Source organism: Vibrio chanodichtyis (assembly GCF_028863985.1).
Taxonomy (GTDB): domain Bacteria; phylum Pseudomonadota; class Gammaproteobacteria; order Enterobacterales; family Vibrionaceae; genus Vibrio; species Vibrio chanodichtyis.
Map to the genome: position 1 here is coordinate 1 of NZ_JARBFT010000012.1, position 57,671 is coordinate 57,671.

The window sequence follows — 57,671 nt, forward strand, 5'->3', positions numbered from 1 at the left end:
GTGAGGGCGCATTATAGGGATGATTTTGTTTCTGGCAAGACCCTAAATGCACTTTTTTCTAAAAAATCATTCATTCGTTTACAAAGCCAGCAATTCGGCCATTTATTGAATAAAATTTCAACATTTGAAGGGGGTCACACCATTCGATTGGAAAAATATCAATCATATACGTAAGATCCCTGTGTCTATTTTGTTAACTCATCGATAGGCAATCAATCTTCTTTCTCTCAAATGCGTAGTAACTCAATATGAAATCTGACAAATCGATGTTATGGATCGCCCTACTTGCGGTTATTGGTGCCGGAGTTTTATCACAATTGGCGCTACACCCTTCTTTGGCTTTTTTAGTTGGTGTAGTTGCAACCACTGTAATTTGCAAACTGTCTACTCAAACTTCCGTTATTGGTGATGATGAAGAGATCTCTTCTACTACCAAAACGCTTTATGTCGGCAATTTGCCCTATAAAGCCAATGAGTCTCATGTCAAAGATCTGTTTTCCGAATATGGAGAAGTGTTTGTCGTACGACTTATGAAAGATAAACGAACCGGCAAACGGCGCGGATTTGGATTTGTCGTGATGGCAGCCAGTCAAGCTCAAGCCGCAATTGATGCACTCAATGAAAAGGAATATATGCAGCGCACCTTAAAAGTTAGGATCGCTAATGATCCTAAATCGGATGAGGAAATAGCTGCACAGGATTAAATCCTAACTGTTCGAGCTTTACATTCAGCGCACTGGCTTGCCAAGGTGGTGCGCTGGCGTAAATTTGATGTTTCTGATGTGAAGTTTGACCTTGCTCGATGGCCAATAACTCCTGTACACGCCGCGCAATAGCTTGCCCAGAATCAATCAATTGCACTTGCTCACCGAGCACTTGTTGAATCTCGTCTTTAATCAGTGGAAAGTGAGTACAGCCTAGCACCGCCACATCAATCTTGTGTTTAAGTGGTTGCAATATGCTTTCTAGCTCTGTGAGATTAAGTGGCTGACCGCGTAATTTCTCCTCGGCCATATTCACCAATCGCGTTGACCCTAATAACTCCACCGGTTTGTCAGCAGAAAAATGGCGGATCAAATCTTGTGTGTATTGGCGCTTGACCGTTGCTGGTGTCGCGATCAGGCCAATCGCTTTACTGGCAATCAAAGACGCGGGTTTGATGGCTGGCACAACCCCGACCACAGGAATACTGAGTTTGGCTCGCAGCTGCGGCAGCACGATCGTGCTCGCAGTATTACAAGCAATCACGACCAGATCGATATGTTGTTGCTCGACCATGCGCGTGACCAGCCAATCGACACGCTCAAGTAAGGTCTCTTGTGCTAACTCTCCGTAGGGATAGGCCGCATTATCGAGCAAATACACATAATTGAGTTGCGGTAAACGCGCTTTAATTTCCTGATAAACGGAAAGACCACCAACACCAGAATCAAAAATAAGTACACGGGGGTAAGATGAACAAGGCACGAGCACCACAATCTAGCTAGAAAAAACGCCTTGATAATACTCTCTCTACTAAATTAGGCAATCTGTGCCCGATACCTTTGATAACAGAAACGCTCGGTCTGGTCTTGCCCCTCAAGACGTAAATCTAAACGTCCAGCCATACACGGAGCTTGAGTGACTAAAGTATGAAACTCACCATTTTCACCACACGGATCGATACCTTTAGGCAGCGCTTGAAGAAACTCCGCGTTATACCAACGTCCACAATAATCAGCACTCAATTGTTCACCATCGGTAGTGACCACTAACGTTTGAATACCGCGCGTAATAATCTCTTGTGCCAGTTGCTTGGAACACTCTCCCATCAGTGGAAATAAGCATTGCCACCCCGCAGGCTCTAAGTAACTCTGACGATACTCAGCAATACCATTACAAAACAGATCACCAAACGCTAGCGCATCAAAGGTTAAGCCTGAGTTTTTCAAGCCATCGACCACACTTGATTGATAAACCAGATTACTTGGGAAGATGCCGGGTAACTCGATTTTAATCAGCGGTAAACCGACCAGTTGTGCTTGCAGCTCTAATACCTCAAGGGGTGTAGCTTGAAAAGGCACTTCATCCCCGACATAGGTGGTCACCAGACCGACCACCTCAATATCCGGTCTTTCACGTAGCCGCTCCAAGGTGAGTGTCGAATCTTTGCCTGACGACCAACTAATGATGACTTTCTTTTTGTTCATGGGTTACTACCAATCATACAAAGTAAAACCGCCCGAAGGCGGTTTGAAAGATTAGAATTGATAAGCGACATTGAAATAGTAGGCACGCTCAGGCGCCTTGTAGCCAATCGCACTTTCGTATTGCTCGTTGAATACGTTTTCAATTCGGCCACGAAGAACCATATCCTCATTCACCCAATATCCCACTGACATATCCCACAGATTTGTTGCTGGGATGTAGTCATCCCCTGTCGGCGCAGCTGTAGGCAAATCTAGACGCTTACCTGTATAGGTATAAGTGGTGCTAAAATCGAAATCACCCAATTGTGCTGATGTGATCCACTTATAGTTTTGTTTCGCACGACGAGCTAGCTGTATACCGTTATCATCTTGATGATCTTTGTATTCAGCCACTAGAGTATGGTTGATAAGACCCGTATCAAAATTGACTTCCAACTCTAGCCCTTTGATACGAGCATCCGTATTGAGTGAACAACCACCATAACTTACGACATTACAGATGCTTCCGTTTGGATCTGAATACCAAATGATAAGGTTATCTACTTTATTGTCGTAAGCCGACAAGCTCACACGAGCCAGAGAATATGTAGCATCAATACCTAATTCGATATTTTTTGACGTTTCTGGTTGAAGATCAGGCGAGGTTGATAAATTAGTATAAGTCGGCGCTTTAAATGCAGTTCCATAGCTTGCTCTTGCTCTATAATGCGAGTTAATCTGGTAACCACTGGCTAATGACCACGTCGTGTAATCATCATATTTATCATGTTTGTCATAACGAACATTAGCTTCAAAAATCCAATTATTCACCGTAAGACGCCCCAAACCAAAAGCACCTTGCGTATCACGACTTTCTCCAGCTAAGGCATGAGCAGAGCCATAGCTCAGAGCATCACGGTTTAAAGACTCACGGCGTGCATCCATACCACCACCGAGTTCAACCACTTCATTCAATCTATAGATATTTGCCCATTGAACCTGTGTCAGCTCGATATTTGCGCGGGTACTGGCATTATCTTTACCTTCACTTTGGCTATAATTACGACTATCCGTCTTTTGGTAGTTTAAAGACATCAAACTTTTTAGCTTACTGCCTTCATAATTCAGTTGGCCAGTAATGCTCTGATTGTCAGTGAATCCATGCCATAGACCTGACGAATTGTATTCAACATCACTGTCAAACCAACTAGCTGAAACATACCCCAGCCAATTGTCATTAAAACGATGCTCATAACCACCCATCAAATTTTGGCTTGCATAACCGTAGTCAACGCCAGTCTGAGTACGGTTGATATCATAACCATCCGTCTTTTCAAAACCGGCGGCTAATTGCAGATGTCCTTGTTCATTCACATCAGTCTTAGCAACTAAGTCACCGCTACGAGCTTGATTGCTACCAATACCCGCAGTCACTTGTTTTAGATTATTACCACGACGAGAACGAGTAATAATATTGATCACCCCACCAATTGCATCAGAACCATACACAGCAGCCCCAGGACCGCGAATGACCTCAAGACGTTCAACCAACCCAAGAGGAAAATGGTTAATTGCTACTCCACCAGCAGCAGAATCAATACGCACACCATCAACCAATACCAGCACATGGCCACTATTAGTACCGCGCATATATACCGATGCATTATGGCCACGACCACCATTTTGGCCAATTTCGACACCAGGTACTCGACGCAACACCTCGGTTAACGAGTTAGCTTGATACCTTTCAATTTCTTGACGATTAATTACCGTTGTCGCTGCTAATACTGAAGCTTGATTTTGCTCAAAACGATTGGCCGTTACCACAACAGTTTCTTCTGATTGGGCTTCGCTGGCGTGTAAATAAGAGATAGGGGTGAGCAGCGATGCTAGAGCGATCGCTAGTGCTGATTTTTGCATATTATTATCCTAAATCGCGTTAATCCTGCTAAGTGAAAACCACGGCATCACTCAGTGGCTGGCAGGTCTTCGGACTTGAGAGCACTTTGCACCTACTGGCTCGACTTCCCACTCCAAGAGCAGTGTCATTTGAGCGTTCGTTCTCTCTTACCGCTGCGCGTCAGTTCCGGATTCACACCGGATTCCCTTTTCAGCTATTTTTAGCCATCCAGGCATCTAAATAGCACCAGCTCGCCGCAAATAGTATTGAGTGAAGCAAAAATTGTCCAGTACAGATTCCGTGCCGATCGGTTTTACACTCAATATCCAGCCAATCATGGAGCAAAACTGGACAACTGGCCGAGATTGAATAAAATCTGCGCTCTTTCTGTAATAGCCCATAAAAAGGTACTCCAATGGCGACTCTTGATGTAAACCCACCACTCTACCAAGCTCAATTGGCCGACAAAGTTGCTCGCTTAAAAGCAATGTTTGTTGACTACTCAATGCCTGAGCTGGAAGTGTTTGAGTCGCCACAGGCGAATTACCGAATGCGCGCTGAATTTCGAATTTGGCATCAAGGTGATGACATGTACTACATCATGTTCAACCAACAGACGCGTGAAAAATATCGGGTGGATCAATTTCCCGCCGCCAGTCGCCTGATCAATGATTTGATGCCACTGCTGATCGAAGCGATGAAAGGCAGCCATATTCTGCGCCATAAATTATTCCAAGTGGATTTCCTCTCCACTCTCAGCGGCGAAATTTTGGTGTCGCTGTTATACCATCGTCAGCTCAGCGAAGAGTGGGAAACGGCAGCTCAAGCTTTGAAACAGCGTTTAAATGATGAAGGGTTTAATCTCAACCTGATTGGCCGTGCGCGTAAAATGAAAATGGTATTGGATCGTGACTACGTGGTTGAAAAATTACAGGTCAACGGCAAGCCATACATTTATAAACAAGTCGAAAACAGCTTTACCCAACCCAATGCCAAAGTCGCAGAAAAGATGTTGGAATGGGCGGTCGACTGTACCCAAGACAGTCAAGGCGATCTGCTTGAGCTGTATTGCGGCAACGGTAATTTCTCACTTGCACTCGCACAAAACTTTGAACGAGTGTTGGCAACCGAACTGGCCAAGCCTTCGGTCGAGGCGGCACAATTTAATATCGCCGCCAACCAGATCGACAATGTACAAATCATCCGTATGTCGGCTGAAGAGTTTACTCAAGCGATGGAAGGCAAACGCGAATTTAACCGCCTCAAAGATGCCGGCGTCGATCTGGCCAGTTACCGCTGCAACACTATTTTTGTCGACCCACCACGCTCAGGGATGGATATTGACACCTGCAAAATGGTGCAAGGTTATCAGCGTATTTTGTACATCTCTTGTAACCCTGAAACACTGCAAGAGAATCTACAACTGCTCAGTCAAACCCATCAAGTGGTACGTTTTGCTCTGTTTGATCAATTCCCCTACACCCACCACATGGAAGCGGGCGTACTGCTAGAGCGCATTCAATAAGGGTTTCAACGGTTTTCGATTGTAGTAAAAAGCGCGCTGGGTACGGCGTGGGGAAATAAACCATCCGCACCGCTAATCATTCGAGTTGAGATAAAGGCCACCAGCTAAACTGGTGGCCACTTGCGATACGGAATGCCTGCTAATCACGATCAATGGCAAATGGTGACCAAGCTTGACGGGTTGGCATCACCTCAACTCGGTTGATATTGATATGGTGTGGCAAATTGGCGATATAAAACATCTGTTCGGCAATATCTTCTGCGCTTAACGGGGTTGTGCCTCGATATAATTGATCTGAAGCTAACTGGTTGCCTTTGGTTCTAACCAAAGTAAATTCGGTTTCTGCAATTCCTGGGGCTAAATCGGTCACTCTCACCCCGGTACCTTGCAAATCACAGCGTAAGTTATAGCTAAACTGTTTTACAAATGCCTTACTCGCACCATAAACGTGACTACCAGGATATGGCCATTGCCCCGCGATTGAGCCAATATTAATGATGGTGGCTCCTGCCCCCACTCTAATCAAGGTGGGCAACAAAGCATGGGTCACATTAACTAACCCAGTACAGTTAGTATCAATCATCGTATGCCAATCGGATAAATCAACCTGCGCCGCGCCCTCTGGTGCTAGAGCCAATCCGGCATTGTTGATTAATGTTGTTACCTGAGCAAATTCGCTCGGTAGAGCCTCAACTGCGTTTTTGACCGCCTTTGCATCTCGAACATCTAACTGAATAATGTGTGTGGGTACCTTAAGCATTTCTTGCAGATCGAGCAGTCTTTCCCATCGGCGACCAGCCAACACCAACGACCAGCCTTGACTGGCAAATTTTTGGGCCGCAGCACGTCCAAACCCTGACGTGGCACCAGTAATAAATGCGATTTTCTTCATGTTCATCTTCCTGATTAAACTCAATATCTTAGTGGCACCAAGCCGATCAGCATTAGAGCAGTGGTTTATACCTTGAACCTGCCATGCTTTACGTCCCTTAATCTAAGCGGATGGGCGTGAACAGCGTAGAGCCAGTTTGCGAAATTACCTAGGGCAGAGCCTCGCTGCTGACCCATGACTTTCTTGAAACTGCCACTACACCCTATTCAGAATTCATCGCCACAATACGCTTACCGCTCACCAAAAGAGCCAGCGTATTGCTAGGAGAAGAAAATGGATTTGTTATCATCTGAAGTCACAAACCAAGACGTTATCGAGTTAGACCAATGTGTCTTCCATTCTTGGTCGGTTCAAGAGAGTGCAACGCCACTGGCGATTGCCGGTGGACAAGGTTGTACCCTGTGGGATTTTGATGGGAAAAAATATTTAGACTTTAGCAGCCAGTTGGTCAATACCAATATTGGTCATCAACATCCTAAAGTAATTACCGCGCTCAAAGCACAAGCGGACACACTAGCGACTATCGCGCCAGCAATGGCCAATCTAGCTCGTGGTATGGCCGCAGAACGGATCTTGGCACGAGCGCCGAGCGGCTTCCAAAAAGTATTCTTTACCAATGCTGGGGCGGATGCCAATGAGAACGCAATCCGCATGGCGCGCCAGTTTACTGGCCGCGATAAAGTGCTTTCGGCTTATCGCTCATACCATGGCAATACTGGCGCGGCAATCGCCGCCACGGGTGACTTTCGCCGTATCCCCAATGAATACAGCCGAGGGCATGTGCACTTTTTTAACCCTTACCTGTATCGCACAGAATTTGACGCCAAGACCGAAAGTGAAGAATGTGCTCGGGCTCTTGCTCACTTAACTCGAGTCATCGAGTGTGAAGGCCCTGACTCGATTGCGGCGATCCTACTTGAAACCATTCCCGGTACTGCCGGCTTCTTACTGCCGCCAGAGGGTTATCTACAAGGTGTGCGTGAAATCGCAAGCCAATATGGCATTCAGCTGATCTTAGATGAGGTAATGGTTGGCTTTGGGCGCACCGGTAAATGGTTTGCGTTCGAACACTTCAATGTGATCCCAGATCTGGTCACCTTTGCCAAAGGGGTCAACTCTGGCTATGTACCGGCAGGTGGGGTGATCGTCAGTCAACCGATATGTGAGTTCTTCAAGCATCAATGCTTTATGGGCGGCTTAACCTATTCGGGACATCCCCTTGCCATGTCAGCGATTGTCGCCACCATTGATGCAATGGAGGAGGAAGGCATGGTCCATTATGCCGATCAAATTGGCCAGACATTGCTCGGCCCATCGTTGGTTGCTCTGATGGAACAGCATAGTGTGATCGGTAATATCCGTGGCAAAGGCATGTTTTGGGCGCTGGAACTGGTTGAAGACCGAGCTTCTAAGCAACCGTTAAGCAACCAGAAAATGGCACAGATCAAGCAAAAACTCACCGAGCGAGGTCTGCTGACCTTTATCGTCAATAATCGAATTCATGTCACACCGCCTCTTATCATCCAACCCAATGAGATCAAGCATGGCGTGGCAATCATCGATCAAGTGTTAGCCGAATTTGATGCTTAATCGGTAACGTGCCAAGCCTTATCGCTTGGCACGCACCCTCTTATTTTACCTTTGTTACTTAACCCTTTGTTACTTACCCTTAGTTACCTCACCCTTAATCACTGTACTCTGGCTTATTGCAAGCCATCGAATGCTCTGGCTAACTCAATGATTCCAGGCTGGATCAGCGCCTTATCAATCGAGTGAAAGCCCAACCTAAAATATCGATTAGCATCATGAGGCAATCGGGATTGGGCACTCTCAGTAGACGGTGAGGTGGCAATAAAATGTGAAGCGCCCGTTTCGACCAAGACTCCGTGCTGCGCAGCCTTAGAAACTAATCGCTGACAACTGATCCTATCTGGGGTCTGCAACCATAGAGCATTGCTGAGTTCATGCTTGGCTAACCGTTCGCAATAGGGAAGGTGCTTTGCGACTGCTTGATTGATGATATCCCACCGCTGCCGCGTATTTTCACGCACACGGCGTACAAAACTGTCGTAGTAACCTTGGGCAATAAAATGCGCCATTTCCATCTGTAATCGGCTTGGCGGATGGCGAAACATCAGCCGACGCAATCCTCTTAGTTCATAGATCAGCTCTTCTGGTGCCACTACAAAGCCGAGGCGTAGACCCGGCGCGAGAATTTTGGAAAAGCTACTCACGTAAATCACGCGCCCTGACTTATCTTGCGCTTTCAGCGCTGGGGCGGGATTGAGTTCAAAATTACTGTTCGAGTCATAATCATCTTCAATGATGATCGCATCACTTTGCTCAGCAAGCGCCAAAATCTGTTTGCGCCGCTGCTGGCTCATGGTGACTGCGGTTGGTGCTTGATGACTTGGCGTGACATAGAAGTAATCACACATGGCAGAACATGCGTTCAATTTTAACCCTTCGGCATCCACTTGGTGTGGATATAACTGCGCACCGGCGAGACTAAAAATATTGTAGGCTTCTTTATATCCTGGATTTTCAACCCCAATTCGAGAATCTCGATTCATTAACAACTGAGAGAGCAGATATAAGCCATTCTGAGAGCCTATCGTGATTAAAATTTCCTCACTACTGGCATGAATTCCACGCTGCGGCAGCACTCGGGTGCGGATCTGCTCAATCAATAACTCCACATCCTTATCAACCTTGTCACACAACCAACCATGATCCTGAGCGTCAGCGATCACCTTACGCGAAGCTTCTCGCCACTGAGACAAGGGAAAATCATTTATATAGGGCTGTCCATAAATAAAGGGGTATTTATAGCAACTCCATTGACTGGGTTTGATGATGCGCGGAAATTGATGAGTATTAATTTTTATTTTATCGACCCAATTTGGTGCAGCGATTGCACTATTTTCTGCAACCGAAGTGAATGCGACTGGGCTAGCTTGATCACTGATTTGATAAGCCTGCGCCAGATAATACCCACTGCGCGGGCGGCTAATTAAATAACCATCATCAAGCAAACTTTCATACACCAAAGAAACGGTATTGCGCGAGACTTTTAATTGTTGAGAGAGCTTGCGACAAGACGGTAGCGCTTGTTGCGGAGCAAAAATCCCCTCTAAAATCGCTTTGACAAGGTACTCTCTGACCTGCTGCTGCAGACTTCTTGCGCAATCAAATTCAATCACACACTGATAATTTATCGCCACTCTATCAACCTCCGATCATCCACGACCAAAGTCAGCCGATAAACCATCGTCAGCAAAAAATAGACCACAAAAAAAAGTAGGCATTATTTAAAACATCGAGATTAGAACATCAGGCTTAAAACAGCACTGTCCCATCGCGATCAATAAATTGGCTCTACCCCATCATCGACACCAATCTCTACAGTGCAAGTATTCAAGTTGCTTCAACAGAGTTAAAAGGATGGATATATGAAACATGGAATGAGTGTTAAGAAAATGAGTATTAAGAAATGGTTTTCTACCACAGTGATTGCGCTAGCCATCGGCACCTCAGCCAGTGCGCTCAGCGCCGATCTTCCTGACATCATCAAAACTGGCATACTTAAAGTCGCAACCGAAGATAACTACTCGCCGTTTAATTACATTGCCCAAGGGAAAGCGACCGGCATCAACCAAGATCTGCTCGAGGAGCTGCGTCACTACGCCCAATTTGAGGTCAAGCAAGATATTTTGCCGTGGACAGGCTTACTCGCTTCGGTGGCGGCAGGACAATATGATCTCGCCCTGACTGGGGCGATTGTTACCGATGCACGCCTGCAAGTTTTTGATTTTACGCCACCGATTGCCTCAGCGCAGCACTACTTTATGGCTCGAGCGAAAGATAACTCCATCACCAGCGTCGCCGATCTCGATCGAAAAACCGTTGGACTACAAGCCGGAAGTGCATTGTTAGAGCGCCTACCCGAACTTAAAACCATTCTTGAAGCGCAAGGAAAAAGCTTGGGTAAAGTGGTCGAATACCAATCTTATCCTGAGGCTTATGCGGATCTTGCCAATGGACGAGTCGATTATGTTATCAACAGTGTGGTGTCGGTCAACGAGGTAGTGAAAAGTAAAGCCAAGGTCTTCAAAAAAGGGGAAGCGGTCTCCGGTCCCGGTTTTGTCAGTTGGCCAATTCCAAAGCAAAATCCTGAGCTGCTTGCTTATCTGACCGATTTCTTTAAACACCTAAAACAGACCGGCCGGCTTGCTGAGCTACAACAGAAATGGTTTGGCGAATCATTTGATGATCTTCCGCTGGAGCCCATCACCTCGGTTGAACAATATCACGCTCTGACCGCCATCAACCCAAGCTAACCGCTTGAGTTGAAAAGGCTTGCTTATGTGCCTTAGTGAGCAAGCCTAGGCTGCCAATGGAAACACTCGGAGGGCATATATTATGGATTACTATGCATGGATGCAGTTATTCGCAGGTGCTTGGACGACCGCCTGGATCTCGTTGGTGTCAATCGCACTCGGCGTGGTGATTGGACTGGTCATTGCGCTGGTCAGGATTTCAAAAATCGCGCTGATTGATCCTCTACTCGGCATTTACGTGAGCTGGGCTCGAGCGACACCACTGGTCACTCTCGCGCTATTCATCTTTTTATCTTTGCCCGCATTTGGCCTCAACCTCGATAAAAATCTCTCTGCGATATTATGTTTAACGCTCAATACCGCCGCCTTCAATGCCGAAATATGGCGTAATGCATTTCTCAACTTTTCCCATGGCCAACGCGAAGCGGCAGAAGCGATTGGTATGTCTCGGTTGACCTACTTCCGTCGCATCATGTTTCCACAGATGATCACCGTAAGCCTACCAGCATTGGTGAATGAAATGTCTTTTCTGATCAAAGGCAGCCCAGCGATTGCGGTGATTGGTGTGGTAGACCTAACCCGAGTCACCAATCGGATTGCGGCGGTCACCTATGAACCGCTGGCTCCGATTCTGTGTGCTGCGGTGCTTTATATGTGCCTGATTGGCCTACTGATAAAACTCCAACATTTGGCTGAGCAACAAGCCAGTCACCTCACCGCCTAGGAGAACAATCTATGAGTGAATGGCAGATCATTTGGGAACAACGCGAGATTTTTTATTACGGATTCCTAACCAGCGTCATGTTGTTTGTCAGCGCATCAATCATCAGCTTTGTTAGCGGGCTCGCCCTACTGAGCCTACTGGAAAATGGAAGTAATGGGCTACGTTATAGCATTAGAGCCAGCATTAATATTATGCGCACCTTGCCCTTTCTTATTCTCGCCTACTTGCTTTATTACGGGCTACCTGAACTGGGGATTCGAATGGACGCGATCAGCGCCGGACTAATTGCGCTGTGTCTTTACCACAGCACCTATTTCTGTGAAATTTTTCGCGGAGTAAGAAAAGATCTGGATGAGGGCTATATTGAAGCCGCCACATCATGTGGCTTCTCAAAAGTTAAAATCTTCACCCGCGTAATCACCCCGAATATCCTGTTTAAATCTCTACCTCTGATTGCCAATCAACTGATCATCTGTCTTAAAGATACCGCGTTTTTAAGCATCATTACCGTCAGTGAAATAACCGCTGCGGCAAACAGTCTGCAATCCAGCTACTTCATTCCACTTAACGCATTTATTGTCGCGATTGGCCTGTATTGGATAGTGAGTATTGCGGTTGAACAAATCACCCAACGCCTACTAAATAAGGTGCAACAAAGAGGGCTAAGTCATGCTTAAACCATACATAAACAGACCGGAAATTTCGCTCACACCAGTGAAAGAGAGCACAGCATTGCACGTGGTCGAGACCAACCATCAACCATCCACACCTCAAGCATCAATGCCTGACACCACACGACCAGAGCAAAAACCGATCATCAAAATCGCCAACCTTTCCAAACAGTTTGATGGCATAGAAGTACTGCGAGATATCAATCTAAATATCCACCAAGGACAAGTGGTGAGCATTCTCGGCTCTTCCGGCTCAGGAAAATCAACTTTATTGCGTTGTATCAATTGGTTGGAGCAACCTGAGCGCGGTTTTATCTACCTTGGTGAGCAGCGAATTGGCGTTAACCCACACACCAATAAGCCCTGCAAATATCCAGAACTGGCAAAAATACGCCAACGGATCGGAATGGTGTTCCAAAGCTTCAATCTGTGGCCGCACCTTACGGTGCAACAGAATGTGATGGAAGCCTTGATCCATGTAAAAAAGTGCTCAAAAGCGGACGCGCAAAAGATGGCGCATTTCCAACTAGAGAAAGTCGGCATGGCGCACAAACTCGATAGCTATCCGAATATGTTATCTGGTGGGCAAAAACAGCGCGTCGCAATCGCGCGTGCATTAGCCATGGAGCCTGAGGTTCTGCTATTTGATGAACCAACATCAGCACTTGACCCAGAGTTAGTGGATGAGGTGCTATCAGTGATGCAGCAGCTTTCAAAAGAGGGCTACACTATGGTGATCGTCACCCATGAAATGGCGTTTGCACGCCAAGTTTCAGACCAAGTGGTGTTTTTAGAAAAAGGCATTTTGATCGAAAATAGCCCGCCAGAAAAATTTTTCACCAACCCAGACTCGTTACGGGTCAGGCAGTTTTTAAAATTGGATGGCTAGTGGATGGCGGGCGATTCGACGTTATTCTAGAGTGCCTTTGAGGCGATTGCGCTCACGCTCTTTACGATACCAGAGTGCGCCTTTCGCCAACATGCGCAGTTGCAAAATCAACCGCTCAGAGAGTTCATCGCGCTCACTGCGCTCTAAATCTAAAGCTTCGGCCCCCGAGCTAAAGACCAAGGTCACCGAGGCTTCCGCTTGAGTCATCGCTTCTTCGCGGCTCATTCCGGTGGTGACCAAATATTCGGTGAGTTCAGCGGCAAAATGCTGAATTTCACGCACCACCGCAGCGCGGAACTCGCAGGAGGTACCAGAGCGTTCACGCAGCAGTAGGCGAAACACGTTAGGGCTGCTCTCGATGAATTCCATAAAGGTTTCCACTGAAGTGCGGATCACACTGCCCTCTTTAACGATCCGCTGCCGTGCTTGGCGCATCAATTGACGCAGCAGTAAACCACCTTCATCCACCATGGTTAAACCGAGCTCATCCATATCTTTAAAATGGCGATAAAACGAGGTTGGGGCAATACCCGCTTCACGGGCGACTTCACGTAAACTCAAGTTCGAGAAACTGCGCTCAGCGCTCAATTGACTGAATGCGGCATCAATTAAAGAGCGGCGTGTTTTTTCTTTTTGTTGTGCTCGGATCCCCAGCGATTTCATACCCAGTCTGCTCTCGGCTAAGTCAAATAATTTGCTGCATACTATAACCTGATTGATAGGCTTGTCTAAGCAACAAAATGACTGATTATGAAATCATCGACCTATTTTCCCATCATCGGTAATTGATCACTGCCGTTTTCAAACGCTACCCGTAATAAAAAAGGCCTGGGATTAACCAGACCTCTTATATTTGATGATCGACTCAGCCAAGTTGCGATCAGAACTCACCAACCGCTTCTTTTAGCTTACGCATCGCATTTTTTTCAAGCTGGCGGATCCGCTCGGCAGACACGCCATACTGTTCAGCTAAATCTTGTAGCGTGGTTTTATTGTCATCATCCAACCAACGGGCGCGCACAATATGCTGGCTGCGCTCATCGAGACTGGCTAAAGCCATACTCAGGCGCTGGGTGGTATGCGCTTCCCAGTTTTCCGCTTCTAGGTTATCCGCCAGATCGGACTGTTTATCTTCGAGATACAGCACTGGCGCCGTGTAGGCCATGCCGTTGTCATCATCTTCCGCAGACATTTCAAATGCTGCATCTTGCGCCGCAAGCCGCGATTCCATTTCACGCACTTCCGCAGGCTCAACGCCTAATTCGCGGGCCACGGTTTCCACTTCACCTGCGTTAAACCAGCCGAGGCGTTTTTTGGATTTACGCAGATTGAAGAACAATTTGCGCTGAGCTTTAGTGGTCGCGACTTTGACAATACGCCAGTTACGTAGCACGTATTCATGAATTTCCGCTTTAATCCAGTGTACTGCGAACGAAACCAGTCTCACGCCCATTTCTGGGTTGAAACGCTTAACTGCTTTCATCAAGCCAATATTGCCTTCTTGAACTAAATCGGCAATCGGCAGACCATAACCGGAATAGCCACGAGCAACGTGAACAACAAATCGTAAGTGCGACAAGATCAATCCTTTCGCCGCCTCGATATCCCCTTTGTAATGTAATCGCTCAGCCAGCTCGCGCTCTTCATCTGCGCTCAGCATCGGATAACCGTTTACGGAGCGGATGTAGCTATCTAAGCTGTCTTGTGTAACAAGAGCCATTGGATACGCTTGGTTAGTCATTCAATTCCTCATCATTCTCTGATCTGGACACAGGGTTTATCGCAGCAAGCTTGAACCGAAAATTAATCAATTTCAAGTTTGACGGGTCATTATGCATAAACAAAAGTACAACTCAAGTCAAGCACTGTGGTGGCGGTTAATCGGCCGCTATTTTATGACCATTATCACCTAAAGCGGTTCAATTTCTTTTAAATGGCGCTGCGCAGAAACTTTAGCCGCCACGCAGCCAAGCAATACACCAAGCATCAGCAGCAGTAGTGATTCATCCCAACTGAGGCCAATTAAGCGAAATCGACTGTCATATAACATAGCGAGAGTGGCGACTGCGCCATTGAGCAACACGGTTATCAATGCGGTCAGCAACCATGCCACCACCGCACCAAGCAGTCCAAACCACATACCAGAATAGAGATAAGGCCGTAAAATATAGCTATCGGTCGCGCCGATCAATTTCATGGTTTGGATCTCTTCCTTATTGGCTTGCACATTAAAACGCAGTGTATTGCCAACAATCAAAAATACCGACATCAGCATCAAACTCGACAAGCTGATCACCACTATGGTCGCTAAGTGTCGAATCGCATCGAGGCGGGCAAACCAATCCTCATCCATCCGCACATCGGTTACCCCCTCTTCGGCTCGCAAGCTATGAGCCAGAGTTTGCAACTGGTCACGGCTCTCGACTTGTGGTGTCACCACTAACACGGCCGGTAACGCAGTGTTATCGAGCAGGCTGATCGCCTGTTCAAATCCGGCATATTGGCTTAACTCATCCAAGCCTTGTTGAGGTGAGATGTATTCTACCAGACTGACTTCAGCACGCCGCTCTAGCGAATCTTTCAATACGATGATTCGCGGTTCCGGAATTTCGGTTTGTAAGTAAACACTCAACTGGGAAGGTACGGCAACTCGTTCGGCAACCGAAGCAATATTTTTACTCAGCAGATACAAACTGGCAGGCAAGGCTAACGCCATTGAAATCACCGCTAGAGTGAGAATATTACCAAGCGGACGTCGCCATAACGCGGCAAACGAAGCCTTGGCTTGCTTTAAATGGATTGCGATAAAGCTATCGTTTTTGCTCCGCTGTTGAGCGCGCGGTTTACTTTGACGGGTTTTGGTCATTTTTTGCTTGCTCGGTTTAACGGCCATGATCCGCCACCTCACTTAAAAAACCCTGATTGAGTTCGAGATGACGATACTGCGGACGCGAATTAACCAGATGAATATCGTGGGTAGCCAATAAAATGGTCACCCCAGCACGGTTAAACTCTTCAAATAGCCGCAGCACCAAATTGGACAACTCAGGATCTAAATTACCCGTTGGCTCATCCGCCAACAGTAAAGTCGGACGATTGACCACCGCCCGAGCAATTCCCACCCGCTGCTGCTCACCACCAGAAAGCTGGCTCGGTAGACAGCGCGCTTTATCCAGCAGGCCGGTTTTATCGAGCGCAGCGCAAACTCGCCGTTTGATCTCATCTTCCGCGATCGATTCAATCCGCATCGGCAATGCGACATTGTCATATAAGGTGCGGTCCATCAACAGGCGATGGTCTTGAAATACAATGCCGATATTACGCCGCAAGAATGGAATATCTTTACTAGGAATACGCGTAATATCGTGCCCATTAAAGCTGATCTTGCCGTCGGTTGGACGCTCAATGGCACAGATCAGTTTAAGCAATGTGCTTTTCCCTGCACCGGAATGGCCCCCTAAAAAAGCCATTTCCCCACGCCGTAAGTGAAAATCCACTTTCTGTAGCGCTTGTCGTCCACCTCGGTATGCTTTACTGACTTGCTGAAACCTGATCACGCCCTCTCCCCCTTGGCAAGGCTGGCACACTGGCCAGCTCAGATTTGGTGACTGGTGGTGACCAGTTACTCTTCACGACTAAATAGTGCGTCGATAAACTCTTGGGTAGCAAATGGACGTAAATCGTCAATTTTTTCACCAACCCCAATATAGCGGATCGGGATCTGGAATTGATCAGCAATCGCGAAAATCACGCCACCTTTGGCAGTACCATCAAGTTTGGTCAAGGTGATCCCGGTTAACGGTGCCACTTCACTAAACAACTTGGCCTGACTGATGGCATTTTGTCCGGTCCCGGCATCCAAGGTCAGCATAATTTCGTGGGGCGCACTACCATCAATCTTTTTCATCACCCGCACAATTTTACGCAGTTCTTCCATTAAGTGGCTCTTGTTTTGCAAACGACCCGCAGTATCGGCAATCACCACATCAATGCCACGCGCGGTGGCCGCTTCAATCGCATCATAAATAACCGATGCACTATCTGCACCAGTATGCTGAGCAATCACCGGAACTTGGTTACGCTCACCCCAGACTTGCAGTTGCTCAACTGCCGCGGCGCGGAAAGTATCACCGGCGGCCAACATCACTTTATGTCCCTGAGCTTGGAACTGCTTGGCCAGCTTACCAATCGTAGTGGTTTTACCCACGCCATTGACTCCGACCATTAAGATCACGTACGGTTTTTTATCCGCCGCAATCACCAACGGCTGCTCGACTTGAGCTAAAATTTCCGCCATCTCTTCTTTGAGTAAGCCATACAGCGCTTCACCATCACGCAGTTGCTGACGAGAGGCTTTGGCGGTCAAATTGGCAATAATTTTACTGGTGGTTTCCATCCCAACATCGGCGATCAGCAGCTGCTCTTCAAGCTCTTCAAACAGCTCATCATCAATTTTTTTGCCTTTAAACAAACCAAAAAAACCTGCGCCAATATTGGCTTTGGTGCGGCTAAGGCTGCGCTTTAAACGAGCAAAGAAACTTTCGGTTGGCTTTTCTTGCTCACTAATCCGCGTTAGCTCAGTTTCATTTATTTCTGTTTCTGTTTCTGTTTCTGTTTCTGTTTCTGTTTCTGTTTCTGTTTCTGTTTCTGTTTCTGTTTCTGTTTCTGTTTCTGTTTCTGTTTCTGTTTCTGTTAACACAGCTTCGGCAACCAGCTCGACCGTGGCAACGTCTGTTTGAGTTGAGGGCTGATCTTGCGCTGGTGTTTCGCTTGCGCTGGTTGGATTATGCTCTTCATCACCAAAGCCAAGCCATGACAACAAACCACGCTTCTTTTTTTCCGTCATCTGGAACTGTCCTGAATCACTTTATTTGAATACCCACTTTTCTTGGCGATGGGCATCTGCCAGAAAAGAAAAATGACAAAGCAGTGAAAACTTTTTGCTGCACTTGCTACACTTTGTCCAATTTTTTATGTTAACTCGGGTTGTCACGCCGGATGGCGGACAGGTGGGTTATAGTAACACTTAATTAGCGGTCAAAAAATCTATGCAAAGACGTCGCCAGCCAAACCCATCACAAAAAAACGCCCCTAGCGGGCAAGTTCGAATTATCAGCGGCCTATGGCGTGGTCGAAAACTTCCGGTGCATGATGCAGAAGGATTACGCCCCACTACCGACCGAGTCAAAGAAACACTATTCAATTGGCTCGCTCAACACGTACCGAACGCACGTTGCCTCGACTTATTTGCTGGCTCTGGTGGCTTAGGATTTGAGTGCGCCTCACGCCAAGCAGAACTGGTGACCATGCTTGAGCTCAACCCTCTCGCTTTTCAACAGCTCAGCCGTAATGTGCAGAGCCTAAAAGCACAAAACATTGAGCTTATGCACATGGATAGCTTAGCCTTTTTGCGACAATCTGGACAACCGTATGAGCTGGTGTTTATTGACCCGCCATTTCGACAAGGTTTGCTGCAACAAACCACTCAATTGTTAGAGCAAAACGGTTGGCTGAGTCCTGATGCGATGATTTATATTGAATGCGAAAAAGAGCTGCCGATGACGGAATTACCCACATCGTGGCGCTTGCATCGAGAAAAAATCGCTGGGCAAGTCTGCTATCGGCTATTTATAAGGGAAGCACAATGAAAGGATTAATCTGGTTAGCAAAGACCGCAATTGGCTTGGTGTGGCTAGTGTTACTACTCAATATCGCGATGCCTTTTCCAGGCAATGCTGCGATTGCACTGTATATTATGGCCGCATTTTTACTGATGATGCATGGCTTACAGATGCTGATTTTTATTGGCGCATTTGGCGATAAGTTACCATTAACACGCTGGGACAAGTGGTCGATTGTGATCTTCGGTATCTTTGCGCTACTGGATATTCGTCGTAAGTACATGATGTAATTGACAAGCTCATGATCTCCCCAAAGCCACCACATTAATTTGGTGGCTTTTTTTATGCTCACGCTGCACATGCGGTTGTAGTTAAAAGCGCCGTTGTATGCCCGCTAAATCGCCATTCTCTCTGCATACTGATCACCACACGACGCAACCACCAGAAAACCCAACAAAATAACAGCTAATGAAAATACAAACATCAAAGCACAATAAAAAAGAGTTAAATTGGCAATAAAACCCATAAACACACAAACAAATATCACAGATAAATAATAAAACCAATTTAAATTCAAAGCATTACAATAAAAAGTACAATTAAATAGAACGACAACACTACAAAGAGGCTTAGTGGCCATTAAGATAAGTATAAGTAAAGAAAAACACTAACCAATAAAGGCAAATGATAACTCATATCAACAACCAGCAACCATCAGCGATAAACCATTAATTACTCGATACCGACTATCAAATCTAGCCCAAGTGACAATAACTAACGTTAGTTTAAAGTTAAACCAGCCAAGCAAAATATAAAAAACCCTTAAAAACAGCATGATAAAAACACAACCATTCAAAAAAACAACACATCGCTCATGATTACAACAGCACAAAACCATGACCTTTCCCTGACAAAATTCCATCACAACAGCAAAACAACTATGTTTTTTTAAACTCTCATAATCAATCTATTGATCAAGCCTAATAAATGATCTATTCTTTTCGCCAGAATGATTAAACTAAAAAGGAGCAGTGTTATGATTTCTTCATCTCAAAAACAGGGACTCGTTATGATCGCAGTAATCATTGGCCTAATGACACTGCCCATGATGTACTAAGCTTATGTTTATAAACAAAAAGGACGCAGATGCGTCCTTTTTGTTTTGCTGGTTAGCCATTAATGGAAATGTTGAGCAAGCTCAGGCCAGTACCAGTAATACACCAACAGCGCACCAAGGGTAACCAACGTCAGTAAGGTGATTGCCACCCGCCACACAAATTTTCCACTTCTGGGCGTTAACTCCTTCTCACACTCCTGACATGCACTAAAAAAAGCATTGCGTGCTTCTAGCTGATAGTGATCTTCATGGATCACTTTGTTGCGAATCGTGGCAACATAGCGCAATTTTTTGACCATATGATTAGGTAAACGCTCTTCGCAACTGGTGACGAGCTGGTGCAGCCCCTTGCCTTGTGCATGATATTGTTCGCGCAATAGTGTTTCGAGTTTGCGCGTGCGTAGCACCACTTGCTCAATGTCTGACATATTCCCTCCCGCACTTTGTTTTGCTGTCTCGCTAGTCACTCGACGAACCCTAGCTGCGATGATCCATAAAGTGTGAAGTCAGCCGAAAAATCACCGTGAATAGCGGCCAAACGTCTCTTTCTCAGCACAAATTAGTTGGCAAAATATGCTATTCGCTAAAATGGCTGCGTATCCCCGATAGGAGGCAGACATGCCCTACACTCTATTGATCTATCTAGTATTATTAATTATTGCTGCATTTTGGTTGTTCAGCCACTTCTACCGCCGTCACCTACAAGGTGAAAATGCGCCACAGCGTACAGCAGAAGTGACTATTCTGGATAAGCAGATTATCGATGTTGCCAACCCACTGCCCGGTCAAGAGGAGCAGGAGTGCTGGATTTACGTGCAAAAAGGTCTGTTTGGCCCAAAGCGCGAGTTTCAAATTGGCATTCACTACTATCATGCACTGAATCCAGGGGATAAAGGCATACTGACTTATCAAGGCCAACGCTTTTTACATTTTGCGCTACAGCGCTGAACTCACTAGCCAATAAACCATACTATTGGCATGGATTGATAGTTTATATCTATCAAAAAAATCAGCCAATCCCAATTTGATCCCTGTCTAAACTACACTATTCTTGGTGTATCAAAGTAGAATTTAACGCACTGAGAGGTGGAATTATGACAACCAATTTAATTGGTCTCGATAGCACACAAAGTCAAAAACTGGCCAATACCCTCAACCACTTGCTAGCAAATTATCAAGTTTTTTATATGAATACCCGTGGTTATCACTGGAATATTCAAGGCAAAGAGTTTTTTGAACTACATGTCAAATTTGAGGAAATCTATACCGATCTGCAACTCAAGATTGATGAAGTCGCAGAGCGTATTTTGACCTTAGGCGCTCGGCCAATGCACAGCTTTAGTGGCTACCTTAAAGCAACCCAAATTAAAGAGCACACCGATTCACTCGATGGCCGTAATAGCATGCAAGGATTGGTGGATGGCTTCAGTGTGCTACTGCACCAACAGCGCGATATTCTAGAATTGGCCAGTGAAAGTGGTGATGAAGGAACCGCCGCTTTGATGGGTGATTACATCCGCGAGCAAGAGAAGTTAATGTGGATGCTCAATGCTTGGCTAAAATAATCAATCATTGGTCACCCATCAACACGTAACCCGCGGTGACAAGTCAGTGAAGCGATCTGGTCAACTAGCCTTTATTATCCAGCCCTCAACGTCAGGCTGGTTGACCGCCAACACAGCCGAGTAACCATCTAAACTAAACGATTAATGTCCTGACTCCAACGCTGGGCGTCGATCAATCGCGGATGCACCTCTTCAATCTCCAATCCCAATTGATGACAGTGTTGCGCTACACCTTGCCAATCTCCCTGTTCAAAACACTGCCCAAGGTTAAGCAAAGCTCCGAGAGAGCCGCTCCGGTCACGCAGCGCCTGTTTCACTTCATCACCTAATGGTAACTGCTCAACTAACAGGTCTAAACTGGTATCTAATAACGCATCTAACACCGAAAACATCCCGATCAAAAAAGCTTGCTGTTGATAAGTCTGAAAAAGGGGTAAGGTCGTCATTAACTGACAAAATCGCGCTCTCTGCAACGATAGCGTATAGAGTTGTTGCGGCTTTTTCGATGAGATGTAAGAAGCGACCGCCAGTGAGATGAAAATCCGCAATCGATCTTGACCCAGATAGACCAACGCTTGGCGAAACGAGGTAATCGAGACCGCAATCCGATCCGACATCGTATTGACAAAACGCAGCAACTGATAGGACAGCGCAATATCTTGAGCTACCAATCGCTCCGCTCGTTCATAATCGACCTCAGGCTGACAGACTTCATGGAACAGTTGCATCGCGATCACATGCTCAGGGCTGATGTAACGCTGCTCAATCAGCTCTGGTTTACTGAAAAAATAGCCTTGGAAAAAAGTAAACCCGGCATCGCGTGCTTGGTGAAAATCGGCTTCGGTTTCCACTCGCTCGGCTAAAAAGCGTCGCCGACTACCATTCGCCAATCGCTCACGCACCAAAGCACACGCTTGATCAAGCCCCATCGCCATAATGTCGAGTTTGACAATATGCACATAAGGCAAGAAACGCTCCCAAGCGGGTGAATAGACAAAATCATCTAATGCCAGCAAATACCCACGCTGACGCAACTCTTGTACGGCCACCAACAACTCATCAGTCGGCTGGCAAGTTTCGAGGATTTCAACCACGATCTGCTCACGCGGCAAAGTGAGTGGTAACCGGCGTAGCAAGCTTTTATGGGGAAAGTTGATAAAGCAACGTGAACGGGCAATCTGCGGATTGGTACCGATCGATAAGAAGTTTTCCACAATCAAGCGATAGGTTGCCCGATCCGCATCCACATAGTCAGGAAATGCGTTATTTTCGCCATCACGAAACAGCAATTCGTAGCCTAACGTGTGTTGTTTGGCATTTAATATCGGCTGGCGAGCAACATAAGTGGTGTACATAATTTCCTTAACCGATCTGCTTAATCAATAACCGCGATTTAAGCTTTAGCACTAGCGAGCAACACCCCACAGCCGATAAACATCGAACCAAATAGTTTATTCATTCTGGTCATAACGCGAGGTGAGCGGATATAACGACCGAGCTGAGCCGCTAAGGCGGTATAGCTGAACATCACTATCGTATCGATGATGATGGTGGTGATGCCGAGGATCAAAAATTGTGGCGCCGCATGACTGGCTGGATTAATAAATTGCGGAAATAACGCCACCAAAAATACGATCGATTTAGGGTTAGTCAAATTAATCAACACCGCTTTACGCAATAATGCCGACTGTGATAATTCCGCTTGTTGAGTGACCGCTGTTAACGCTGTTTGGTCACGCCATTTTTGCACCCCAAGCCATAATAGATACGCTACCCCAACCCATTTGATCACACTAAACGCGAGTGCTGACTGAGCCACCAGTGCGCCAATCCCCACGCCCACCAACACGATGTGGCAAATCAAACCGATTTGGAGGCCGATAATCGCCCCCAATGAATGGCGTGTGCCATAACTTAAACCATTGCTGATTGAGTTAACCGTGCCCGAACCCGGAGCCAAACTGAACACGGTTGCGGTAACTAAATAAGCAAGCCAAACATGGATATCCATTGCAATTCCTTATTCCTGACTTATGCTAGCTGACAGGTAAACCGCCAATCTGCACAGTCATATCATCCACTTATGAACCGTTATTACCCTTATACGCAAGAGTCTACTCTGCAACAAGCGCTCAACCTTGAGATAGCTCAACTGTGGAGCACTCGCACTGAAGGCACGTATCACAGTTTTGATAAAAAACCGATTTATTGGTGCAGTTTGCAGCATCCGAATCACCAAAAAGCCATCGTGCTGGTTAATGGACGCATCGAATCAAGCGCGAAATATCAAGAGCTGTGCTATGACTTATTTCAGCAAGGATTTGATGTGTATACCTATGATCATCGAGGCCAAGGTTTATCACCACGGCTGACTAGCGATCGACAGATCGGCTATGTTGAGCAATTCGAAGATTATGTGACGGATTTACAAGGCTTAGTCGAGTTGTTCCAGCTCGAACGCTATACACAGCGCTTATTGTTCGGCCATTCGATGGGGGGAGCCGTCGCCACACGCTATATTCAAACTCACCCCTCTCATCCGTTTGATGCGGTTGCACTCAGCGCACCAATGTTTGGCATCGCGATGCCGTGGTATCTACGTCCATTTGCGTTCATCTTCAGCCAAATCATGGCCACAATAACCACACAGCCGAGCTATGCGGCGGGCTATGGCCCTTACTATGCAAAACCATTTGCCAGCAACCTACTTACCCATAGCCAAATTCGCTATCAATGGTTTCGCGATTTGTACCAAGAGCACCCTGAGCTACAACTTGGAGGCCCGAGTTATCATTGGGTTTGGCAAAGTTTAATCGCCTGCAAACAATGCTTGCAGTTAACCCGCCAAATCAACATTCCACTGCTGATCTTACAAGCGGGTGAAGAAGCAATTGTGTCTAACCAAGCACAAAATCGACTATTCAAAAAACTCTTACGCACCCAACCACATGCCCGACTATGCCACATTGCAGGGGCACGCCATGAGCTGCTGTTTGAGCAAGATCGTTATCGTAAGCAGGCGTTAGATCACATGCTGCGCTTTTTTGCCGACCCAACCGCACCATCCCAAAATTGAGGAAAAACGGCATGTACGATTTACCCTCTTTTTCCGGATTTAATTCCACTACACTAAGCAAATCGAGGGTGAACATTCACCCAACCTACAGTGAAACATGAGAGTTTTATGACCACGTTAGCAGCACAACATCCATATAAAATCGTGGCGTCGGATCTCGACGGCACCCTACTCGCCCCTAATCATCAACTGAGCGAATTTTCCAAACAAACGCTTAAGCAACTGCATGATCAAGGGTTTACTTTTATTTTCGCCACCGGTCGCCACCATGTCGATGTGGCGGGGATCCGTGAGATTGCGGGGATCCCCGCGTACATGATCACCTCGAATGGGGCGCGAGTGCATGACCAAGACGATCAGTTGATGTACAGCAAAAACGTCCCACACGAGTTAGTGCAAGCCATCATCGACCTAGTCAAACAAGATGACCAATTGTATGTTCACCTGTATCGCAATGATGGCTGGTTGCTCAATAAAGAAGATGAAGTGCTGCGCGACTTCCATGAAGATTCTGGTTTTACTTATCAGCTATTTGATGTCAATCAAGCGCCAACCGATGGCATCGCCAAGATTTTCTTTACCCACCAAAATCAGGATCACGAACACCTAGTGCATTATGAAACACTACTTAATCAACGCTTTGGCGATAAGATTAATGTCGCATTTTCCACCCCTTGGTGTTTAGAAGTAATGTGTGCAGGCGTATCCAAAGGTGATGCTCTGCAAGCAGTCGCCGAATCATTACAACTCAGCTTAACCAACTGCATCGCATTTGGTGATGGTATGAATGATGTCGAGATGCTGTCGATGGCAGGCAAAGGCTTAGTGATGAGCACGGCGCATCAAAAAGTGTTCAATGCGCTCCCGAATAATACCGTGATCGGCAGTAATGCAGATGATGCTGTCGCCCACTACCTACACCAACATCTGTTTTAACCCCTATGCTCTTGGCCGCTTCGGCCACATAACTAAGATGGCAGCACCCCGGCTGCCATCTTTATTTTTGGCGCGGGTAATCCGCCAAACTGGGTGCTGATCCGCAAACCGATCAATCCGATGTCCGCACTTTGTCAATTGCGCTGGCCAGTGGTTCTGCTTAACTCTGGCTTTATGCGATACTGCTGTCATCTAACAGCCCTCCATATCAGCTAAAGGAATCGAACCATGCGAGTGTTGCCTCTCGGCGCTATCTTATGCGCCATCTTGTTGCAAGCGTGCTCTACCAACCGATTATCAACCCAACAGTCAGAGTCAACGCCAACCATCATCGCGACACTCGATAAACCAGAAACGATTCAACCTGCGAGTTTTATGCTGCGTGGTGAGGTGGTCATCGGTCATGAATTACAGCGCTTTACCCCATGTGGCAGTCAGCAGCAGTATTGGCTCAATTTATCAGCCGAACAGTTACGCGATGCGCTCGCGCTTAATCTTAGCCCTTATCAACCACTGTACGGTGAAATAGTCGGCACCTTATTGCCACCGAGCCAAACTGGGTATAACGGCGATTATGTCGCGCGTATTGCGGTGCAAAGTATTAACCAGTTGAGTAGAGAACAGCGTGGTTGTGAACAGCCGATCCGCCCAACCCGAGCCTTTGGTAATGAACCATTTTGGTCACTGCGCTTTGTCGACGATGGCTTACAATTCCAGCCGCGAGGTGGGGCGAAACAGCACTTGTCCATCACTCGCACGCAACTCAGTGCCACTCAACGCCGTTACCAATTTGAGGGCGGAGAACTCGAACTAGAACCAGCAAAGTGCCAAAATGGTACAGAGCAAACGCTTTACCAATGGCGATCTAAACTGTCATTGCAAGGTGGCCATTATCAAGGCTGTGCCAGCTTAGCCAATCTCGATCCCACGTTGGAATGGAGTGGAGTGTATTTTGCCCGCTCGACGGCACAAACCGGTTTTAGTGTCAGTCTCAGCTTGGAGCCGGATCATACCGCGCAAACCCGCTATGAATATGCCGATGGGCAGCCGCCAATCATCGAACAAGGTTATTGGCAGCAGCTCAATCCCAATCAAATCCAAGTGGTGATGACACGCCATCAGCAGCAATATTTACTCTCGGAGCGGATCTTTACTCGCGATGGCGATCAACTGACTACCCAACAAGAAAAAGTCGGTCCATTGATCTACCCGATCACCAATGGTGGCTTAGTGCTCTTTCGTTCCTTAGTCGAACTGAGTGATAGCATTGCGCCACCGGCAGTGGGTCAAGCCGCACTGTTCGCACAACAGATCACCGGGCGAGCGGATTATCGAGCAGATGTTGATCAAGCGATCCGCCGCTATTTCGCCTTACATCAAACCGCCACCGATGATACCCAATATCGCTGGCTCGAATACGACCTGAATGGTGATGAACAGCCAGAACTATTGGTGCAATTGGATTGGTGCGGTACTGGCGGTTGTACCTTGCTTATTTTTGAACAGCATCAACAGCAGTGGCGCTTTAATAGCCGGATGACCTTAGTCCAAAATCCGATCCGCTTAGGTCAACAAACCCATCATGGTTGGCGAGATTTAATGCTCAGTGTCAGCGGTGGAGGAGCTAAGCCTGCGGTGCATCGTTTGCAGTATAATGGTATCAGCTACCCGCTCAATCCGAGTGTGGCTCCAGAAGCAGAGGCTGAGCAGATCAGCCAAGTTCTGCTGTTTGCCGATGGCTTATCGCCCAGGCAAGCGGGGCTTAAACTGTAGATTTAACCTAATCGTGTCGGTCGACCGAGGAAATAACCCTGTAAGTAGTCGACCCCCATATCTTCACTGATCCGGCAAACGGCTTGGTTGTGAACAAATTCAGCCACCGTTTTGGCATTCAGGACCTGACACAATTTGACCAATTGCTCGGCAATCCGGCGCTGCTTAATATCTTGATCGATATTGCGGATCAAACTGCCGTCTAGCTTAATCACTTGCGGCTCGAGTTTGACGATTTCATCAATATTGGAGTAACCGCTGCCAAAATCATCCACGATGATTGTGGCCCCTAATGAACGGAAATAGTTACACACCTCGATCATCCGCCCATAATCTTTAATCCGCTCACTCTCTAATACTTCCAACCCAACCCGGGTTGGATCAGCCAGCGATTGGATTGCCGCCTCTAAGTGCAGTAGTGTGCGCTCACTCATTAAATCCTGTGGGGACAGATTGATTGAAAACGCTTCTGATCGATGACGCATCATAGTGAAAGTGTGACTGATCATCTGACGACTCAAACGAGTATAGAGATGAGTATCAGTAATGATCGGTAAAAAATATCCAGGCAGTAGAATCTCACCATCATCTTCAATCCGCACCAAACACTCATACGAGGCCACAATATGGTTATGCGCCTGGCAGATCGGCTGGGCGTACGCCACCACATCATCACGCAGTACTGCGCGACTCACGCGTGATAATCCATTGAGTCGCTCTTGACGCTCACTATCTTGCACTTTAAGCCGAGCCGCATTACAAAAATGGCGATTATTATTGAACGCATGGCGGCGAGCCTCGATGGCGCGCAACAGCAGCTCATCTGGGGTATGTCCGGTAAAATCATGCTGGCTGACTAATCCTGCGCACAAAGAGATCGACAGATAATCAACGGTCGGCAAGCCGCCCGGTTCGAAATTAACGTGCTCTAACTGTTCAACAAATTTATAGAAATGACTATGAATACGCAGCGCATCAGCCTGAGAATAAAATACCGTCGCCCACTCACCGACACCAATCGCATATAACCAACTGCGTTCGTTTAATTTCAAATCCAAATATGCTTGAAACTGAGCACTCAAATCACGCAGCAGCTCATCGCCAACCGGATAGCCGTATTTTTCATTGATTTGATTAAAATTGGTCACTTTCAGCACCACCAAATGCTCATGCTCAGTGAATGCCAATAAACGCTCACGCAACACGACGCGATTAGGTAACCCGGTGCGTCGGTCACGCCGATAGCTGGCGGTCAATAATGCCGTTTGTGAACGGATCTGCTGAGCTAAGTTATCGGTCATTACATCTAAATCATAAAACGCATGACGGATCAGATTAAATAGCGGCGCAGTCATTCCTTGAGAGTAGTTGGGTAAACGAGCCAGCGGCTTGCTCTGCGGCTCACCTTCACGCAGTGCCAGAAAAGTCATGCTGTGATGCCTTACTTGTTGTTGACCATGCTCATACAGCAGTTCTCCCCAACAGTAACAACCATTCGTTTGTGCCACAACTTGCAGTGGCTGCAACTCATAGTTTTCGTGCATGAAATTCAAACGCAATGCGCAGTTAAACACCCACACTTGTTGATACTGTTGAGCCTGCAATTGCTGAGCGGTGAGGCACACTCGCTCTAGGGTTAAACTCGGATGGTCAAAACAAAAACGGACTTTATCTTGCAGCGCAAGTGGGCGGTTAAAACGCAGTCCCCCTTCTGGGGCGATACCCAGTGGCAGATAGATATCTTGCAGCCGACACTTACCTTTCATCAACGGAAAGCTGATCAGCCCACCATCGGCAAACTCGATCTGGGTACCTAAATTGCGTTGATACACCGCTTCGATCGGCTCATGATCGAGACTAAGCAGCCGATCGCCCTCAACGCCAGTAACATGATAACTACGCCCAACCGGCTGCCATTCGGTGTAACCACCTACTTCAACGCATAAGGCATCGCTATGTAACGCCACTGCCACCGTGGCTTGTTGGTAGCACTCTTCATCCAATAGTACCCAATGTCCGGCTGAGGTTTGTTTAGCCGCACCACCGGCAACAGGCACCGCAACACCACGGCTATTGTGCAGCGAAAAACGAGGCGCTTGTAAGGTCTCCATCTGCCATGAAAAGCACAGTACCGCTTGTGAGAGGTCATTAAGCTCTAATTGGCGTGCTAAACACTGACCATCCGCCACATAATCGTTACTGTAGGCTACCACGGTCGCGCTAAGCGCGGTTTGTTCAAAAACCGTTATTTGCAACAAGGTAGTTTGATGGTGGATTTCACCTTCGAAAATGACTTGCTCAGCACTGCAACCAATCAGACAAGCCAATGGAAATTTAGTGAGGATCTGGCGAGCCAGTTGCTGTACTTGCTCACAACTCCATGGTGAAAAAATCTGCACCAATACAGACTGTCCATGAACAAGATCGACGGTATCGAGCACTGTGGCTGCCGATACCAAATCAGGGATAAGGCGAGAAACCGTAAACATAAAAAATGGACAGACTGGTGAAGTATTGACCCATTATGCAATGCAATCGTTACCGCAGACTATACTCAATAATTAGGCAATGTGATTTTTGTGAACAAGCATTATGCACTTAATTTAACATCATTTGAGTGAATGGATTGATTTTGCCCCAAACCAATGATGTGCTTAGTTAGATCACCCGATCTTCAATGAATGATGCTTAATCTTTACTCTTTTTGCGCGCCCGAGGATGGGCTTGATCGTACACCTGAGCCAGATGCTGAAAATCGAGATGAGTATAGATTTGCGTAGTAGCGATATTCTCGTGACCGAGCAGCTCTTGCACCGCACGCAGATTATTGCTCGACTCCAACATATGGGTAGCAAACGAGTGACGCAGTTTATGTGGGCTGATATGACTGGCAACCGCCTGCTTTTGCCCCCATTCGGCCATGCGTTTTTGCACACTACGGTGCGAAATCCGCGTCCCCAGCTTGGAGACAAACAGCGCCGCTTCATCATTGACCGCAAACTGGCTACGCAGTTTGAGCCACTCACCAACCCACTTCTGGGCCTGCCCAGCAAACCAAACTTTGCGCTGCTTATTACCTTTACCAATCACGCGGATTTCGCCTTCGCGCAGATTGAGATGTTTGACATCAATCGACACCAATTCCGCCAAGCGCAGCCCCGAACCGTACATCAGCTCCATCATCGCGCGATCACGGATCGCCAGCGGATCATCATCGGTCACTTCCAGTAACTGCGCCATTTCATCGACATCAAGATTTTTTGGCAACGGGCGTTGCTTGCGTGGAGCAGATACCCCTTTAGCTGGATTGGCCTGTAGCTCACCACGTAAGATCAGAAAATCGAGAAAGCTACGCAGTGAGGACAAGCGTGTGGCAATACTGCTAGCTTTCATACCTTGCCGCTTGCCAAGCACCACTAACTGACGCACCCAACCCGCATCAAGCTGTGACCAATTAACCAACCCAAGCTTGGCCAAATACTGCGCCATGCTTTGCAACTGCTGTTTATAGTTACGCTGAGTGTAAAGGCTGAGCCCCTTTTCACTATGCAGATAAGCATAAAAACGCGCCAACGGCTCGGCTAAGGTGTTAGGAAGCGGGGTGAACTCTTCGATCTTGATCTTGGTCATAATACTGCCATGGTAACGTCTCGATTAAATGGACTAAAACTAACGCCAAATGACGTAAAAATAAGGTGTCCATACTCGGCTGAAAGTGACCGCCATCTTCACTGGCAAAGGCCAAAATACCTAAGGCAGAGTGACGCTGCAAAGGCAATACCACGTATGATCCCATTTCGGGAGCGGGTAGATCGCCCAGTAAACTTTGCCGATCCGCCTGACGTAAACGGCCCAAATAAGCCGATTTACCGTTAAAATGATTGGTCGCAAAACGCTGCCAATCTTCACTGGCCAAGCCATATTGATCATCATCGCGAGTCAATAAACGCAAATAAGCGCGCAGATTAAGCGCCTGTGCTTTCACCTCAATCGCTTGCACCACGTCTTGCAGTGACGCGCATTTGAGGAGCTGCTCTTGCAAGGCCATAAATTCATGGAAAGTGCGATCATTATTGGCCGCCAGCGACATCAATAAGGCGATCTGCTGCTCGAGCTCTTCAATTCGCTGCCGCTGGCGTGCCAGTTGAATATGGGTCAGTGAGACGGCCGCCGAGCCAGAAGGCAAGGTGAGGCGCTCAACCAGTTCGCTATGGCGCTGAAAAAAATCACCATGCCGCTCAAGATATTCGACTACTCTCTGCTCACTCAGCGCATCGGTTGTTACCTGAAACAAAATTGCACCTCAATTAGCACGAGATTTGACCATCGTAGATATGGGTCGCAGGACCAGTCATATACAGCGGTTTACCGGGACCTTGCCAACTGATTTCCAGTTCGCCACCCGGCAGATGCACTCGCACTTGTTCAGCCAACAGCCCTTGTACGATGCCCACTGCCACTGCGGCACAAGCACCACTACCACAGGCTTGGGTTTCACCTGCACCACGTTCATAAACTCGCAGCTTAATCTCGTCTCGGCTCACCACTTGCATAAAACCAGCGTTGACCCGCTCAGGAAAGCGTTCGTGCGACTCAAGCAACGGCCCTAAACTGGCCACTGCCGCAGTGCTGATCTCATCAACCACGCTCACAACGTGTGGATTGCCCATACTTACCGCACCGCAAAACAGGGTTTGCTCGCCGACTCGCAAAATATAGGTTTTTTCAGTTTGTTTAGCCCGAAATGGAATTTTACTCGGTTCAAATTCTGGCACACCCATATTGACGGTGATCAGATCTTCCTCTTCCACATTGAGCACCATCTTGCCTCTTTTGGTACTGACATTGATGGTGTATTTGTTGGTCAACCCTTTCATGCGAACAAAGCGAGCGAAACAGCGCGCACCATTGCCACACTGTTCAACTTCACTGCCATCAGCATTGAAGATCCGGTAATGGAAATCAGACTCTGGATCGTAAGGGGCTTCAACCACCAACAACTGATCAAAACCAACCCCGGTATGCCGATCCGCTAAGCGACGGATCAATTCCGGAGAGAAGAAGACGTTTTGGGTAACGCAGTCCACGACCATAAAGTCGTTACCCAAGCCGTGCATTTTAGAAAAATGGAAATGCATAGAAGATAACTTTACTCTGGTAAAACCGATTCTAATGCCCACAAACTGCTGAGCGATTCACGCTGACGCACCAAATAGGCTTGCTGGCCATCAACCATCACTTCTGCTACTCGTGGGCGAGTATTGTAATTCGACGCCATGGTAAAACCATACGCGCCAGAAGAGCGCACCGCCAGTAGATCGCCTTCTTGTAACACTAGGTCACGATCTTTACCTAAAAAGTCACTGGTTTCACACACTGGTCCCACCAAATCATAGGTTTGTGCGACCCCAGTGCGTGGGCGCAGTGGAATGATCGCCTGCCACGCTTGATATAGCGCCGGGCGGATCAGATCATTCATCGCCGCATCAATAATCGCAAAATTTTTATGTTCCGTGTGTTTGAGATACTCAACCTTGGTCAGCAACACACCAGCATTGGCGGCAATCGCGCGGCCTGGTTCAAAAATCAGCTCTAAATCTCGATGCTGTTCAAGGCGATCGAGCAACGCTTTGGCGTATTGCGAAGGCTGCGGCGGTAATTCATCGCGATACACCACCCCAAGGCCGCCCCCCACATCTAAGTGACGAATATGAATGCCTTGGGCTTGGAGTTTATCAATCAAGGCCAGCAACCGATCGGTGGCATCAATAAACGGTGCCAGCTCAGTTAACTGCGAGCCAATGTGGCAATCAATGCCATACACCTGCAAATTCGGCAAACTGTGCGCCAACCGGTACACTTGCTCGGCACGCTCAAAGGTGATGCCAAATTTGTTATCACGTAAGCCCGTCGAAATATAAGGATGGGTTTTCGCATCCACATCGGGATTGATGCGTAGCGAAATCGGCGCGCGAACCCCTAATTCTGCCGCAACTTGATTAAGGCGGAGCAGCTCAGGCTCCGATTCTACGTTAAAGCATTTGATCTGCAATTGCAGCGCGCGGCGCATTTCGGCATCGGTTTTGCCGACCCCAGAAAACACCACCTTACTCGGATCGCCCCCAGCGGCCAGCACACGCTCTAACTCGCCAATCGAAACGATATCGAAACCTGAACCTAAACGCGCGAGCACATTCAGTACCCCAAGGTTCGAGTTGGCTTTCACCGCATAGCAAATCAGGTGTGGAAAATCGCCCAACGCCTGTTCAAATGCGCGCCAGTGGCGCTCTAAGGTGGCTCTTGAGTAAACGTACAGTGGCGTGCCGTACTGGGTAGCCAAATCGGCCAGAGGTACTTGTTCCGCCCACAACTGACCATCGTCCTGATAATTGAAATAATCCAAAGTGTGTTCCCTTTTCTATTCGGTCGTGTGATTTACTGAACTTGCTCACTCGGTTTGGCATCATCGGGCATATACAGTGGTCCCGTTTGACCACATCCCGCCAAGGCGAGAACCGACAACAAAAACAGTGCTGTGAATGTGTTTTTCATTGGGCATATCGTGCTTATTGAATCAATGCCCCCTATAATCGCACCACGATTAGGAAAAGCAATAGGATAGAGAAGATGAACGAAACTGAATTTCATCAAATCGTCGACCGCCAACTGCAATCTATCGAAACCATGATTGATGAAGCAGGTGCCGATATCGACTATGAGACGGTGGGCAATGTCATGACGCTGGAATTTGATGATCGCAGCCAAATCATCATCAACCGTCAAGAACCAATGCGTGAGATTTGGTTGGCTTCAAAATCGGGTGGCTACCATTTTAAATGGACCGCTGGCGAGTGGATCTGCTCAAAAACTGGCTTGGAATTGCTGACCTTGCTCAAACAGGAATGTGACAAACAGGCCGATCAGCCGATTGAATGGCGCTAAACGGCACAATATGTCATAGCAAAAAAGAGCACCGAGGTGCTCTTTTTGACTGGCGCTTAAGTTGACGGTCGCTTAAGCGTTGACCACTTGAGAAGGCTTAGAATACAAGGCGCTGTCGTTACGATACGGCACCACATAAGTTTCGCCCTCTTCAGGGTGAATAATTTGGTAGTACTGCGGCAGGTTAAAGTTGATGCTTTTAGCACCGAGTTTACTGCTGTCATCCAGGATCGAAGTATAGAAACTGTTGACGCTGGCAATCATCTCATCTTTTTCGCCATTGAACTGGTGGTAGACCTCAACCCGATTGGCTTCATCCAACACATAGATGTTGAAACCTTTCTCGGTATCTTCAAAGAAAAATTGCACTAACCCTTCACTGGCAAAGCTATCGACCACAGTGGGTAGCGGATAGTCTTCATCACGGTCTAACATCAGCAACGGCGAGCCTTTGAGCTTATTGGTAGAAATACTGCGATAAAAATCGACCGAGTTTTCTAGCCTCTGCACCGAAACGCCACGCCGCTCAAAGAATAAGCCATACATTTGATCGCCCATCCGCAGCGCCTTAAAGCGGCGACGCTTCTCTTGCTCCATCGGTTTGAGGCGTAAATCAATGCACTCCGCCAACAGTTGATAGACCAAGTTACGCATCACGCCACGTAAGTTTCTGCTATAGCAGAACACATCCACCGATTCCGGTGGCAGCGCATCTTGATGCATTTTTCCAAGCACAGTTTTCAGCGCATCAAGCATCGCGGTCTGCCCTTCAAAATGCAGGGTGCGCACTTCTTGCCATGAGTTGCGATACACTAAATCAACACTGCCCACTAAACATTTTTGCTCGGTGCTAAAACTGAAAATATCGATATTTTTCAGATCGACTTTTAACGCCTTACCACTGAGTTCGCTGGTGGGATCATGCTCAAAATTGATGAACATCGCCAGTTGGCTAATTTCACAAGGATTGGCCAATGCTTGCATGGTCGGGCGACGCTTGCGCAGCGAAAAGGTATTACGCAGATCGCTAACCATTTGGTAAAACTTATCAATATCTAGCTCGGCGGCACGCACCACCGCATGCAAGCGGGTCGATTCGGTGATCAGGCCGTTAAAAAATGCCCAAGCCACCAATTTACTGAGGTATTCATTATGCTCAAGGCAAGGCTGACCAATTAAGCGCTGCGCTTGTAGCGGCTGCTTATACAGATACCAACCCGGTTTATTGCTACGCCCAGCACACACTTCAATAAAGCTGAGGTCAGGCTCATGCAAATCAGGAGAAATTTGCGGATTGAGTAGTGTTACCTTGCCCGGTAACACTTCAAATGCAGCATACAGTTTGCGCGCCAGAATCGAAATATCTTGCGGACTGATCGCGGAGGTAATGTCATTACGTCGCGCAAACTGGATTAAATTACGGTAGCTGAGCATCAGCGCATCCAGCAAGGCGTGGTGCACCACTTTGACTTGCTCAACTTTCCAGTGACGACGGCTATCCAATTCGGCAATCGCCGCAGGGCTCCACTGCCATCGAGTGGTGAGCTCACGCAAGGCTTCACGCCGCCACGGCATTGAACCTAGCCCCGGCTCGCGCGACAACTTTTCATGGGTTTTCAGGTAAAAACAGCGCCGCACCAAATCTAAGCGCATGGTATCGCCAATCCGCTCTAAATAGCGGGTGACTTTTTCTAGCATCAGATAGTAAGAATCCATGCCATACAGATCGGGCTCATCGGCAAAAAAACGTCGTTTGCTGTCGAGGCTCAATAACTGAGTATGAGGGTATTCCCACGAATACGCTTCAAGCAGGATCGCTTTGAGTACCGATTTATAAGGTGAATCAATGCTCTTATACAGTTGCCACAAATTGGCACCAAAATACTCTTCCGCGGGGATCCGGTTCAGTTTGCCGAAATCAATCCACTCATTGCAGTCCAAATAGCCATTGCAACACAGTTGCTCAACATATTGGTCGTAGCACTCTTCCATTTCGGGTGGCACGATCTGCCACAGCAGCCGTTTACCAGCCAAGCGTACCGCAGAGCGATAAAATTCATCCAACAGCAATAGATGCTGCGACGAACCACAGTTTTCACCACTTAACGCTTCCGAATAGTTATCCCGAAACCGCTGTTCATCAATAATAAAGAAGTTGGCTTCCACACCTTGGCTTTTGGCCCAATCGGTGATCAGCAGACATTTACTCGATAAATTGTCGCGCGCCTCACCGCTCATGCTGGCAGCCACACAGACCCAAATATCCAGATCGCTAGAGGTGCTTTGGCCGATCGATGAAGTGCTGCCCATGGTGTAAAGGCCGAGGATCTGAGGCGACTGCGTCACCGCTAACCGCTCACCGAGCGTTAATTCAATATCATCGATAAATTGTTGCTGAATCGCATTAGCCGTGAACAGATGCACACCACATGGCGTATCAGCAGAAAAATAACCGGGGATTAAAGGATGATTAAACTGAAATAGGGTAGGAATAAAATGGACAACGCGTTGGCTTTGCAAATCCATAAGAGCCAGCGCACGTTCGATACGTTGCCGGTTTAGCTTATCAAGTCGATGGATTAAGGTCTGAGTATAAGACTGCAAGTTTGCTTCCCTGAATACCAGATAAACGCCGCTTTTTGGTTATCTTTCATGCGACCATGCCAACAAAACGTGATCAATCTAACACTTATTTCACCTTCGGTAAAGCGCTCTTGGCAGCATATCACACCTTACCCACGCCACAAGCTGGACAAAATTCAGGTCATAAATACTGCTCAGTGCCCGCTGGTTATGGGCATTTTTAGTTGTAAGCATTTTTCGCTTCCAGTGATAGGATTAAGCCAGTTTAGATCAATGAACAGGAACATCACCATGACCGAGATGCCGATCCGGATTGCCACCCGCCAAAGCCCACTTGCATTATGGCAAGCCAACTATGTTAAAGAGGCTTTAATTGCCGCACATCCCGGGTTGCAGGTCGAGTTGGTGACTATGGTAACGCGCGGCGATGTGATTTTAGATACCCCACTCGCCAAAGTGGGCGGTAAAGGGCTGTTTGTCAAAGAGTTGGAAATTGCCATGCTCGAAGGACGTGCCGATTTGGCAGTGCATTCGATGAAAGATGTGCCGGTTGATTTCCCGCCCGGACTCGGCTTAGTCACCATTTGCGAGCGCGAAGATCCGCGTGATGCCTTGGTTTCCAACCACTACGCCAGTCTCGATGACCTACCGATTGGCGCCGTGGTCGGCACTTGCAGCCTACGTCGCCAATCCCAATTAAAAGCGGCGCGTCCCGACTTAGTGATTAAAGAACTGCGCGGCAACGTCGGCACCCGATTAAATAAGTTAGATGCCGGAGAATACGATGCGATTATTTTAGCAGCCGCCGGTCTGAAACGGCTCAAACTCGCCAGTCGAATCCGCAGTTTTATCGAACCGGAACAATCTCTACCAGCGGTTGGCCAAGGCGCGGTTGGGATTGAATGTCGTTTGGATGACCAACGGGTACGCGCACTGCTAGCGCCACTGAATCACCGTGATAGCGCAGATCGAGTACTCGCTGAGCGAGCCATGAACCTAACGCTACAAGGTGGCTGTCAGGTACCGATTGGTAGCTACGCCTTGCTCGATGGCGATCAAATCTGGTTACGCGCTTTAGTCGGTGAACCTGATGGCTCACAAATCGTGCGTGGTGAAATTCGCGGTCCACGCTCCGATGCAGAACAACTGGGGATTACCTTGGCCGAGCAACTGCTTAGCCAAGGCGCCAAAGAGATCCTGCAACGCCTCTATGAGCATCAATAAGCCGCGAACATCGCTAATCAATTGAGGGTGCTATGACAGTATTGGTCACTCGTCCGGCAGAGCAAGGTGCAGAGTTATGCCAACAGCTACACCAGCAGGGCATTGCCGCGGTGCAGCATCCTCTGATCACGCTCTCAGCTAGCCCACAACTGGTTACCCTGACCGATCATTTCGCATCCTGTGACATCATTATCGCCGTCAGCCAACACGCGGTTCATTTTAGCCACCAGTGGCTACAACATCAGCACCACAACTGGCCGACCCGGCCGCTTTATCTTGCCGTTGGTCAAAAAACCGCGCGTGTTCTCAGCAAAGCGTGCCAGCAATCAGTAGACTATCCCTCGATTAGCGACAGTGAACATCTACTCGCACTCAATGCATTGCAGCAGGTGGCCGGCAAGCACATTGTGATTTTACGCGGCAACGGTGGGCGCGAACTGATCCATACCACCTTAACCGAGCGGGGAGCCAATGTTGACTATCAAGAGGCTTACTGCCGTGAGCAACTGAGGTTTTGTGCCAGTGAGCGGGTTGCACAATGGCAGCAGGCCCAAGTAAGCTCGCTGGTGATCACCAGTGCTGAACAACTGGATTTTTTTATTGGCCAACTGGATGGATTAAGCCTGATCTGGGCGCAAACCCTCACGCTATTGGTCCCCAGTCAACGAATTGCGGCTCACGCCGCTAAGCTAGGATTTGATCAGATTGTGATCGCCGCCAGCGCGAGCAATCAAGATTTCGTGGCGGCACTCATGCCCCAAGCAACAGGAACTCTGAGCAATGACCGACCAGCATAAACCGCAACAAGAACCTGCAACCACTACTCCCAAGTCACCGACTCCGGCCTCAAGTACCGCCAGTGGTGTGAGTGATGCCGCAGCCAAACCGGCCAGCGCGAAAGCCGCGCCGCCAAATCCAACTGAAGTCAAACCTCCGCCAGCAAACCAGTCTGGTAAAAAGCTGGCCACTCTCGCCTTGGTATTGGTGTTGGCTCTAGGGGCCGGCCTTGCTTATTTGCACCAGCAGCAAACCAGCAAATGGCAAAGTGAGTTACAAGCCTTACGCGCAGAGCTGCAGCAAACGCGATCCGATCTCACCGCTGAGCTTGAACAAGCGCAGGCTAGTGCAACGTCGCAAACCACAGCCCTTGCTCAGCGCACCGAAACTGAGCTAGAACAACAACAGCAAAGTCTGGCCAGCTTGCAACTTACCCTCGCCGATATTCAGGGACGCCGTCCTAATGATTGGTTACTTGCAGAGGCCGACTATTTGGTCAAACTGGCCGGACGTAAACTGTTCATCGAACAGGACGTCACAAGCGCGACTCAATTAATGCAAACCGCTGACCAACGTATCGCCACCCTCAATGATCCAAGCCTGACCCCACTGCGCAAAGCGTTCGCAAATGACATTACCACGCTCAAATCAATCCCCATCATTGACCGCGATGGCTTAGTGTTACGCCTGATCAGTTTACAGCAACAAGTGGCGAGCTTACCGTTGGCCAATACGATGTTGCCCACCGAACAACCACCTCTCGCAAGCCAAGCGGTATCAGAGGATATTACCGATTGGCAAACCAATCTGCGTCGCTCACTCACCGCGTTTGCTGGCCATTTTATTACTTTTCGTTCCCGTGATGGCAATGCGATCCCATTACTGGCCCCTAGCCAACACTTCTACTTGCAAGAGAATCTAAAAGCAAAATTAGAGACCGCAATCAAAGCGGTTTACGCTCAGCAACAGGCGATTTACCACACCTCACTGACCACAGCGGCGCAATGGTCGAGCGCTTTCTTTAATGCTGAGGATCCTGCGCTACAAGCTTTCAAGAGCACATTAGAACAACTGGCTAAGCTGCAAGTGCAAGTCGAATATCCGGTCAAACTACAGAGTCAGCAACCACTCAGCGAGGCAATCAACCAACGCCTGCGTCGTAGCGTCGCGCCACTGACAACGGAGCAGCAACCATGATCCGTCTAATTTTTCTATTTACGGTACTGGGTCTTGGCCTGTTTGTTGGCACTCAATACACTGGTCAACAAGGCTATGTGCTGATCTCGATTGCCAATCACACACTCGAAATGAGCGTCACCACATTAGTGATTTTTATCATTGCCGCTTTAGCTGGGCTCTTTGCGCTCGAATGGGCGGTGAAAAAAATTCTGCGTACCGGTTTTTACACTTGGAACTGGTTTAGCGTGCGTAAACAGCGTCATTCACGTCGCTACACCAATCAAGCCATCATTAAATTGCTGGAAGGTAACTGGGCACAAGCGGAAAAAAAAGCGACACGCTGGGCCAATTATCATGATATGCCACTGCTGTGCTATCTGACTGCAGCCGAAGCCGCTCATGGGATGGGCAATCATAGCAAACGCGATCACTATTTAGCGCTGGCGGCCAAACAACCACATGCCACCTTGACCGTTGAGCTAACCCGCGCTAAACAGCAAATCAGTCAGGGGGATCACGCCGCCGCCCTAAACACATTAACGCAGCTAGAGCAGAGTTACCCGCAACATCCTCTGCGCCTTCGCCTACTGCAACAATGCTATCAAGCGTTGGCGAAGTGGCAAGCGCAGCTCGATCTGCTGCCTCAATTAACCAAAGCTAAACTCATCACCAATGCCGAAGCCCAGCAACTCGAACTGACCGCGCAAGCGGCAATTGTGCATGAGGTGGCCAGCCAACAAGGTCGTGACGGGTTAGTACAATATTGGTCGAAAATGCCCAGTAAGCTTAAAACTGACCCCGATTTGCTCGCGAGCGTGATCCCTATGTTCATTCAGTATCAAGCGGATGATCAAGCATTTTCAATACTCAAACCATGTTTGAATAAACACAACCTGCCAGCGCTGTATGCGCTGCTGCCACAACTCAATCTTAGCGATCGCCAGCCGCTGATCCGCTTATTGCAACAGGCTCTACAGCGTGACCAGCATAATGCGCCAGCGCACAGCGCACTTGGCCAGCTGTATTTGCGTGAAGCACAGTGGGCTGATGCACAGCACCATCTGGAGCAAGCGCTATCACTACGCTGCGATGTCTCCGACTACGCTTATTTGGCAGAAGCATTGGATCAGCAAACCTTAACCCGCGCCGCACATGATGTGGCACGCAAGGCGCTTTCCTTGCTCAAATAGCTTAAGTTCAAGATAACGTGAGTTAAAACTACTCAGGCCACGGTATTCCGTGGCCCGAATGGTTATGAGAGATTAGTGAAGAGAATAAAGCGACGGATAGAGGGTTAAATCACCCGTGAAAACTGCTGCTGCCGTGCCCGTTCACGCAGATATTTATCAAAACACATGCAGATATTACGGATCAGTAAACGCCCGCGCAGCGTCACTTCAATCATCTGTTCATCCACCGTCACTAATTGATCGTCAATAAAGGTCTGCAACAGTGCCAAATCTTGTCGAAAATAGTGGTTAAAACGCAGATTAAACTGACGCTCAAGCGCAGTTTTATCCAGCTTAAAGTTACAAATCAGCTGCTTAATCACTTCACGACGCAGTAAATCATCCTGATCGAGAGCCACGCCTTTCCACAGCGCATGGCGCATTTCGTCCACTTGTGCGTAGTATTTTTTCAGCTCTTTTTGGTTCTGAGCGTAAACGTCACCAACCATGGAGATCGCCGAAACACCAAAACCGACTAAATCACACTCGCCTTGAGTGGTATAGCCCTGAAAATTGCGGTGTAAAATGCCATTACGCTGAGCAATGGCCAATTCATCATCTGGCAGGGCAAAATGGTCCATACCAATGAACTGATAGCCAGCATCGGTCAAAGTAGCAATCGTCTGCTGCAAAATCGCCAACTTCTCTTGCGCTGCGGGCAAATCGCTCTCTTTAATTTTACGCTGCGCCGCAAACAGTTGCGGCATATGTGCATAATTAAAGACCGACAAACGCCCCGGGCGCATAGTCAATACTTGCTGTAGTGTCTTGGCAAAACTGGCCGCGGTTTGCAGCGGTAAGCCATAAATCAAATCCAGATTGGTCGAGTGAAAACCTAACTGTTTAGCCCGCTCAACTAAGGCAAAAATGAACTGCTCATCTTGCTCACGGTTAACCAGCTTTTGCACTTGTTTATCAAAATCTTGCACCCCAATACTGACTCGATTAAAGCCCTCTTGGCGCAGGTGATCCAGCACCTCTAATGCAATCTCTCGCGGATCGATTTCAATGCTGATCTCGGCCTGCTCAGCAAAATGAAATTCGCTGCGTAGCAGCGTCATCAAACGACTGATTTGCGAGTGGGTTAAGAAAGTCGGCGTGCCACCACCAAAATGCAGTTGAGTCACGTTGCGACCCTGCAACAAAGAGGCGCGCTGGCGAATCTCCTGCTCCAACGCATCAAGATATTGATCCGCTTTGTGCGAATGACGGGTGATCACCTTATTGCAACCACAGTAATAGCAGAGCTGATGGCAAAACGGGATATGAATATATAACGACAATGGCCGCTCAGGGTACTGAGTACAAGCCATATCAAAATCAGCGATGGTAAAGGCTTCGTGAAACTCAACCGCCGTCGGGTATGATGTGTAGCGTGGACCGGAGTAGTTGTACTTATCCAAAATAGCCTGATCCCATACGATCTGTTGGCTGGGTACGACATACGACGACATAGTGAAACGTTCCGTTTTGCTCAATGGTTGGCCGATTATTGTGCCACACGACCTCGCTCGACGCCGGGTGACACAATAAGATTTGCTAACAAAATATCCGATTCTGCTAGCGCGATCACTCACCCTTTAGGGTTAGTTTCACACCATCTGCACCAAGATTTGTTTATTCAGCGGCTGAATGCGCTGTTTGAGATCGCCAAGCTCTGCGATGATCGCATCCTGCAAACGACTTTCCGCCTTTTTACGCGCCAGATTGTGTTGCATCCGCTGAGGCTTGGGCAACTGCTGACGCGCTTCGCCGCGTGGCATCTCTTTGACCAAATGATACAGCTCACTCAGCGCCGGATAATCTTGTTCAACATCAACTCGCGATTCGCCTTGCAGGTAAGTCATCAAGCTGTAAATCCGGATGCTGACTTCCGACAAATCACACTGACCTTGCATTCCGGCAGAGCAGAGAATCGCCACACTGTCAAAAATGTTGGCATTACGCTTGTCAATCGCGAGCTGTTGATGTTGGCGCTGCAAAGTTTGCTGTACCTTCACCTGCCATAGCAAATAGGCTGCGTAACTGGCGAGCGCCACCACAATTGCGCCCGCGACGCTAACCAGTAGCATTGCGTTCATCAGCGCTCCTTAGTCTTGGTATTTATCAACGTCCAACTGTTCAAACTCGGCCAGCAGATCATCTTCCGTTTTATGCTTTTTGCTTGGTTGCACAACCGGAGCGGGAGCGGGCTCATCATCGAGCAGGCCGAGTTGATCCATCAGCATTTCAATCCGATCGAGTTTCTCATCCACGTATTTCTGCAAACCAGTACCCAATTTTTCGCCATTATCAAGCCGGTCGAGCAGTACGTTAAGTTGTGCATCTTTTTCTAATAATGCCAGCTCTTGCTCTGCCGCCAATTTGCGCTCTTGCTTATTGAGCTTTTTCGGTGCTTGCACAATCAATGGAATTTTTTTCTGGCTGCCTAAACGTGGATCGCGCTGCTGCGCCGCTTGACGCATTTGGCTTGCACTGCCTTCAGAATGGCGGCTACCAGACTTTAAGCCTTTACGTTTTTTCATTTTTTTACGCAGGCGGCTTTCCAATTCGGATTCGCTGCGTGTACGCATTACCACCAGTTGATCGTTACTGTTGGTACCCGGTTTTCTCGATTTCTTTGAACGGCTCATTACTGGGCTTTCCTCAGTAAAATTACATCATTACCAATAAATTCAAGTTCGAGCTTATCCCGCTCGGCCAGATACTGAAACGTGGCACGACTAAAAAAGATCACATGGGTGAGATCATTTTTATAGTGCCAACCAGCAAATGCGTCTAAGTCTTTGACCATTTTCGTCATCAGACCAATCCAGCCGCCTGGCTTAACTAAATTTAACCATTGCTGCCACACGCGGTGCGGATCATGCAGATGCTCAATCACCTCGGTCGCAGTCATAAAATCATATTGGCGGTGCAACACCGCCGTATCAGGATGATAGAAAATGTCGTACAGCGCGATACGATGGCCGGCCTCTTCTAACATCAAGGATAAGGTTGGACCTGGGCCACAGCCAAAATCTAACCCTTCCGATTGGGGAGGGACTCGCTCCAGCATTGGCGCGGCAACTCGTGACAAAAAACGCCGATAACCTAAATCGGTTGGCGTATTCTGATGTAAATCATAGAAGCTTTTTTCACGCTCGGCACTTAATCGCTGCGCAGGATCGACATACACCAGCGCACACTGTTGACATTGAAAATAGCGGCGCTGCGGATCGCTAAAATAAGCTTGGCTGTTTTCACTGTGACATAACGGGCATGAATGCATGCTGACCTCCTCCAACGGGATGCGCAACATACCAGAAACTGCCCATAGAGTGGAGTATAAAAGGCGATTTTCTCATCAACCTAACCAAAAAACACCGCATACACTCGCCGAATAAGTCGCTCGCGACCACTTAACCGGCAAAAGTGACCGACCTTATTTTTGACTGGCGCGACTCAATCGGCGCTAGATGCGGATCAGTGCAAGCCACCAACGTATTGCGACAGAGTATCGATATCCGCATCGGTCAGTTTATGTGCAATGTCACGCATCATCTCATTCATATCATTACTGCGTGTGCTGGCACGAAATTTCTGTAACTGAGCCTTAATATAGTCGGCGTGTTGCCCTGAAATTTTTGGAAACCCAGAGAGCTCACTGCCATTGCCACGCGGACCATGACACGCGATACAAGCCGTTAAACTGCGTGACGCATCACCGGCGCTATACAGCACTCGGCCTTGCTCGACTACCTCTGGCGGCGTGGTGTTCGATGAAATGGGTAAAGAAGAGAAATAAGCGGCTAAATCAGCGATATCTTGCTCGCTCAATGGCATCGCCATCGCACTCATCACCGGATCGTAGCGACCTTGTTGGCCGCCACTGCTTGCCCCAAGCTTGAGATCGGTAAGTTGTTTATGCAGGTATTTTTGATGCTGGCCCGCCAATTTGGGATAGTTGGCGAGTTGGCTATTACCATCACTACCATGACAAGCGGCACAGGTGATCGATTTCGCTTTACCCGCTTCGATATCCGCTTGAGCCCACACCGAGCCGCTGGCGAAAACCATTATAATGAGGGCTAATTTATTCATGACATTCCATTTATAATTATCAAGCTTCCAATACCACTCAGGGCCACCTCTCATGGTATAATCGGCGACCACATGCCAAGCACAGTTATTTTACACAATTTCACAAAAAAGTAATTAATCGACTACACAAAGTCGAGATGGAGTTAACATAGTGAGCGTAAAAATTCATTACCAAAACACGCATTTCATTACCAGTGCGCCAGATATTCGCCATCTTCCTGAAGATGAAGGTATCGAAATTGCGTTTGCAGGACGCTCGAATGCTGGTAAGTCAAGTTCCCTCAATCGCCTGACCAATCAGAAAAACTTGGCGAAAACCAGTAAAACTCCAGGTCGGACTCAGTTGATTAACCTGTTTAAAGTCACTGAAGGTTGCCATATCGTTGATTTACCGGGCTATGGTTTTGCACAAGTTCCGCTAGAGATGAAACTCAAATGGCAACGAGCGCTGGGTGAATATTTGCAAAAACGCCGCTGCCTAAAAGGCCTAGTGGTGCTGATGGATATTCGCCATCCAATGAAAGATCTCGATCAGCAACTGATCGTCTGGGCCATTGAGTGCGGCATTCCAGTGCAAGTGATGCTGACCAAAGCCGATAAACTGAAAAGTGGCGCACGCAAAGCGCAAGTGCAGAAAGTGCGTGAAGATGCAGCTAAATTAGGTGGCGATGTGCAGGTCGATGCTTTCTCGTCATTAAATGGAATTGGGGTCGATGTACTGCGCGCCAAACTCGATCAATGGTACGCGCCGATGTTGGCGGCTCTAGCGCCTATGCCGCAAGATGAGCCTTGTGCGCCAAGCGAACAATAAGTTAACCAACTGATGATTAACCTCGCCATCGCGAGGTTTTTTTATCTCGGCAAGATTAGATTTTGATCGCGATCGGTCTGGCACCAGCGATAACCACGCCATCACCCAGACTCGCAAGCGAAAAACAAAGTCCCCACCAGCTTGGTGGGGCAACGGGAGAGAAAACAGTCGTTATTATTATCTGCCAAGCATTCCGCAAAAATCTGCGTTTTTCAAGTCAGCATCCATCGAATTAAAACTAGCGTTCAAAAAAATAATCTTATTGATATTCAATAGATTGAATTAAAAATCAGGGTAATTATCGTGTTTTTAGCGACTTGATTTCTATTTAGAAATAATCAAAGTGTGAATGGTGTTTAATTACACAATCGACCGGAGATGATGGCCTCGCCAGCGCTTACCCCAAGATGGCAGAGCACGCTAAATGCCACCGTAAAGCCAGCCAGCTAGGGGCTATAAAAGTTAAATTGCGCCCAATAAAAAACGCCCCAGTCAAATGGTGACTGGGGCGGCTGAATCAGCCTAATCCAATAACGTGAAACAAAAGGTCTGAAAGATAGAACATCTTACCTCTGTACCCTACGCGAGTTAATGTACAACAATTGATCAGGATTGAAAATATTTTTTGTAGTTAATTTTCATGAATTTTTCATTAAGCAACATAACAAACTGAACTCAGTATGATTTTTTCAGTACAAAAAAAAGCCAGCGAACTGGCGCTGGCTGAGATAATCGCTATTTTTTGCTGATAGTTTAAGCTAGTGGGCTTGATCCCAGTTATCGCCATGCCCAGCATCGGCAACGAGAGGCACATCCAGATCCGCCGCCGCTTCCATCAATTGTTGTACTTTACTTTCAATTTCGAATAAAGATGACTCTTCAACCTCAAATACCAATTCATCGTGCACTTGCATCAGTAATTTGACCCGCCCTGCGCCTTGTTGCTCAATCCACTCAGCAACTAACAACATGGCTTTTTTAATGATGTCAGCGGCGGTGCCTTGCATCGGCGCATTGATCGCCGCACGCTCAGCTGCTTTACGCCGCATGGCATTACGTGAAGTAATTTCTGGCAGGTGTAAACGGCGACCAAAAATGGTTTCGACATAACCCAGCTCTGCCGCGCGGCGACGCGTCTCTTCCATATACTGCATCACACCCGGATAACGTTCGAAATATTTATCCATGTACTGCTGTGCTTCACTGCGTGCAATGCCCAGTTGTTTCGCCAACCCAAAGGCGCTCATTCCGTAAATCAAACCAAAGTTGACCGCTTTGGCCCGGCGGCGCTGCTCGCTGCTCACTTGCTCAATCGGCACGCCAATGATTTCCGCTGCGGTGGCAGCATGAATATCTAGCCCAGAGCGGAACGCGTTGAGTAACGCTTGATCGCCCGACAGATGTGCCATGATGCGCAGCTCGATTTGCGAGTAGTCAACCGCCATGATTTTCCAACCATGAGGAGCAACAAACGCTTGGCGAATACGGCGTCCTTGTTCATTGCGCACGGGAATATTTTGTAAATTGGGATCCGTCGAAGAAAGACGCCCGGTCGCGGTCACCGCTTGATGGTAGGAAGTATGCACGCGCCCAGTACTTGGGTTGATCATCTTCGGCAGCTTATCGGTATAGGTCGATTTGAGCTTGGCCAAACCGCGGTACTCAATCAGCACTTTCGGCAGTGGGTAATCGAGCGCCAACTCTTGCAGCACCTCTTCATTGGTAGAAGGGGTACCGGACGGCGTTTTTTGCAGCACAGGCAATTTCATCTGTTCAAATAAGATGGTTTGCAGTTGCTTGGGTGAGCTGAGGTTGAATGGCTGACCAGCCAATTGATACGCTTGTTGTTCTAACTCATCAAGACGTAGCGCAATTTCTTGTGATTGAGCGCTGAGCAACATCTCATCAATCATCACCCCAGTGCGCTCAATGCGTGACAATACTGGCACCAACGGCATTTCGATGTCACGGTACACTTGTAAGAGTTTACTGTCTTGGTCAATCAGTTGGCTGATCCGCTGATGTAAACGCAAGGTCACATCGGCATCTTCCGCGGCATACTGCGCGGCTTCTGGTAAAGCAATTTGATTAAAGGTGAGTTGGTTCTTGCCTTTACCCGCCACCTGTTCAAACGAGATACAGCTGTGCTGTAAAAAGCGCAGCGCTAAACTATCCATATCATGTTTGCCGCCCACGCTGTTATACACGTAGGATTGCAACATAGTATCGTGGTGAATACCGCGCAGCTCAACGCCGTAACGAGCCATCACACTCGCATCGTATTTGAGGTTTTGGCCAACTTTGGCTTTATTAGCATCTTCGAGCAACGGTTTAAGCTGAGCGATCACCCAAGCGCGATCCAACTGCTGCGGCGCATCTAGATAATCGTGCGCGACAGGTAGATAAGCCGCCTCACCTTCTGCGACCGCAAACGACATCCCCACTAAGTTGGCCACCATATAATCAAGGCTGTCGGTTTCGGTATCAAAAGCAAACAGCTCGGCTTGTTGTAACTTTGCTAGCCAATGCTGGAAATCTTGCTCATTGAGGATGGTTTGATACTGGCTACGATCGATGTGTGCCGCTGGACTTTCAACCAGCGCCGCCGCACCGCTTGGCGCACTGGCACTCGCCGCTCGGTTCTGCTCATCGGCAACAACGATCCCTGTGCCACCATCAAGCAGCTCACTCAACCAAGCTTTAAAGGCCATTTGTCCATAAAGAGCGATCAAGGCATCACGATCTGGCGTTTGCTTTAGCAGAGTTTGCGCAGATTCCTCAAGCTCGACATCACATTTGATGGTCGCCAGTTGATAAGAGAGCTCGGCATTGTCACGGTTTTCTTGCAGTTTTTGCGCCATGGTTTTTGAACCGCGAAAACCTAATCCGGCAATCTGATCTAAGTTGGCATACAGGGCCTCTAAACCACCAATGCCTTGTAAAAGCGCGGTCGCCGTTTTATCCCCCACCCCAGGCACACCGGGAATGTTATCGACTTTGTCGCCCATCAGCGCGAGGTAATCAATGATCAATTCTGGTGGAATGCCAAATTTTTCAATCACGCCATCACGATCCAGCACTACATTGGTCATAGTGTTGATCAGGGTGACGTTATCATCCACCAGTTGCGCCATATCTTTATCGCCAGTACTGATCAACACTGGCATCCCCGCTTGTGAGGCTTGTCGAGCTAACGTGCCGATCACATCATCTGCCTCAACGCCTTCAATCGCGATCAGTGGTAAGCCCATCGCACGAATCACTTGATGCAGGGGCTCAACCTGACAACGTAGCTCATCGGGCATCGGCGGACGATTGGCCTTATATTGGTCATACAAATCATCACGAAAGGTTTTACCTTTGGCATCAAAAATCACCGCCATGCGATCAGATGCAAACTGGCGCATCATACTGCGGATCATGTTTACCACCCCGTAAATGGCATTCGTTGGGATCTCACCATTACTCATGGTGCCAGGGTAAGCATGAAATGCACGATAGAGGTAAGAGGAACCGTCGATCAAAATCAGCGGATTGTCAGGTATACGAGCCATAGAAGGATTATCCAAACGTGAGTAAATGCGCCTAGGATGCCACGACTGCTGTTTGGATACCATTTTTGATTAATTCTGGGGATATTCTCGGTTGTACTCTCGCTGGACACACTGTGGATAAGTCTGTTTATAGAATTTTTCACACCGATTAAAATTCGAGAAAAACCGCGTGCAAATAAAACACAACTAAATGTTTTTAAACAATAAAAAAATGGATCAGCCACGCGAGAAATGATCTTTTTCAGATCGTCAATTGTGGAAAAGACACTCGCTGCCCTTTTGCTCATACCATTTCACACCAATAAACTACGGTGGATGATTGCCACTCAAACACTCATTTGTCCACTTGATGTGGGAGAAATAACCGAGGTCAGTGGATAACTAAATCGGCACGATGCAATAAAGAAAAAGCGACACCGGAAGATGTCGCCTAGCAAAGATGGTTAAAGCTAAATTGTAAATCCACTTTACCAATAAGCTAAAAATTACACTGGAAGCAATGTGAGCAATGTCGTGTCAAAAAGAACAGCTGCCAATTCGGTCGTTACATCACGCCACATCGATGCCTCGATTGTGGGTAACTTAACATCCTTGTGAACTGTTGCTAGCTCCCTAAGACACAGTTAATAATAATAGTTCTCATTTGACAGTCAATAGCTAAATGATAAGAGATCTCATTTATTTTTAAGCACTTTGCCAAAATGGATCCGACTTTCTAACACTGGCGATTTTTTTTCATAATCTTCAATTAGATAGTTATTTTTAATCAATAGACGCAACATCGCCGGAAACTGGTTACGCGATTTAACGGTGATGCGTTGATAGCCTTGCTGCACTGCCCACGCTTCTTGCGCCTCCAATAAGCGCTGTGCCACGCCACAGCCTCGTGCCGCAGGATCAACACCACCAAACCAGCTATAAAAGGTTTCACTATCGAGCGCGTAGCCAATTTTGAACCCAACTAATTGATCCTGTTGTTGCGCCACCAAGACTAAACTTGGCTTATCAGCCAACCTCGCTTGTAAGCTCTGCTCATTTTCAGACTGGGCAAATTCGCTGATTTTTGCCACGATTTGCACCACTTCCACTAAAGTCCCTACCCTTACTAACATAATGTTCTCTTATATCGTCACCGCTGACACGGCAGTTGGCAGCAGGCAGTAAAAAGGCTGACTTGCGTCAGCCTGATGATCGGTCGCTTAAAACACCTATTTTAAATCAAAATCTGCCAGCAAAAGCGTTCAATACAGAGTGTAAATCAAGCCTCTGTGCACAACCGAATTTAAGCCTTTATTGTTTGGTAAGAGATTGTGCCGCTTGAGCATTCTCTTCGGCTAACCACTCCGCAACCTGCTTGGCAAAATAGGTCAAAATGCCATCGGCACCTGCGCGTTTAAAGCAGAGTAACGATTCCAACACCGTTTCACGCTCTTTCAACCAACCGTTGAGGATCGCCGCTTTATGCATCGCATACTCACCGGACACTTGGTAAGCAAAAGTCGGCACTTGCAGCTCAGTTTTGACTCGGCGCACCACATCCAAATAGGGCATGCCCGGCTTAACCATCACCATATCCGCACCTTCGCTGATATCGAGTGCAACTTCGTGCAAAGCTTCGTCCGAATTAGCCGGATCCATTTGGTAGTTTTTCTTGTTACCACCTTTTAAATTGGCCGATGAACCGACCGCATCACGGAAAGGACCATAGTAATTAGACGCATACTTGGCCGAATACGCCATGATTTGGGTATGGATATAGCCCGCCTCTTCCAAGGCCTGACGAATGCGCCCAATTCGGCCATCCATCATGTCAGAAGGCGCAATCACATCCGCTCCAGCCTGTGCATGGGACAATGCTTGTTTGATCAGCACTTCGGTGGTTTCATCATTGAGCACATAGCCTTGATCATCAATGATGCCGTCTTGGCCGTGGGTGGTAAACGGATCCAACGCGACATCGGTGATCACACCGATTTGTGGTACATGCTCTTTCAAAGCACGCACCGCGCGCTGCACTAAACCCTCAGGATTATAAGCTTCTGTGGCACACAAGCTTTTAGCATCTTGATTGACCACCGGAAACAGCGCAATCGCGGGCACACCAAGATTGGCGAGGTATTGCGCTTCTTCAAGCATTAAATCAATCGACAAACGCTCGACGCCCGGCATAGAATCGACTTTCTCGCGACGATCTTTACCCATCAAAATAAACATCGGGTAAATCAGATCGCTGACCGATAACTGGTTTTCTGCCACCAGACGACGGCTAAAATCATGTTTGCGCAGACGGCGCAAACGACGTCCGGGAAATTGACCTTGCATGGATACCGACACTCGACTCTCCTTCTTATGTTATCTGTGCCTCAAAAATCAGCCACAGAGGGAAGTGTTGGGCAAAATCATATCACTCTCTACCTCGCATGCCAGTGCTCGGCCAACAAAAAGCCAAAAATGACCTTGAGCTCACACTCACGTATACTCGCCACATCACCCAGCACTTGAGATGAAACCATGATTGATAGCCACGCCCACGTTTATGCCAGCGAATTTGATCACGATCGTGATGAGGTGATCGCCCGTGCGCGACAAGCCGGGGTGGAAAAAATTCTAATGCCGAATATCGATCTGGCCTCACTCGTCCCAATGCTCGCCACCGAACAGGCCTACCCTGATCTTTGCCATTCGATGCTCGGTTTACACCCTTGCTATGTCGATGCCAATGTACAGCAAACCTTAACGACCCTTTATCAGTGGTTTGCTCGCCACTCTTTTATTGCGGTAGGTGAAATTGGTATTGATCTGTATTGGGATAAAACCTTCCAAGCCGAGCAAGAAATGGCGTTTTTAACTCAACTCGGCTGGGCAAAAGAGTGGGATTTACCGGTGGTGATTCATACCCGTGATTCTCTAGCGCAAACCTTAGCGCTGCTCAAACAGGCACAAGATGGTCGCTTACGCGGCGTTTTTCACTGCTTTGGCGGCAGTGTCGAGGACGCAAAAGCGATCAATGATCTGGGTTTTCATCTCGGGATTGGCGGTGTAAGCACCTTTAAAAACAGCGGCATGGATCAAGTGATCCCACAGCTCGATCTCAATTATGTAATTTTAGAAACTGACTGCCCTTATTTAGCACCCGCTCCGCACCGTGGTAAACGTAACGAACCGATGTTTACAGGTTTGATTGCCGAGAAAATTGCCCAGCTACGCGGGCTAAGCGTAACCGAGCTCAAGCAAATAACCACCGCCAACGCAAACTCGCTCTTTAATTTAACTCGATGAAACTTAGCCACCAGTCACCGACGACAGATGCTCAATTTGGCCATATGCTCGGTGACAAGTGGCCATGTGAATAACCCCATCCTACTTTTTCAGATCGTGATATCGACAAACCGAAGCTTAAGCGCATGATCCCTCGATCTCTGCGCAGATGAAGATTGGGATCTTGTTGCGCAAATTATCTGTGGATAAGTCTGTGATGTATTTATTTATACCGTGTCATCAAACCGCCTATTTCAAGGCTTGGTTGGCCGAGATCGATTGGGGATACTTTTCTATTTACTCACAGAAAAATCAGGATCATCGCTACATATTGTGGATCAAAACTGATTAAACCACTTTATCAACGCAATCCACAGAATTACCCACAGGTGTGCTGATTTTAACCAGCCATCGATAACCTTACTGGTGACGAGTACTTGTTCAAGCCTGAATAGGTTACACTCACACCATGATTTGTATGTTTATGAGAGCACGGCTATGTCTGCATTTTTACACATTGATGTTCAAGCCGCCCAAGCGATGCTTGAGCGCGGCCAAGCCCGACTGGTCGATATTCGCGATGGGCAATCTTTCCAACAGGCGCACGCGCAAAGTGCTTTTCATCTGACCAATCAATCGGTGATCCAATTAATGGCACAAGTGGAGTTTGAACAACCGATTTTAGTGATGTGTTACCACGGCAATAGTAGCCAAGGCGCGGCCCAATATCTGGTCAACCAAGGATTTGAACAAGTGTACAGCGTCGATGGCGGCTTTGAGGCTTGGCAACGCGCCAATCTCCCCACTGAAGCGAGTTAGCCAGCATGCATCTACTGATCAGCTTACATAATCCGCGCGCCGCGCAAGCGTTTATTGATTACATGGCAGCCCAGCACATCGAAATCCAGATCACACCAGTGGCCAACGATCGGCTGACACTGTGGGTAACCCGCGAACAAGACTTTGCCGCTGCACAGGCAGAATTGCAGCTCTTTTTACACAATCCGACGGCGAAAAAATATCAAGCCGCTTCATGGCAACTTGCCAATCCACAACGCGCGCAATTTTCTTACGTGTCACCTAATTTATTCAGCCTAATTAAGGCGAAAGCCGGTGGCTTTACCTTGTTGATCATGGCTCTGTGTTTGGTGATATTTACCCTGCAAAGCTTTGGCTCCGGTCAGGCAGTATTTAACGCGCTGCACTTTCCAGCCCAAGCCAGCCAACAGTGGCAAGTTTGGCGCTGGGTCAGTCATGCAGTTCTGCATTTTTCCGTGCTGCACATTGCCTTCAATTTGCTATGGTGGTGGCAATTGGGGGGCGATATTGAGCAGCGTCTTGGCAGCTTAAAGCTAATCAAACTGTTTGTGATCGCGGCTATCGTTTCCGGTACAGGACAATATTGGGTGGAAGGGGCCAACTTTGGTGGCCTATCTGGCGTGGTGTATGCCTTAGTCGGCTATTTGTGGGTTATTGGCCAACGTGCACCGCAACTGGGTTTATCAATACCTCGTCCACTGTTCGGCTTTATGTTGGCTTGGTTGGTGTTGGGATTTGTGCAACCTTTTCTCGCCATTGCCAACACGGCCCATTTAGCCGGATTAATCAGTGGCGTAGTCGTGGCATGGTTTGAGAGTCAACGCACGGCATAGGGTTAACTCTCAACCACCCACCGCAAAGTGCTTGCGAACAATCCAATCTAGCCAGTAAAACGGCGACTGGCTATTGGTAGATATACTTGGTAAACAGCAAATCGGCGATGATGGTGCGCCCAACTTCGGGTAATAAAATATTGTTCAAACGGCCCACCAACGACTTACGCAGATCTTCACGCCCGGCCAGAGATTTAATGGTATCTTCGGTTTGTTTACCGAGCAGCTCTACCACCGCATCACGGATCAAAGGTTGATGGCGATCGATAATCGGCAAATCCGCCGCATTGGCCACCATAATGTCAATCCGGACTTGGATATAACCTAATTTGTTGCCTTTAGTAAAAAAATTGGTGGTCAAATCTGGCTCTAAGGTGAAATAACCGAGTTGAGGGATGGTGTTGCTAGGCTGCTGCGCAACACTGGCAAAAGACAACATGCAGCTTAAAGCCAGCATAATTTGGATTAAGTAACGTTTTGGCATCTTAGTATCTGCTCTTTATTCTGTTCGCCATACTCGAACCTGCGGAGTCTTGTTACAATAGAGCATCCATTGCGTAAATAAAATGCTTTCCGTGTTCGAACTCTTTGATTTGGAATCAAAACCTGAGCTTTATTGTATACCCAAACCGCTCAGAGTTGCAGATAGAAATGGATTTCAGATCAAGCGTCACATTGAATAAGAATATGAATCAAATAACTTCGCTCTATTTAGCCACACTCAAACAAGCGATCTGGCAGCCACCGGAGCATATTGAGTTTCCAAGTCATTTAGCCAAACAGTGGCTGCTTGAAGCCGGCTCATTATCACGTCGTATGGCCAATTCTTGTCATCAGTTGACGGTTGAAGTGCTGAATAACCAAATCATGCCAGCAACCTCACTGCAATCGGATGAACGGGCATTACTGGCACACGAGCAATACTTACTGCGTCAAGTCGTGATTAGCGGTGACCAGCAACCTTGGGTATTGGGGCATAGCATCATCCCGCATTCTTCGCTGCATCATCCGGAGTTTGATTTATCTCAGCAAGGTGACACGCCGCTCGGCTTAACTCTGTTTAGTGCTGAGCATGTTGAACGAGATGAATTGCAAGTGACTTGGCTCACCACGCCATCGGGGCCACTGTTAGCTCGACGTTCTCGTTTAGCAATCAATCACAAACCGATGCTGGTGAGCGAAGTGTTTCTCGCCAGCGCACCGATTTACGCTAAGGAGAGCGTGTTATGAACCAAGCGAAAGCCCGTGCATATTGGCAATTGATGCGAATGGATCGCCCGATTGGCTCACTATTGCTGCTATGGCCAACCTTGTGGGCGCTCTTTTTGGCGGCTGAAGGCTTACCGGATATGCGAGTGCTGAGCGTATTTGTCTGCGGGGTATTTTTAATGCGCTCTGCAGGCTGTGTGATCAATGACTACGCCGATCGTCATGTTGATGGCTATGTACAACGCACCCGCCAGCGGCCACTACCCGCAGGATTAGTCACTGCCAAGCAAGCGTTATGGCTGTTTGCCTTACTGGTGGTGAGTGCTTTTGGCTTAGTTTTAACCATGAATAGCCTGACGATCCAACTCTCGTGCATCGGTCTGCTCCTGGCTTTTATCTACCCATTTATGAAACGCTATACCCATCTGCCTCAGCTAGTGCTTGGCTTAGCGTTCAGTTGGTCGATTCCAATGGCGTGGGCAGCGCAAGCCAATGCCCTGCCTGCCTCGGTCTGGGCGCTGTTCTCGATCAACGTGCTGTGGACTATTGCTTACGATACACAATACGCGATGGTCGATAGAGAGGACGATATCAAAATTGGCATCAAATCGACGGCGATCTTATTTGGGCGTTGGGATAAACGCATTATCGGCTTACTGCAGCTAGCCAGCTTAGGGTTACTGGTCGCTTTAGGCCAAGCGCTGACACTCAGTTCTTACTATTACTGGGGGGTGCTGATCGCCGCGGGGCTGTTTGTCTATCAACAACATCTGATCCGTTACCGTGAGCGCAGCGCGTGCTTTCAAGCTTTTTTAAATAATAATTATGTGGGCATGGCGATCACGCTCGGCCTGTTACTCAGCGTCATCTATCCGTAATCCATCTACGCAATTCAAGCACGCTTGCCGCGGTCACCCAGGCAAGGCAACCAAAAAGGCATCACTAGGATGCCTTTGATTTTATTAGATAAGCGGCTTCAAGCTCGACTATTCATCCACCTGACACAAACTCTCTTGAATGGTCATGCGCACTTCTGGAGAGATCAGCGCGTACAGTTGCCGTGCCAATGGTTGAGCACTGGCCAACACACAGCGGCCGTGGCGATCTAAATAACCTTGCTGTTGTAGCGTGACAAACAGTGCCGCAAATACCCCTTTATCAAAAAATTCTGGCGCATTAATGCCGTGCAAACGCCCCAAGCGCTGTGCGACTTCTTGGCTTTTCTCTTCCAGCTCAGTTTTATCTAAATGCGGGCGGCTGACTAACAGATTCAGCGCAATCGCGTAGCGTTCAAGGGTTTCGGCAATGGTTTGTCCTAACAGCATTAACACTTGAGTCTGAGCTTGATTATGCGTCAAGACATCGCCTTGCATACTCACCAAGCCTTGACTGACCAGCTCTTGCACATAGCGCAGCACCCGATCGTTAAGCTCATCTTGCTCAAAACGCAAAAACAGCTCTTGTTTTAAGAACGGATAAATTTGCGCCACGGTGGATTGTATTTTCTCTAATGACACACTCGGCTGACGCAGCAGCAATTGCGCAATCAGAGAAGGCAGCGCCAGCAGATGGATAATGTTATTGCGATAATAGGTCATCAAGATCGATTGGTTGCGATCCAGTGAGATAATATCGCCCATGGTATCGGTTTCCACCACAAACTTATCCAACGATTCGGCATGCTCAACCAAGCGCTCTGCACTATCGACCGGTAGCGTTGAGGTCGCAGAATAAGGCACATTACGCAACAGCGATAAATAGCACTCAACCTGTTTGATCAGGTTATCCCGCGCCAAAGCTCGCTGACGAGAAGCCAGTAACGCGGTAGCACACAAGGTCATCGCATTCACGGCCGCCGCATCATTAATGTGAGTCATCATGCGCGTCGCCAATTGATTCACGGTTGGTGTCATCCACTGCGGCTTACTGGTGCCCATGGGATCAATATCTTGTGTCCACTGCGGCACTGCTTC

The 57,671-nt window shown here is 47.8% G+C and carries 56 protein-coding genes and 1 riboswitch (1 of these 57 running past the window's edge); of the genes, 25 read left to right on the plus strand and 31 right to left on the minus strand.

What is annotated here, in order from left to right:
- The first annotated feature begins 248 nt into the window (after positions 1–248).
- The gene (locus PUN32_RS11180) at positions 249–704 is read left to right on the plus strand and encodes an RNA recognition motif domain-containing protein (RefSeq protein WP_274723296.1); all 456 of its coding nucleotides are present in this window, start codon (positions 249–251) and stop codon (positions 702–704) included.
- Here the strand turns inward: PUN32_RS11180 and murI are convergent.
- The 3 genes from murI to PUN32_RS11195 are packed head-to-tail and all read right to left on the minus strand — an operon-like array spanning position 670 to position 4,088.
- On the minus strand, positions 670–1,467 hold the full coding sequence (murI, locus tag PUN32_RS11185; protein WP_274723297.1) for a glutamate racemase: 798 nt from the start codon (positions 1,465–1,467) through the stop codon (positions 670–672). The genes PUN32_RS11180 and murI overlap by 35 nt on opposite strands.
- A gap of 53 nt (positions 1,468–1,520) precedes the next feature.
- Positions 1,521–2,189, minus strand: a complete 669-nt coding sequence (locus PUN32_RS11190) for an adenine nucleotide alpha hydrolase (protein ID WP_274723298.1) — start codon at positions 2,187–2,189, stop codon at positions 1,521–1,523.
- Positions 2,190–2,240: 51 nt separating this feature from the next.
- Positions 2,241–4,088 carry a TonB-dependent receptor domain-containing protein gene (locus PUN32_RS11195; RefSeq protein WP_274723299.1) on the minus strand — a complete coding sequence of 616 codons (1,848 nt, stop codon included), beginning with the start codon at positions 4,086–4,088 and terminating at the stop codon, positions 2,241–2,243.
- A 43-nt stretch (positions 4,089–4,131) separates the two neighbouring features.
- Positions 4,132–4,334, minus strand: a riboswitch (cobalamin riboswitch).
- Between the two features lie 149 nt (positions 4,335–4,483).
- On the opposite strand from PUN32_RS11195, the gene trmA reads away from it, so the two are divergent.
- Positions 4,484–5,593: a tRNA (uridine(54)-C5)-methyltransferase TrmA gene (trmA, locus tag PUN32_RS11200; protein ID WP_274723300.1), complete on the plus strand. Its 1,110-nt coding sequence runs from the start codon at positions 4,484–4,486 to the stop codon at positions 5,591–5,593.
- Positions 5,594–5,732: 139 nt separating this feature from the next.
- Here the strand turns inward: trmA and PUN32_RS11205 are convergent, their stop codons facing one another.
- A complete protein-coding gene (locus PUN32_RS11205; RefSeq protein ID WP_274723301.1) occupies positions 5,733–6,485 on the minus strand; it encodes an SDR family NAD(P)-dependent oxidoreductase in 753 nt (250 codons plus the stop codon).
- A gap of 273 nt (positions 6,486–6,758) precedes the next feature.
- Here PUN32_RS11205 and PUN32_RS11210 point away from each other — a divergent pair, with 273 nt between their 5' ends.
- Positions 6,759–8,075, plus strand: coding sequence for an aspartate aminotransferase family protein (locus tag PUN32_RS11210; protein ID WP_274723302.1), 1,317 nt, complete (start codon positions 6,759–6,761; stop codon positions 8,073–8,075).
- Between the two features lie 113 nt (positions 8,076–8,188).
- Here PUN32_RS11210 and pdxR read toward each other — a convergent pair whose 3' ends face one another.
- Positions 8,189–9,709, minus strand: coding sequence for a MocR-like pyridoxine biosynthesis transcription factor PdxR (gene pdxR / locus PUN32_RS11215; protein WP_274723303.1), 1,521 nt, complete (start codon positions 9,707–9,709; stop codon positions 8,189–8,191).
- A 228-nt stretch (positions 9,710–9,937) separates the two neighbouring features.
- Here pdxR and PUN32_RS11220 point away from each other — a divergent pair, with 228 nt between their 5' ends.
- The 4 genes from PUN32_RS11220 to PUN32_RS11235 all read left to right on the plus strand — a co-directional run bounded on the left by PUN32_RS11220 (position 9,938) and on the right by PUN32_RS11235 (position 13,109).
- A complete protein-coding gene (locus PUN32_RS11220) occupies positions 9,938–10,825 on the plus strand; it encodes a transporter substrate-binding domain-containing protein (protein WP_406707999.1) in 888 nt (295 codons plus the stop codon).
- Between the two features lie 82 nt (positions 10,826–10,907).
- Complete coding sequence (locus PUN32_RS11225; protein ID WP_274723304.1) at positions 10,908–11,549, plus strand: amino acid ABC transporter permease; 642 nt, start codon at positions 10,908–10,910, stop codon at positions 11,547–11,549.
- Positions 11,550–11,560: 11 nt separating this feature from the next.
- Complete coding sequence (locus tag PUN32_RS11230) at positions 11,561–12,226, plus strand: amino acid ABC transporter permease (protein WP_274723305.1); 666 nt, start codon at positions 11,561–11,563, stop codon at positions 12,224–12,226.
- Positions 12,227–12,329: 103 nt separating this feature from the next.
- Positions 12,330–13,109 (plus strand): amino acid ABC transporter ATP-binding protein, encoded by a 780-nt coding sequence (locus PUN32_RS11235; protein WP_274723362.1) that lies wholly within the window; start codon positions 12,330–12,332, stop codon positions 13,107–13,109.
- 21 nt (positions 13,110–13,130) lie between these two features.
- Here PUN32_RS11235 and fabR read toward each other — a convergent pair whose 3' ends face one another.
- The 5 genes from fabR to ftsY form a co-directional block, all read right to left on the minus strand.
- Positions 13,131–13,772, minus strand: coding sequence for an HTH-type transcriptional repressor FabR (fabR, locus tag PUN32_RS11240; RefSeq protein ID WP_274723306.1), 642 nt, complete (start codon positions 13,770–13,772; stop codon positions 13,131–13,133).
- Positions 13,773–13,989: 217 nt separating this feature from the next.
- Complete coding sequence (rpoH, locus tag PUN32_RS11245) at positions 13,990–14,850, minus strand: RNA polymerase sigma factor RpoH (protein WP_274723307.1); 861 nt, start codon at positions 14,848–14,850, stop codon at positions 13,990–13,992.
- A 168-nt stretch (positions 14,851–15,018) separates the two neighbouring features.
- The gene (gene ftsX, locus PUN32_RS11250; RefSeq protein ID WP_274723308.1) at positions 15,019–16,002 is read right to left on the minus strand and encodes a permease-like cell division protein FtsX; all 984 of its coding nucleotides are present in this window, start codon (positions 16,000–16,002) and stop codon (positions 15,019–15,021) included.
- Positions 15,992–16,666 (minus strand): cell division ATP-binding protein FtsE, encoded by a 675-nt coding sequence (ftsE, locus tag PUN32_RS11255; protein WP_274723309.1) that lies wholly within the window; start codon positions 16,664–16,666, stop codon positions 15,992–15,994. Before ftsE ends, ftsX begins: the two co-directional genes overlap by 11 nt.
- A 65-nt stretch (positions 16,667–16,731) precedes the next feature.
- On the minus strand, positions 16,732–17,955 hold the full coding sequence (ftsY, locus tag PUN32_RS11260; RefSeq protein WP_274723310.1) for a signal recognition particle-docking protein FtsY: 1,224 nt from the start codon (positions 17,953–17,955) through the stop codon (positions 16,732–16,734).
- 202 nt (positions 17,956–18,157) lie between these two features.
- On the opposite strand from ftsY, the gene rsmD reads away from it, so the two are divergent.
- Both rsmD and PUN32_RS11270 read left to right on the plus strand, forming a co-directional pair.
- Positions 18,158–18,757, plus strand: a complete 600-nt coding sequence (rsmD, locus tag PUN32_RS11265) for a 16S rRNA (guanine(966)-N(2))-methyltransferase RsmD (protein ID WP_274723311.1) — start codon at positions 18,158–18,160, stop codon at positions 18,755–18,757.
- Entirely contained in the window at positions 18,754–19,020 is a 267-nt protein-coding gene (locus PUN32_RS11270; protein WP_274723312.1) for a DUF1145 domain-containing protein, read from the plus strand. Before rsmD ends, PUN32_RS11270 begins: the two co-directional genes overlap by 4 nt.
- A gap of 886 nt (positions 19,021–19,906) precedes the next feature.
- On the opposite strand, the gene PUN32_RS11275 is transcribed toward PUN32_RS11270, so the two are convergent.
- Complete coding sequence (locus PUN32_RS11275) at positions 19,907–20,275, minus strand: DUF4145 domain-containing protein (RefSeq protein ID WP_274723313.1); 369 nt, start codon at positions 20,273–20,275, stop codon at positions 19,907–19,909.
- Between the two features lie 190 nt (positions 20,276–20,465).
- Here PUN32_RS11275 and PUN32_RS11280 point away from each other — a divergent pair, with 190 nt between their 5' ends.
- Positions 20,466–20,795, plus strand: coding sequence for a DUF2500 domain-containing protein (locus PUN32_RS11280; protein WP_274723314.1), 330 nt, complete (start codon positions 20,466–20,468; stop codon positions 20,793–20,795).
- Positions 20,796–20,941: 146 nt separating this feature from the next.
- Positions 20,942–21,412, plus strand: a complete 471-nt coding sequence (locus PUN32_RS11285; protein WP_274723315.1) for a Dps family protein — start codon at positions 20,942–20,944, stop codon at positions 21,410–21,412.
- Between the two features lie 128 nt (positions 21,413–21,540).
- Here the strand turns inward: PUN32_RS11285 and PUN32_RS11290 are convergent, their stop codons facing one another.
- Both PUN32_RS11290 and rhtB read right to left on the minus strand, forming a co-directional pair.
- Positions 21,541–22,767 (minus strand): EAL and HDOD domain-containing protein, encoded by a 1,227-nt coding sequence (locus PUN32_RS11290; RefSeq protein ID WP_274723316.1) that lies wholly within the window; start codon positions 22,765–22,767, stop codon positions 21,541–21,543.
- A gap of 38 nt (positions 22,768–22,805) precedes the next feature.
- On the minus strand, positions 22,806–23,423 hold the full coding sequence (gene rhtB, locus PUN32_RS11295; RefSeq protein WP_166014072.1) for a homoserine/homoserine lactone efflux protein: 618 nt from the start codon (positions 23,421–23,423) through the stop codon (positions 22,806–22,808).
- 72 nt (positions 23,424–23,495) lie between these two features.
- On the opposite strand from rhtB, the gene PUN32_RS11300 reads away from it, so the two are divergent.
- The 3 genes from PUN32_RS11300 (at position 23,496) to PUN32_RS11310 (ending at position 27,197) form a co-directional block, all read left to right on the plus strand.
- Positions 23,496–24,488, plus strand: a complete 993-nt coding sequence (locus PUN32_RS11300) for an alpha/beta fold hydrolase (RefSeq protein ID WP_274723317.1) — start codon at positions 23,496–23,498, stop codon at positions 24,486–24,488.
- A gap of 108 nt (positions 24,489–24,596) precedes the next feature.
- On the plus strand, positions 24,597–25,424 hold the full coding sequence (locus PUN32_RS11305; RefSeq protein WP_274723318.1) for a Cof-type HAD-IIB family hydrolase: 828 nt from the start codon (positions 24,597–24,599) through the stop codon (positions 25,422–25,424).
- Positions 25,425–25,652: 228 nt separating this feature from the next.
- Positions 25,653–27,197 carry a COG3650 family protein gene (locus tag PUN32_RS11310; protein WP_274723319.1) on the plus strand — a complete coding sequence of 515 codons (1,545 nt, stop codon included), beginning with the start codon at positions 25,653–25,655 and terminating at the stop codon, positions 27,195–27,197.
- A gap of 2 nt (positions 27,198–27,199) precedes the next feature.
- Here PUN32_RS11310 and PUN32_RS11315 read toward each other — a convergent pair whose 3' ends face one another.
- The 6 genes from PUN32_RS11315 to lptM all read right to left on the minus strand — a co-directional run bounded on the left by PUN32_RS11315 (position 27,200) and on the right by lptM (position 33,749).
- A complete protein-coding gene (locus tag PUN32_RS11315) occupies positions 27,200–29,686 on the minus strand; it encodes a sensor domain-containing phosphodiesterase (protein ID WP_274723320.1) in 2,487 nt (828 codons plus the stop codon).
- Between the two features lie 199 nt (positions 29,687–29,885).
- On the minus strand, positions 29,886–30,818 hold the full coding sequence (gene xerC, locus PUN32_RS11320; RefSeq protein ID WP_274723363.1) for a tyrosine recombinase XerC: 933 nt from the start codon (positions 30,816–30,818) through the stop codon (positions 29,886–29,888).
- Entirely contained in the window at positions 30,787–31,491 is a 705-nt protein-coding gene (locus PUN32_RS11325; protein ID WP_274723321.1) for a DUF484 family protein, read from the minus strand. The genes xerC and PUN32_RS11325 overlap by 32 nt, the downstream gene beginning before the upstream one ends.
- Positions 31,492–31,504: 13 nt before the next feature.
- A complete protein-coding gene (gene dapF, locus PUN32_RS11330; RefSeq protein ID WP_274723322.1) occupies positions 31,505–32,335 on the minus strand; it encodes a diaminopimelate epimerase in 831 nt (276 codons plus the stop codon).
- A gap of 11 nt (positions 32,336–32,346) precedes the next feature.
- Complete coding sequence (gene lysA / locus PUN32_RS11335; protein WP_274723323.1) at positions 32,347–33,600, minus strand: diaminopimelate decarboxylase; 1,254 nt, start codon at positions 33,598–33,600, stop codon at positions 32,347–32,349.
- A 32-nt stretch (positions 33,601–33,632) separates the two neighbouring features.
- Positions 33,633–33,749, minus strand: coding sequence for an LPS translocon maturation chaperone LptM (gene lptM, locus PUN32_RS14175; protein ID WP_430472253.1), 117 nt, complete (start codon positions 33,747–33,749; stop codon positions 33,633–33,635).
- 75 nt (positions 33,750–33,824) lie between these two features.
- On the opposite strand from lptM, the gene cyaY reads away from it, so the two are divergent.
- Positions 33,825–34,139 (plus strand): iron donor protein CyaY, encoded by a 315-nt coding sequence (gene cyaY / locus PUN32_RS11345; RefSeq protein ID WP_274723325.1) that lies wholly within the window; start codon positions 33,825–33,827, stop codon positions 34,137–34,139.
- A gap of 72 nt (positions 34,140–34,211) precedes the next feature.
- Here the strand turns inward: cyaY and PUN32_RS11350 are convergent, their stop codons facing one another.
- Complete coding sequence (locus PUN32_RS11350) at positions 34,212–36,743, minus strand: class I adenylate cyclase (RefSeq protein ID WP_274723326.1); 2,532 nt, start codon at positions 36,741–36,743, stop codon at positions 34,212–34,214.
- A gap of 270 nt (positions 36,744–37,013) precedes the next feature.
- Between PUN32_RS11350 and hemC the strand changes: the two genes are divergently transcribed.
- From hemC to PUN32_RS11370, 4 genes are read left to right on the plus strand one after another with little or no spacing between them, the layout of a single operon-like run.
- Positions 37,014–37,946 carry a hydroxymethylbilane synthase gene (gene hemC, locus PUN32_RS11355; protein ID WP_274723327.1) on the plus strand — a complete coding sequence of 311 codons (933 nt, stop codon included), beginning with the start codon at positions 37,014–37,016 and terminating at the stop codon, positions 37,944–37,946.
- A 32-nt stretch (positions 37,947–37,978) separates the two neighbouring features.
- A complete protein-coding gene (locus PUN32_RS11360; protein WP_274723328.1) occupies positions 37,979–38,743 on the plus strand; it encodes a uroporphyrinogen-III synthase in 765 nt (254 codons plus the stop codon).
- Positions 38,727–39,920, plus strand: coding sequence for a uroporphyrinogen-III C-methyltransferase (locus PUN32_RS11365; protein WP_274723329.1), 1,194 nt, complete (start codon positions 38,727–38,729; stop codon positions 39,918–39,920). Before PUN32_RS11360 ends, PUN32_RS11365 begins: the two co-directional genes overlap by 17 nt.
- Positions 39,917–41,092 carry a heme biosynthesis protein HemY gene (locus PUN32_RS11370; protein ID WP_274723330.1) on the plus strand — a complete coding sequence of 392 codons (1,176 nt, stop codon included), beginning with the start codon at positions 39,917–39,919 and terminating at the stop codon, positions 41,090–41,092. The genes PUN32_RS11365 and PUN32_RS11370 overlap by 4 nt, the downstream gene beginning before the upstream one ends.
- 104 nt (positions 41,093–41,196) lie before the next feature.
- Here PUN32_RS11370 and hemN read toward each other — a convergent pair whose 3' ends face one another.
- The 5 genes from hemN to PUN32_RS11395 all read right to left on the minus strand — a co-directional run bounded on the left by hemN (position 41,197) and on the right by PUN32_RS11395 (position 45,214).
- A complete protein-coding gene (gene hemN, locus PUN32_RS11375; protein ID WP_274723331.1) occupies positions 41,197–42,585 on the minus strand; it encodes an oxygen-independent coproporphyrinogen III oxidase in 1,389 nt (462 codons plus the stop codon).
- 138 nt (positions 42,586–42,723) lie between these two features.
- Positions 42,724–43,212, minus strand: a complete 489-nt coding sequence (locus PUN32_RS11380; protein ID WP_274723332.1) for a DUF2489 domain-containing protein — start codon at positions 43,210–43,212, stop codon at positions 42,724–42,726.
- A 9-nt stretch (positions 43,213–43,221) separates the two neighbouring features.
- Positions 43,222–43,764, minus strand: a complete 543-nt coding sequence (yihI, locus tag PUN32_RS11385; protein ID WP_274723333.1) for a Der GTPase-activating protein YihI — start codon at positions 43,762–43,764, stop codon at positions 43,222–43,224.
- A complete protein-coding gene (locus PUN32_RS11390) occupies positions 43,764–44,402 on the minus strand; it encodes a class I SAM-dependent methyltransferase (RefSeq protein WP_274723334.1) in 639 nt (212 codons plus the stop codon). Before PUN32_RS11390 ends, yihI begins: the two co-directional genes overlap by 1 nt.
- Positions 44,403–44,596: 194 nt before the next feature.
- Positions 44,597–45,214, minus strand: coding sequence for a c-type cytochrome (locus PUN32_RS11395; RefSeq protein ID WP_274723335.1), 618 nt, complete (start codon positions 45,212–45,214; stop codon positions 44,597–44,599).
- A gap of 151 nt (positions 45,215–45,365) precedes the next feature.
- On the opposite strand from PUN32_RS11395, the gene yihA reads away from it, so the two are divergent.
- On the plus strand, positions 45,366–46,025 hold the full coding sequence (yihA, locus tag PUN32_RS11400; RefSeq protein WP_274723336.1) for a ribosome biogenesis GTP-binding protein YihA/YsxC: 660 nt from the start codon (positions 45,366–45,368) through the stop codon (positions 46,023–46,025).
- Between the two features lie 517 nt (positions 46,026–46,542).
- Here yihA and PUN32_RS14180 read toward each other — a convergent pair.
- The 4 genes from PUN32_RS14180 to hemB all read right to left on the minus strand — a co-directional run bounded on the left by PUN32_RS14180 (position 46,543) and on the right by hemB (position 51,913).
- Positions 46,543–46,590 (minus strand): hypothetical protein, encoded by a 48-nt coding sequence (locus PUN32_RS14180; protein WP_438356636.1) that lies wholly within the window; start codon positions 46,588–46,590, stop codon positions 46,543–46,545.
- A 193-nt stretch (positions 46,591–46,783) separates the two neighbouring features.
- Positions 46,784–49,579: a DNA polymerase I gene (gene polA / locus PUN32_RS11405; protein ID WP_274723337.1), complete on the minus strand. Its 2,796-nt coding sequence runs from the start codon at positions 49,577–49,579 to the stop codon at positions 46,784–46,786.
- Between the two features lie 674 nt (positions 49,580–50,253).
- Positions 50,254–50,691, minus strand: a complete 438-nt coding sequence (locus PUN32_RS11410) for a GNAT family N-acetyltransferase (RefSeq protein ID WP_274723338.1) — start codon at positions 50,689–50,691, stop codon at positions 50,254–50,256.
- Positions 50,692–50,869: 178 nt separating this feature from the next.
- Complete coding sequence (gene hemB / locus PUN32_RS11415; protein ID WP_274723339.1) at positions 50,870–51,913, minus strand: porphobilinogen synthase; 1,044 nt, start codon at positions 51,911–51,913, stop codon at positions 50,870–50,872.
- 177 nt (positions 51,914–52,090) lie between these two features.
- Between hemB and PUN32_RS11420 the strand changes: the two genes are divergently transcribed.
- The 3 genes from PUN32_RS11420 (at position 52,091) to glpG (ending at position 54,489) form a co-directional block, all read left to right on the plus strand.
- Entirely contained in the window at positions 52,091–52,858 is a 768-nt protein-coding gene (locus tag PUN32_RS11420; protein ID WP_274723340.1) for a TatD family hydrolase, read from the plus strand.
- A gap of 477 nt (positions 52,859–53,335) precedes the next feature.
- Complete coding sequence (glpE, locus tag PUN32_RS11425) at positions 53,336–53,656, plus strand: thiosulfate sulfurtransferase GlpE (RefSeq protein WP_274723341.1); 321 nt, start codon at positions 53,336–53,338, stop codon at positions 53,654–53,656.
- 5 nt (positions 53,657–53,661) lie between these two features.
- Entirely contained in the window at positions 53,662–54,489 is an 828-nt protein-coding gene (glpG, locus tag PUN32_RS11430) for a rhomboid family intramembrane serine protease GlpG (RefSeq protein ID WP_274723342.1), read from the plus strand.
- A 70-nt stretch (positions 54,490–54,559) separates the two neighbouring features.
- Here the strand turns inward: glpG and PUN32_RS11435 are convergent, their stop codons facing one another.
- Positions 54,560–54,973, minus strand: a complete 414-nt coding sequence (locus PUN32_RS11435; RefSeq protein ID WP_274723343.1) for a flagellar basal body-associated protein FliL — start codon at positions 54,971–54,973, stop codon at positions 54,560–54,562.
- A gap of 203 nt (positions 54,974–55,176) precedes the next feature.
- On the opposite strand from PUN32_RS11435, the gene PUN32_RS11440 reads away from it, so the two are divergent.
- A complete protein-coding gene (locus PUN32_RS11440) occupies positions 55,177–55,719 on the plus strand; it encodes a chorismate lyase (RefSeq protein ID WP_274723344.1) in 543 nt (180 codons plus the stop codon).
- Positions 55,716–56,576: a 4-hydroxybenzoate octaprenyltransferase gene (ubiA, locus tag PUN32_RS11445; protein ID WP_274723345.1), complete on the plus strand. Its 861-nt coding sequence runs from the start codon at positions 55,716–55,718 to the stop codon at positions 56,574–56,576. The genes PUN32_RS11440 and ubiA overlap by 4 nt, the downstream gene beginning before the upstream one ends.
- A 108-nt stretch (positions 56,577–56,684) precedes the next feature.
- Here the strand turns inward: ubiA and plsB are convergent, their stop codons facing one another.
- On the minus strand, positions 56,685–57,671 hold the end of the coding sequence (plsB, locus tag PUN32_RS11450) for a glycerol-3-phosphate 1-O-acyltransferase PlsB (RefSeq protein WP_274723346.1). Its footprint extends 1,440 nt past the window's final position; only the last 987 of its 2,427 coding nucleotides appear in the window; the start codon falls outside the window, past its right edge — the gene reads right to left on this strand; the stop codon is at positions 56,685–56,687.

What these genes read in the sequence shown, in the direction of transcription:
- PUN32_RS11180 (WP_274723296.1), top strand. Translation starts at nt 249, where the DNA reads ATGAAATCTGACAAATCGATGTTATGGATCGCCCTACTTGCGGTTATT.
- PUN32_RS11190 (WP_274723298.1), bottom strand. Translation starts at nt 2,189, where the DNA reads ATGAACAAAAAGAAAGTCATCATTAGTTGGTCGTCAGGCAAAGATTCG.
- PUN32_RS11195 (WP_274723299.1), bottom strand. Translation starts at nt 4,088, where the DNA reads ATGCAAAAATCAGCACTAGCGATCGCTCTAGCATCGCTGCTCACCCCT.
- trmA (WP_274723300.1), top strand. Translation starts at nt 4,484, where the DNA reads ATGGCGACTCTTGATGTAAACCCACCACTCTACCAAGCTCAATTGGCC.
- PUN32_RS11205 (WP_274723301.1), bottom strand. Translation starts at nt 6,485, where the DNA reads ATGAAGAAAATCGCATTTATTACTGGTGCCACGTCAGGGTTTGGACGT.
- PUN32_RS11210 (WP_274723302.1), top strand. Translation starts at nt 6,759, where the DNA reads ATGGATTTGTTATCATCTGAAGTCACAAACCAAGACGTTATCGAGTTA.
- PUN32_RS11220 (WP_406707999.1), top strand. Translation starts at nt 9,938, where the DNA reads ATGAAACATGGAATGAGTGTTAAGAAAATGAGTATTAAGAAATGGTTT.
- PUN32_RS11225 (WP_274723304.1), top strand. Translation starts at nt 10,908, where the DNA reads ATGGATTACTATGCATGGATGCAGTTATTCGCAGGTGCTTGGACGACC.
- PUN32_RS11230 (WP_274723305.1), top strand. Translation starts at nt 11,561, where the DNA reads ATGAGTGAATGGCAGATCATTTGGGAACAACGCGAGATTTTTTATTAC.
- PUN32_RS11235 (WP_274723362.1), top strand. Translation starts at nt 12,330, where the DNA reads ATGCCTGACACCACACGACCAGAGCAAAAACCGATCATCAAAATCGCC.
- fabR (WP_274723306.1), bottom strand. Translation starts at nt 13,772, where the DNA reads ATGAAATCGCTGGGGATCCGAGCACAACAAAAAGAAAAAACACGCCGC.
- rpoH (WP_274723307.1), bottom strand. Translation starts at nt 14,850, where the DNA reads ATGACTAACCAAGCGTATCCAATGGCTCTTGTTACACAAGACAGCTTA.
- ftsX (WP_274723308.1), bottom strand. Translation starts at nt 16,002, where the DNA reads ATGGCCGTTAAACCGAGCAAGCAAAAAATGACCAAAACCCGTCAAAGT.
- ftsY (WP_274723310.1), bottom strand. Translation starts at nt 17,955, where the DNA reads ATGACGGAAAAAAAGAAGCGTGGTTTGTTGTCATGGCTTGGCTTTGGT.
- rsmD (WP_274723311.1), top strand. Translation starts at nt 18,158, where the DNA reads ATGCAAAGACGTCGCCAGCCAAACCCATCACAAAAAAACGCCCCTAGC.
- PUN32_RS11270 (WP_274723312.1), top strand. Translation starts at nt 18,754, where the DNA reads ATGAAAGGATTAATCTGGTTAGCAAAGACCGCAATTGGCTTGGTGTGG.
- PUN32_RS11275 (WP_274723313.1), bottom strand. Translation starts at nt 20,275, where the DNA reads ATGTCAGACATTGAGCAAGTGGTGCTACGCACGCGCAAACTCGAAACA.
- PUN32_RS11280 (WP_274723314.1), top strand. Translation starts at nt 20,466, where the DNA reads ATGCCCTACACTCTATTGATCTATCTAGTATTATTAATTATTGCTGCA.
- PUN32_RS11285 (WP_274723315.1), top strand. Translation starts at nt 20,942, where the DNA reads ATGACAACCAATTTAATTGGTCTCGATAGCACACAAAGTCAAAAACTG.
- PUN32_RS11290 (WP_274723316.1), bottom strand. Translation starts at nt 22,767, where the DNA reads ATGTACACCACTTATGTTGCTCGCCAGCCGATATTAAATGCCAAACAA.
- rhtB (WP_166014072.1), bottom strand. Translation starts at nt 23,423, where the DNA reads ATGGATATCCATGTTTGGCTTGCTTATTTAGTTACCGCAACCGTGTTC.
- PUN32_RS11300 (WP_274723317.1), top strand. Translation starts at nt 23,496, where the DNA reads ATGAACCGTTATTACCCTTATACGCAAGAGTCTACTCTGCAACAAGCG.
- PUN32_RS11305 (WP_274723318.1), top strand. Translation starts at nt 24,597, where the DNA reads ATGACCACGTTAGCAGCACAACATCCATATAAAATCGTGGCGTCGGAT.
- PUN32_RS11310 (WP_274723319.1), top strand. Translation starts at nt 25,653, where the DNA reads ATGCGAGTGTTGCCTCTCGGCGCTATCTTATGCGCCATCTTGTTGCAA.
- PUN32_RS11315 (WP_274723320.1), bottom strand. Translation starts at nt 29,686, where the DNA reads ATGTTTACGGTTTCTCGCCTTATCCCTGATTTGGTATCGGCAGCCACA.
- dapF (WP_274723322.1), bottom strand. Translation starts at nt 32,335, where the DNA reads ATGCATTTCCATTTTTCTAAAATGCACGGCTTGGGTAACGACTTTATG.
- lptM (WP_430472253.1), bottom strand. Translation starts at nt 33,749, where the DNA reads ATGAAAAACACATTCACAGCACTGTTTTTGTTGTCGGTTCTCGCCTTG.
- cyaY (WP_274723325.1), top strand. Translation starts at nt 33,825, where the DNA reads ATGAACGAAACTGAATTTCATCAAATCGTCGACCGCCAACTGCAATCT.
- hemC (WP_274723327.1), top strand. Translation starts at nt 37,014, where the DNA reads ATGACCGAGATGCCGATCCGGATTGCCACCCGCCAAAGCCCACTTGCA.
- PUN32_RS11360 (WP_274723328.1), top strand. Translation starts at nt 37,979, where the DNA reads ATGACAGTATTGGTCACTCGTCCGGCAGAGCAAGGTGCAGAGTTATGC.
- PUN32_RS11365 (WP_274723329.1), top strand. Translation starts at nt 38,727, where the DNA reads ATGACCGACCAGCATAAACCGCAACAAGAACCTGCAACCACTACTCCC.
- PUN32_RS11370 (WP_274723330.1), top strand. Translation starts at nt 39,917, where the DNA reads ATGATCCGTCTAATTTTTCTATTTACGGTACTGGGTCTTGGCCTGTTT.
- hemN (WP_274723331.1), bottom strand. Translation starts at nt 42,585, where the DNA reads ATGTCGTCGTATGTCGTACCCAGCCAACAGATCGTATGGGATCAGGCT.
- PUN32_RS11380 (WP_274723332.1), bottom strand. Translation starts at nt 43,212, where the DNA reads ATGAACGCAATGCTACTGGTTAGCGTCGCGGGCGCAATTGTGGTGGCG.
- yihI (WP_274723333.1), bottom strand. Translation starts at nt 43,764, where the DNA reads ATGAGCCGTTCAAAGAAATCGAGAAAACCGGGTACCAACAGTAACGAT.
- PUN32_RS11390 (WP_274723334.1), bottom strand. Translation starts at nt 44,402, where the DNA reads ATGCATTCATGCCCGTTATGTCACAGTGAAAACAGCCAAGCTTATTTT.
- PUN32_RS11395 (WP_274723335.1), bottom strand. Translation starts at nt 45,214, where the DNA reads ATGAATAAATTAGCCCTCATTATAATGGTTTTCGCCAGCGGCTCGGTG.
- polA (WP_274723337.1), bottom strand. Translation starts at nt 49,579, where the DNA reads ATGGCTCGTATACCTGACAATCCGCTGATTTTGATCGACGGTTCCTCT.
- PUN32_RS11410 (WP_274723338.1), bottom strand. Translation starts at nt 50,691, where the DNA reads ATGTTAGTAAGGGTAGGGACTTTAGTGGAAGTGGTGCAAATCGTGGCA.
- PUN32_RS11420 (WP_274723340.1), top strand. Translation starts at nt 52,091, where the DNA reads ATGATTGATAGCCACGCCCACGTTTATGCCAGCGAATTTGATCACGAT.
- glpE (WP_274723341.1), top strand. Translation starts at nt 53,336, where the DNA reads ATGTCTGCATTTTTACACATTGATGTTCAAGCCGCCCAAGCGATGCTT.
- glpG (WP_274723342.1), top strand. Translation starts at nt 53,662, where the DNA reads ATGCATCTACTGATCAGCTTACATAATCCGCGCGCCGCGCAAGCGTTT.
- PUN32_RS11435 (WP_274723343.1), bottom strand. Translation starts at nt 54,973, where the DNA reads ATGCCAAAACGTTACTTAATCCAAATTATGCTGGCTTTAAGCTGCATG.
- PUN32_RS11440 (WP_274723344.1), top strand. Translation starts at nt 55,177, where the DNA reads ATGAATCAAATAACTTCGCTCTATTTAGCCACACTCAAACAAGCGATC.
- ubiA (WP_274723345.1), top strand. Translation starts at nt 55,716, where the DNA reads ATGAACCAAGCGAAAGCCCGTGCATATTGGCAATTGATGCGAATGGAT.